Source organism: Enterobacter sp. E14S (genome assembly GCF_055666685.1).
Genome location: NZ_JBVODQ010000003.1, coordinates 1 through 56,011, shown reverse-complemented (window position 1 = coordinate 56,011; position 56,011 = coordinate 1). Strand labels below are relative to the sequence as shown.

Annotated in this window: 62 protein-coding genes and 1 pseudogene (1 of these 63 cut by a window edge); 44 read left to right on the top strand and 19 right to left on the bottom strand. The window is 55.2% G+C overall.

The genetic code is table 11. From position 1 onward, the window contains the following. Positions 1-287: the final stretch of a glucans biosynthesis glucosyltransferase MdoH gene (gene mdoH / locus ACZ6J2_RS08450; protein WP_471725401.1), read on the top strand. Its footprint begins 2,242 nt before the window's first position; only the last 287 of its 2,529 coding nucleotides appear in the window; the start codon falls outside the window, past its left edge; its stop codon occupies positions 285-287. Between the two features lie 84 nt (positions 288-371). Then, positions 372-599: a YceK/YidQ family lipoprotein gene (locus ACZ6J2_RS08445; protein ID WP_033145189.1), complete on the top strand. Its 228-nt coding sequence runs from the start codon at positions 372-374 to the stop codon at positions 597-599. 6 nt (positions 600-605) lie between these two features. Here the strand turns inward: ACZ6J2_RS08445 and ACZ6J2_RS08440 are convergent, their stop codons facing one another. From ACZ6J2_RS08440 to ACZ6J2_RS08430, 3 genes are all read right to left on the bottom strand, one after another. Next, on the bottom strand, positions 606-980 hold the full coding sequence (locus ACZ6J2_RS08440; RefSeq protein ID WP_023311118.1) for a MysB family protein: 375 nt from the start codon (positions 978-980) through the stop codon (positions 606-608). Positions 981-1,077: 97 nt separating this feature from the next. After that, on the bottom strand, positions 1,078-2,295 hold the full coding sequence (mdtG, locus tag ACZ6J2_RS08435; protein WP_471725399.1) for a multidrug efflux MFS transporter MdtG: 1,218 nt from the start codon (positions 2,293-2,295) through the stop codon (positions 1,078-1,080). 140 nt (positions 2,296-2,435) lie between these two features. Next, positions 2,436-3,362: a Kdo(2)-lipid IV(A) acyltransferase gene (locus tag ACZ6J2_RS08430; RefSeq protein WP_023311120.1), complete on the bottom strand. Its 927-nt coding sequence runs from the start codon at positions 3,360-3,362 to the stop codon at positions 2,436-2,438. Between the two features lie 221 nt (positions 3,363-3,583). On the opposite strand from ACZ6J2_RS08430, the gene trhO reads away from it, so the two are divergent. Next, positions 3,584-4,633, top strand: a complete 1,050-nt coding sequence (gene trhO, locus ACZ6J2_RS08425; RefSeq protein ID WP_471725397.1) for an oxygen-dependent tRNA uridine(34) hydroxylase TrhO — start codon at positions 3,584-3,586, stop codon at positions 4,631-4,633. A 41-nt stretch (positions 4,634-4,674) separates the two neighbouring features. Here the strand turns inward: trhO and ACZ6J2_RS08420 are convergent, their stop codons facing one another. From ACZ6J2_RS08420 to mdtH, 9 genes are all read right to left on the bottom strand, one after another. Beyond that, positions 4,675-5,253: a YceI family protein gene (locus ACZ6J2_RS08420; RefSeq protein ID WP_047061563.1), complete on the bottom strand. Its 579-nt coding sequence runs from the start codon at positions 5,251-5,253 to the stop codon at positions 4,675-4,677. Between the two features lies 1 nt (position 5,254). After that, positions 5,255-5,821, bottom strand: coding sequence for a cytochrome b (locus ACZ6J2_RS08415; RefSeq protein WP_033145194.1), 567 nt, complete (start codon positions 5,819-5,821; stop codon positions 5,255-5,257). A 207-nt stretch (positions 5,822-6,028) separates the two neighbouring features. Then, positions 6,029-6,142, bottom strand: coding sequence for a YceO family protein (locus ACZ6J2_RS08410; RefSeq protein ID WP_032638658.1), 114 nt, complete (start codon positions 6,140-6,142; stop codon positions 6,029-6,031). 60 nt (positions 6,143-6,202) lie between these two features. Next, a complete protein-coding gene (gene solA / locus ACZ6J2_RS08405) occupies positions 6,203-7,321 on the bottom strand; it encodes an N-methyl-L-tryptophan oxidase (protein WP_471725395.1) in 1,119 nt (372 codons plus the stop codon). 116 nt (positions 7,322-7,437) lie between these two features. Then, positions 7,438-7,692 carry a biofilm formation regulator BssS gene (bssS, locus tag ACZ6J2_RS08400; RefSeq protein WP_008500827.1) on the bottom strand — a complete coding sequence of 85 codons (255 nt, stop codon included), beginning with the start codon at positions 7,690-7,692 and terminating at the stop codon, positions 7,438-7,440. A gap of 274 nt (positions 7,693-7,966) precedes the next feature. Beyond that, positions 7,967-8,212: a DNA damage-inducible protein I gene (gene dinI, locus ACZ6J2_RS08395; RefSeq protein ID WP_008500826.1), complete on the bottom strand. Its 246-nt coding sequence runs from the start codon at positions 8,210-8,212 to the stop codon at positions 7,967-7,969. A gap of 74 nt (positions 8,213-8,286) precedes the next feature. Continuing rightward, on the bottom strand, positions 8,287-9,333 hold the full coding sequence (gene pyrC, locus ACZ6J2_RS08390) for a dihydroorotase (RefSeq protein ID WP_471725392.1): 1,047 nt from the start codon (positions 9,331-9,333) through the stop codon (positions 8,287-8,289). A 126-nt stretch (positions 9,334-9,459) separates the two neighbouring features. Further along, on the bottom strand, positions 9,460-10,020 hold the full coding sequence (locus tag ACZ6J2_RS08385) for a lipoprotein (RefSeq protein ID WP_471725390.1): 561 nt from the start codon (positions 10,018-10,020) through the stop codon (positions 9,460-9,462). A gap of 123 nt (positions 10,021-10,143) precedes the next feature. Next, positions 10,144-11,352: a multidrug efflux MFS transporter MdtH gene (gene mdtH, locus ACZ6J2_RS08380; RefSeq protein WP_471725388.1), complete on the bottom strand. Its 1,209-nt coding sequence runs from the start codon at positions 11,350-11,352 to the stop codon at positions 10,144-10,146. A gap of 236 nt (positions 11,353-11,588) precedes the next feature. On the opposite strand from mdtH, the gene rimJ reads away from it, so the two are divergent. The 4 genes from rimJ (at position 11,589) to murJ (ending at position 15,424) form a co-directional block, all read left to right on the top strand. Continuing rightward, positions 11,589-12,173: a ribosomal protein S5-alanine N-acetyltransferase gene (gene rimJ, locus ACZ6J2_RS08375; RefSeq protein WP_008500822.1), complete on the top strand. Its 585-nt coding sequence runs from the start codon at positions 11,589-11,591 to the stop codon at positions 12,171-12,173. Between the two features lie 9 nt (positions 12,174-12,182). Continuing rightward, positions 12,183-12,833, top strand: a complete 651-nt coding sequence (locus tag ACZ6J2_RS08370; RefSeq protein ID WP_471725386.1) for a YceH family protein — start codon at positions 12,183-12,185, stop codon at positions 12,831-12,833. 2 nt (positions 12,834-12,835) lie between these two features. Beyond that, positions 12,836-13,759, top strand: coding sequence for a Gfo/Idh/MocA family protein (locus ACZ6J2_RS08365; RefSeq protein WP_471725384.1), 924 nt, complete (start codon positions 12,836-12,838; stop codon positions 13,757-13,759). Positions 13,760-13,888: 129 nt separating this feature from the next. Continuing rightward, the gene (murJ, locus tag ACZ6J2_RS08360; RefSeq protein ID WP_023311131.1) at positions 13,889-15,424 is read left to right on the top strand and encodes a murein biosynthesis integral membrane protein MurJ; all 1,536 of its coding nucleotides are present in this window, start codon (positions 13,889-13,891) and stop codon (positions 15,422-15,424) included. Between the two features lie 59 nt (positions 15,425-15,483). Here the strand turns inward: murJ and flgN are convergent, their stop codons facing one another. The 3 genes from flgN to flgA form a co-directional block, all read right to left on the bottom strand. Further along, positions 15,484-15,909 carry a flagella biosynthesis chaperone FlgN gene (gene flgN / locus ACZ6J2_RS08355; protein ID WP_008500818.1) on the bottom strand — a complete coding sequence of 142 codons (426 nt, stop codon included), beginning with the start codon at positions 15,907-15,909 and terminating at the stop codon, positions 15,484-15,486. A gap of 4 nt (positions 15,910-15,913) precedes the next feature. Further along, a complete protein-coding gene (flgM, locus tag ACZ6J2_RS08350; protein ID WP_023311133.1) occupies positions 15,914-16,207 on the bottom strand; it encodes a flagellar biosynthesis anti-sigma factor FlgM in 294 nt (97 codons plus the stop codon). Positions 16,208-16,300: 93 nt separating this feature from the next. After that, positions 16,301-16,960 (bottom strand): flagellar basal body P-ring formation chaperone FlgA, encoded by a 660-nt coding sequence (gene flgA, locus ACZ6J2_RS08345; protein ID WP_023311134.1) that lies wholly within the window; start codon positions 16,958-16,960, stop codon positions 16,301-16,303. 157 nt (positions 16,961-17,117) lie between these two features. On the opposite strand from flgA, the gene flgB reads away from it, so the two are divergent. The 11 genes from flgB (at position 17,118) to flgL (ending at position 27,014) form a co-directional block, all read left to right on the top strand. Next, positions 17,118-17,534, top strand: coding sequence for a flagellar basal body rod protein FlgB (gene flgB, locus ACZ6J2_RS08340; RefSeq protein ID WP_023311135.1), 417 nt, complete (start codon positions 17,118-17,120; stop codon positions 17,532-17,534). 3 nt (positions 17,535-17,537) lie between these two features. Continuing rightward, entirely contained in the window at positions 17,538-17,942 is a 405-nt protein-coding gene (gene flgC / locus ACZ6J2_RS08335) for a flagellar basal body rod protein FlgC (RefSeq protein ID WP_008500814.1), read from the top strand. 11 nt (positions 17,943-17,953) lie between these two features. Further along, positions 17,954-18,664, top strand: coding sequence for a flagellar hook assembly protein FlgD (flgD, locus tag ACZ6J2_RS08330; RefSeq protein WP_033145203.1), 711 nt, complete (start codon positions 17,954-17,956; stop codon positions 18,662-18,664). A 26-nt stretch (positions 18,665-18,690) separates the two neighbouring features. Further along, positions 18,691-19,941 carry a flagellar hook protein FlgE gene (gene flgE / locus ACZ6J2_RS08325; protein ID WP_039261882.1) on the top strand — a complete coding sequence of 417 codons (1,251 nt, stop codon included), beginning with the start codon at positions 18,691-18,693 and terminating at the stop codon, positions 19,939-19,941. A 20-nt stretch (positions 19,942-19,961) separates the two neighbouring features. Further along, positions 19,962-20,717 carry a flagellar basal body rod protein FlgF gene (locus ACZ6J2_RS08320; protein ID WP_033145205.1) on the top strand — a complete coding sequence of 252 codons (756 nt, stop codon included), beginning with the start codon at positions 19,962-19,964 and terminating at the stop codon, positions 20,715-20,717. Between the two features lie 11 nt (positions 20,718-20,728). After that, positions 20,729-21,511 carry a flagellar basal-body rod protein FlgG gene (gene flgG / locus ACZ6J2_RS08315; RefSeq protein ID WP_008500810.1) on the top strand — a complete coding sequence of 261 codons (783 nt, stop codon included), beginning with the start codon at positions 20,729-20,731 and terminating at the stop codon, positions 21,509-21,511. A gap of 57 nt (positions 21,512-21,568) precedes the next feature. After that, positions 21,569-22,267, top strand: a complete 699-nt coding sequence (gene flgH / locus ACZ6J2_RS08310) for a flagellar basal body L-ring protein FlgH (protein WP_024909015.1) — start codon at positions 21,569-21,571, stop codon at positions 22,265-22,267. Between the two features lie 12 nt (positions 22,268-22,279). Continuing rightward, complete coding sequence (locus tag ACZ6J2_RS08305; protein ID WP_029740346.1) at positions 22,280-23,377, top strand: flagellar basal body P-ring protein FlgI; 1,098 nt, start codon at positions 22,280-22,282, stop codon at positions 23,375-23,377. Beyond that, positions 23,377-24,330: a flagellar assembly peptidoglycan hydrolase FlgJ gene (gene flgJ / locus ACZ6J2_RS08300; RefSeq protein ID WP_471725380.1), complete on the top strand. Its 954-nt coding sequence runs from the start codon at positions 23,377-23,379 to the stop codon at positions 24,328-24,330. The genes ACZ6J2_RS08305 and flgJ overlap by 1 nt, the downstream gene beginning before the upstream one ends. A 75-nt stretch (positions 24,331-24,405) precedes the next feature. Beyond that, on the top strand, positions 24,406-26,046 hold the full coding sequence (gene flgK, locus ACZ6J2_RS08295) for a flagellar hook-associated protein FlgK (protein ID WP_471725378.1): 1,641 nt from the start codon (positions 24,406-24,408) through the stop codon (positions 26,044-26,046). Between the two features lie 14 nt (positions 26,047-26,060). Continuing rightward, on the top strand, positions 26,061-27,014 hold the full coding sequence (gene flgL / locus ACZ6J2_RS08290) for a flagellar hook-associated protein FlgL (RefSeq protein ID WP_033145208.1): 954 nt from the start codon (positions 26,061-26,063) through the stop codon (positions 27,012-27,014). A gap of 75 nt (positions 27,015-27,089) precedes the next feature. On the opposite strand, the gene ACZ6J2_RS08285 is transcribed toward flgL, so the two are convergent. Next, positions 27,090-28,304 (bottom strand): MFS transporter, encoded by a 1,215-nt coding sequence (locus ACZ6J2_RS08285; protein ID WP_471725377.1) that lies wholly within the window; start codon positions 28,302-28,304, stop codon positions 27,090-27,092. Between the two features lie 145 nt (positions 28,305-28,449). Between ACZ6J2_RS08285 and ACZ6J2_RS08280 the strand changes: the two genes are divergently transcribed. After that, positions 28,450-29,352, top strand: a complete 903-nt coding sequence (locus tag ACZ6J2_RS08280) for a LysR family transcriptional regulator (protein WP_471725376.1) — start codon at positions 28,450-28,452, stop codon at positions 29,350-29,352. Between the two features lie 41 nt (positions 29,353-29,393). On the opposite strand, the gene rne is transcribed toward ACZ6J2_RS08280, so the two are convergent. Further along, positions 29,394-32,513, bottom strand: coding sequence for a ribonuclease E (gene rne / locus ACZ6J2_RS08275; RefSeq protein ID WP_471725375.1), 3,120 nt, complete (start codon positions 32,511-32,513; stop codon positions 29,394-29,396). Positions 32,514-33,085: 572 nt separating this feature from the next. Here rne and rluC point away from each other — a divergent pair. Further along, a complete protein-coding gene (gene rluC, locus ACZ6J2_RS08270; protein WP_024909023.1) occupies positions 33,086-34,033 on the top strand; it encodes a 23S rRNA pseudouridine(955/2504/2580) synthase RluC in 948 nt (315 codons plus the stop codon). Positions 34,034-34,099: 66 nt separating this feature from the next. Here rluC and ACZ6J2_RS08265 read toward each other — a convergent pair whose 3' ends face one another. Further along, positions 34,100-34,684: a Maf family protein gene (locus ACZ6J2_RS08265; RefSeq protein WP_471725373.1), complete on the bottom strand. Its 585-nt coding sequence runs from the start codon at positions 34,682-34,684 to the stop codon at positions 34,100-34,102. Positions 34,685-34,824: 140 nt separating this feature from the next. Here ACZ6J2_RS08265 and yceD point away from each other — a divergent pair, with 140 nt between their 5' ends. The 22 genes and pseudogenes from yceD to ACZ6J2_RS08155 all read left to right on the top strand — a co-directional run bounded on the left by yceD (position 34,825) and on the right by ACZ6J2_RS08155 (position 53,608). Continuing rightward, positions 34,825-35,346: a 23S rRNA accumulation protein YceD gene (gene yceD / locus ACZ6J2_RS08260; RefSeq protein WP_014883375.1), complete on the top strand. Its 522-nt coding sequence runs from the start codon at positions 34,825-34,827 to the stop codon at positions 35,344-35,346. Between the two features lie 16 nt (positions 35,347-35,362). After that, a complete protein-coding gene (gene rpmF / locus ACZ6J2_RS08255; RefSeq protein WP_003857964.1) occupies positions 35,363-35,536 on the top strand; it encodes a 50S ribosomal protein L32 in 174 nt (57 codons plus the stop codon). Positions 35,537-35,616: 80 nt separating this feature from the next. Further along, positions 35,617-36,651, top strand: coding sequence for a phosphate acyltransferase PlsX (gene plsX / locus ACZ6J2_RS08250; RefSeq protein ID WP_060568787.1), 1,035 nt, complete (start codon positions 35,617-35,619; stop codon positions 36,649-36,651). Positions 36,652-36,657: 6 nt separating this feature from the next. Next, a pseudogene (locus tag ACZ6J2_RS08245) lies at positions 36,658-37,610 on the top strand (beta-ketoacyl-ACP synthase III). A 15-nt stretch (positions 37,611-37,625) separates the two neighbouring features. Beyond that, positions 37,626-38,555, top strand: coding sequence for an ACP S-malonyltransferase (gene fabD, locus ACZ6J2_RS08240; protein WP_471725372.1), 930 nt, complete (start codon positions 37,626-37,628; stop codon positions 38,553-38,555). Positions 38,556-38,567: 12 nt separating this feature from the next. Further along, positions 38,568-39,302: a 3-oxoacyl-ACP reductase FabG gene (gene fabG, locus ACZ6J2_RS08235; protein ID WP_471725371.1), complete on the top strand. Its 735-nt coding sequence runs from the start codon at positions 38,568-38,570 to the stop codon at positions 39,300-39,302. Positions 39,303-39,579: 277 nt separating this feature from the next. Then, positions 39,580-39,816, top strand: coding sequence for an acyl carrier protein (acpP, locus tag ACZ6J2_RS08230; protein WP_003857954.1), 237 nt, complete (start codon positions 39,580-39,582; stop codon positions 39,814-39,816). Positions 39,817-39,907: 91 nt separating this feature from the next. Next, positions 39,908-41,149 (top strand): beta-ketoacyl-ACP synthase II, encoded by a 1,242-nt coding sequence (gene fabF, locus ACZ6J2_RS08225; RefSeq protein WP_024909028.1) that lies wholly within the window; start codon positions 39,908-39,910, stop codon positions 41,147-41,149. A 120-nt stretch (positions 41,150-41,269) separates the two neighbouring features. After that, positions 41,270-42,079: an aminodeoxychorismate lyase gene (pabC, locus tag ACZ6J2_RS08220; RefSeq protein ID WP_182383318.1), complete on the top strand. Its 810-nt coding sequence runs from the start codon at positions 41,270-41,272 to the stop codon at positions 42,077-42,079. Between the two features lie 2 nt (positions 42,080-42,081). Beyond that, positions 42,082-43,104, top strand: coding sequence for a cell division protein YceG (gene yceG, locus ACZ6J2_RS08215; RefSeq protein ID WP_471725370.1), 1,023 nt, complete (start codon positions 42,082-42,084; stop codon positions 43,102-43,104). Next, the gene (tmk, locus tag ACZ6J2_RS08210; protein WP_023311155.1) at positions 43,094-43,735 is read left to right on the top strand and encodes a dTMP kinase; all 642 of its coding nucleotides are present in this window, start codon (positions 43,094-43,096) and stop codon (positions 43,733-43,735) included. Before yceG ends, tmk begins: the two co-directional genes overlap by 11 nt. Continuing rightward, positions 43,732-44,736 carry a DNA polymerase III subunit delta' gene (gene holB / locus ACZ6J2_RS08205; protein ID WP_471725369.1) on the top strand — a complete coding sequence of 335 codons (1,005 nt, stop codon included), beginning with the start codon at positions 43,732-43,734 and terminating at the stop codon, positions 44,734-44,736. Before tmk ends, holB begins: the two co-directional genes overlap by 4 nt. Before the next feature lie 10 nt (positions 44,737-44,746). Then, on the top strand, positions 44,747-45,541 hold the full coding sequence (locus tag ACZ6J2_RS08200; RefSeq protein WP_029739870.1) for a metal-dependent hydrolase: 795 nt from the start codon (positions 44,747-44,749) through the stop codon (positions 45,539-45,541). A 297-nt stretch (positions 45,542-45,838) separates the two neighbouring features. Beyond that, positions 45,839-47,272: a PTS glucose transporter subunit IIBC gene (gene ptsG, locus ACZ6J2_RS08195; RefSeq protein WP_029739869.1), complete on the top strand. Its 1,434-nt coding sequence runs from the start codon at positions 45,839-45,841 to the stop codon at positions 47,270-47,272. 247 nt (positions 47,273-47,519) lie between these two features. Next, the gene (gene hinT / locus ACZ6J2_RS08190) at positions 47,520-47,879 is read left to right on the top strand and encodes a purine nucleoside phosphoramidase (protein ID WP_033145218.1); all 360 of its coding nucleotides are present in this window, start codon (positions 47,520-47,522) and stop codon (positions 47,877-47,879) included. A gap of 1 nt (position 47,880) precedes the next feature. Further along, the gene (locus ACZ6J2_RS08185) at positions 47,881-48,255 is read left to right on the top strand and encodes a YcfL family putative periplasmic lipoprotein (RefSeq protein ID WP_023311159.1); all 375 of its coding nucleotides are present in this window, start codon (positions 47,881-47,883) and stop codon (positions 48,253-48,255) included. Between the two features lie 13 nt (positions 48,256-48,268). Further along, positions 48,269-48,913: a penicillin-binding protein activator LpoB gene (lpoB, locus tag ACZ6J2_RS08180; protein ID WP_103791505.1), complete on the top strand. Its 645-nt coding sequence runs from the start codon at positions 48,269-48,271 to the stop codon at positions 48,911-48,913. Further along, positions 48,894-49,718 carry a thiamine kinase gene (gene thiK, locus ACZ6J2_RS08175; RefSeq protein ID WP_471725368.1) on the top strand — a complete coding sequence of 275 codons (825 nt, stop codon included), beginning with the start codon at positions 48,894-48,896 and terminating at the stop codon, positions 49,716-49,718. Before lpoB ends, thiK begins: the two co-directional genes overlap by 20 nt. 11 nt (positions 49,719-49,729) lie before the next feature. Beyond that, complete coding sequence (nagZ, locus tag ACZ6J2_RS08170) at positions 49,730-50,755, top strand: beta-N-acetylhexosaminidase (protein ID WP_471725718.1); 1,026 nt, start codon at positions 49,730-49,732, stop codon at positions 50,753-50,755. Positions 50,756-50,789: 34 nt separating this feature from the next. Beyond that, positions 50,790-51,332, top strand: a complete 543-nt coding sequence (gene ycfP, locus ACZ6J2_RS08165; RefSeq protein WP_008500781.1) for an alpha/beta hydrolase YcfP — start codon at positions 50,790-50,792, stop codon at positions 51,330-51,332. Positions 51,333-51,570: 238 nt separating this feature from the next. Then, positions 51,571-52,875: an NAD(P)/FAD-dependent oxidoreductase gene (locus tag ACZ6J2_RS08160; RefSeq protein WP_023335290.1), complete on the top strand. Its 1,305-nt coding sequence runs from the start codon at positions 51,571-51,573 to the stop codon at positions 52,873-52,875. A gap of 193 nt (positions 52,876-53,068) precedes the next feature. After that, positions 53,069-53,608 (top strand): glycine zipper 2TM domain-containing protein, encoded by a 540-nt coding sequence (locus ACZ6J2_RS08155; protein ID WP_008500779.1) that lies wholly within the window; start codon positions 53,069-53,071, stop codon positions 53,606-53,608. Positions 53,609-53,667: 59 nt separating this feature from the next. On the opposite strand, the gene ACZ6J2_RS08150 is transcribed toward ACZ6J2_RS08155, so the two are convergent. Next, on the bottom strand, positions 53,668-54,303 hold the full coding sequence (locus ACZ6J2_RS08150; RefSeq protein ID WP_063408609.1) for a TetR/AcrR family transcriptional regulator: 636 nt from the start codon (positions 54,301-54,303) through the stop codon (positions 53,668-53,670). A 244-nt stretch (positions 54,304-54,547) separates the two neighbouring features. On the opposite strand from ACZ6J2_RS08150, the gene bhsA reads away from it, so the two are divergent. After that, entirely contained in the window at positions 54,548-54,805 is a 258-nt protein-coding gene (gene bhsA, locus ACZ6J2_RS08145; RefSeq protein ID WP_335244581.1) for a multiple stress resistance protein BhsA, read from the top strand. Between the two features lie 826 nt (positions 54,806-55,631). Next, on the top strand, positions 55,632-56,011 hold a 380-nt coding region (locus ACZ6J2_RS08140; protein WP_471725367.1), incomplete at its 3' end, for a contractile injection system protein, VgrG/Pvc8 family.

Sequence of the window (56,011 nt, the reverse complement as noted above, 5' to 3'; positions counted from 1 at the left end):
TGCACGCCGTGTTTAACCCGTCATTCAACGCCCTGGCGACGGCAATGGCGACCGCGCGTCACCGCGCCAGCCAGGTGCTGGAGATTGCCCGCGATCGTCACGTTGAGCAGGCGCTTAACGAGACCCCGGAAAAACTCAACCGCGACCGTCGTCTGGTGCTGTTGAGCGACCCGGTGACAATGGCGCGTCTTCACTACCGCGTGTGGTCCGCTCCGGAGAAATACTCTTCGTGGGTGAACTACTATAAGGACGTGAAGCTGAATCCGCTCGCTCTGCAGGCGAAGTAAGCAGTTAAGTAAGGCGGGTAAGCGAATCGCCACCCGCCAGATAAAATACCGGCTTAATCGCCGGTATTTTTTTAGAGGTTAAAGATGAGAATAATCATCGTCGTTATGGTGGCATGCCTGCTCAGCGGCTGCGGCAGTATCATCAGTCGCACCATTCCAGGGCAAGGTCACGGAAATCAGTATTACCCGGGTGTGAAATGGGATCTTCGTGATTCCGCGTGGCGCTACCTGACCGTGCTCGATCTGCCGTTTTCGCTGATTTTCGACACGCTGTTGCTGCCGATCGATGCCAGCCACGGCCCTTACGAATAGCGTAAATTAACGCTCGTCCCACTCGTCGGCTGCGGTTTGACCTTCTTCCGTATCCAGCGGCGGCTCGAGCTGAAACTCACCCTCATCCCACTCGTGCAGGGTGTTCTCTTCCAGCCATTCCTGCCGAAGTTCGATTTCGTCATAGTCGCCATCAAAGACGGCCTGCGCACCTTCACCACTTAATATCGGTAAACATTCCCCTTCTTCACCTTCATCGGCAAAGAATTCGGCCTGCCACATAATATCCCCATCCTGCAGAACGTATTTTTGGATATTAAGCTGTTGCACGTCAGCATCTTCTTCTTCAACGCCGGGGTTGTCGGCGAGGAACTCTTCACGAGCGGCATCAATAGCTTCTTCCAGCGTGGCGTACATGGTCATTGGTGTCTCCCTGTTTTCCAGAAGGTTTCAGGGAAAGAATAGCTGAATATAAGATTCTGCAAGTATGAATGCGAAAATAAGCTGTCAGGCGTTCGTCTTATTCCGTCACGGGCCGCAGCGCGCGGGATAAACTGAACCATGAATAGATGGCATTGAACAACACGACGCCCGCCGTCACGATAAAGACGGCGCGAAAACCGAAGCTGGCGGAGATCCCGGCCCCGAGCAGCGGTCCTGTGACGTTACCGATGTCGCGAAATGACTGGTTGTAGCTGAAAATACGCCCGGCGATCTGGTTCGTGGAGTTGTAGACCAGCAGGGTCTGTACGGCGGGAAGCAATGCGCCGTCGGCGGCTCCCAGCAAAAAGCGCAGGACGCCCAGCTGCCATGGCGTTTGCACCATCGACATAGGTATAAGCAGCAGGACGGAAATCACCAGCGCGCAGATCAGTATTTTTTCCGGACCCACCCGGTCCCCCAGTTTTCCGAGCCTCGGGGCGCTCAGCAGCGCCGCCATGCCGGGCACGGAGGCAATCAGCCCGCTGATGAACGCAATATTGCTAACGTTACCCGCCAGGTCGCGAACGTACAGCGTCAGAATAGGGGCAATCGACCCGGTAGCCACCTGGATAATCATTGTCGTCACGAACAGGCTCAGCACCAGCCTGGGATTTTTGAGCGAGGTCAGCACCTCTCTGGCGTGGAGCATCTCTTTTTTGGCGACAGGCGTGAAGTTTTCCCGGATACAGAGCAGGGTGACGATAAAGCACAGGAACAACACGCTGGCGGTGATAAAGAAGACCGGGCGCAGGCCGTAGTTATCCGCCAGTAATCCGCCGGCCAGCGGTCCAAGCAGAGCACCGCTCACGCCGCCGGTAGAGAGCGTCCCGAGCGCCCAGCCGCTCTTATGGCGGGGGATTTGCGTGGCTATCAGGGCATTCGCGTTGGGAATAAATCCTCCCAGCAGGCCCAGCAGCGCTCGCAGGATCAGAAACTGCCAGACGTTCTGCGCCACGCCCATCAGCGCCATGATAATAGCCATCCCCAGCGCCGAACGCAGCAGCATGATTTTACGTCCCTTGCGATCGGCAAGGCCGCCCCAGAAGGGCGAGGCCATCGCGGAAAAGAGAAACGTGATGCTGAATACCAAACCGGACCACATATTGAGCGCGCTGTGGCCCGTCACGCCAAGCTGTTCGACGTAGAGCGGCAGGAAGGGCATGACCAGGCTAAAGGCCGCGCCGGTAAGAAAACAGCCAAGCCACGCAACCGCGAGGTTACGCTTCCAGTTTATGGGGGCATCTGAGGGTGACATAACTATCCGCATAATGAGGTGCAGAGCACCTGAAGCATAAAGTGATAAGCCTGCTAATTATGCGCCTGGGTTATGATTGCCGCAATGACGAGGAGCTTTTAAAGCTAAAACGGCATGCGGCCCTGAGGACCGCATGAGGATTAATAGCGGGACGGCGTGCCTTGTGGACGCGTTTTAAAACGGCGGTGCAGCCACATATACTGCTCGGGCGCCAGCATGATGCACTTCTCCACAACGCTGTTCATCCAGCGTGCGGTGGTTTCCGCATCGTCGAGCGGCGGCGCGAGTTCCGGCTCCAGCATCATCAGCTCGTAACCTGAACCATCCGGCTTACGGCGGGGAACAAAAGGCACGATGGCGGCTTTGGACATGCGCGCCAGCATCCAGGTACCGGTCGTTGTGGCGGCCTCTTCAACGGCGAAGAAGGGGACAAATACGCTGGCCTGTGGGCCATAGTCGTGGTCTGGGGCATACCAGACCACTTCACCGGATTTCAGCGCGCGGATCATCCCCTTCAGATCCTTACGGTCGATCATGCTTTTGTTGGAGCGCATGCGGCCGTTGGTCTGGATTAAATCAATGACCGGGTTATCGTTAGGACGATAAACGCCAATGCCAGGCGCCTGCATCCCGAACATGCGCGCCCCGATTTCCAGCGTCAGGAAATGGACGCCGATCAGCAAAACGCCCGTCTGGTTGGCCTGAAGCGTATGCACAGGCTCCATGCCGGTTCCCGTTACCTCGCTCCAGCGGGCCATGCGTTTGTCCGGCCAGAACCACGCCATACCGGTTTCCATGAGCCCCATCCCGACGGATTCGAAATTCTTCGCGACCATATCGTGACGCTCTGGCTCGCTCATCTGGGGAAAACACAGCTCAAGATTGCGGTACGCGATTCTGGCGCGACGCTTCATAAACAGTTGCGCGAAGCGGCCCAGAAATTTACCCAACCGAAAAATAACAGGGTAGGGAAGCTGTACCAGAAGCCATAAAAAGCCGATGCCAAGCCAGGTCAACCAATAGCGGGGATGCAAAAGGGCGGCAGTAAATTTTGGTAACTGGGTCATGTCTTTCCTGTGTTCAAACGTCCTGTTTTGCTAGTGTCTCATTTTTTGAGACATAGCCAAAATATCTGCTTTCGAAGCGTACACGAATACAGCAATTGTTAAGCCTGATTAATCAGGGTGTGTGAAATGTAGCGTAAATTGTGGGGATGTAAATTGGTTTTGTTTGCTATATGATGCCGACCGATTTTTCATTCTCTCTAACGATTCCAGGACTGTACACCATGCCAGTGTTACACAACCGCGTGTCGAATGAGATGTTGAAAGCGCGTATGTTGGCTGAAACCGAACCGCGCACAACCATCTCTTTCTATAAATACTTCACGATCGACGATCCGCAGGCGACCCGCGATGCGCTTTATCAGGCGTTTACGGCCCTGAACGTCTTCGGCCGCGTCTACCTTGCCCGTGAAGGCATCAACGCGCAAATTAGCGTACCGGAAAGCAAAGTCAGCGCTTTCCGCGAGTGTCTTTATCAGTTCGATCCGGCCCTCGAAGGCTTACGCCTGAACATTGCCCTGGACGATGACGGGAAATCCTTCTGGGTGCTGCGCATGAAGGTGCGTGAACGCATCGTGGCGGACGGTATCGACGATCCTGAGTTTAACCCGGCGGATGTCGGTGAATATCTGAAGGCAGCGGAAGTGAATGCGATGCTGGACGATCCGGATGCCGTGTTCATTGATATGCGTAACCACTATGAATACGAAGTGGGGCATTTCGAGAACGCGATGGAAATCCCGGCCGATACCTTCCGCGAGCAACTGCCCAAAGCGGTTGAGATGATGCAGGAACATAAAGATAAAAAGATCGTTATGTACTGCACCGGCGGTATCCGCTGTGAGAAAGCCAGCGCGTGGATGAAGCACAACGGCTTTAATAAGGTCTGGCATATTGAAGGCGGCATTATTGAGTACGCCCGCCGCGCCCGCGAGCAGGGTTTACCGGTACGCTTTATCGGGAAAAACTTTGTCTTTGACGAGCGTATGGGTGAGCGTATTTCTGAAGACGTTATTGCCCAGTGCCACCAGTGCGGCGCACCGTGCGATACCCACACCAACTGCAAAAACGACGGGTGTCATCTGCTGTTCATTCAGTGCCCGGCCTGTGCCGAGAAGTTTAACGGCTGCTGTAGCGAACTGTGCAGCGAAGAGAGCATCCTGCCGGAAGAAGAGCAGCGTCGCCGTCGCGCAGGACGTGAAAACGGCAACAAGATTTTTAATAAATCACGCGGCCGTCTGAATATCAAACTGGGTATCCCTGACCCGGAATGATAATAACGCCCGGCACGGCGAAAGCCTGCCGGGCGAATCTATTATGATTTCTGCTGTACACCTTCAACGGATATAATCAGCTCAACGTCCTGAGACGCCGGGCCTAAATCCGTTGTGATATTAAAATCTTTCAGGTGAATTTTACCCGCTGCTTCAAATCCTGCGCGTTTACCGCCCCACGGATCGTCACCCTGACCCAGTAATTTAGCATCAAGCGTGACCGGTTTTGTTACGCCGTTAAGCGTCAGGTTGCCGGTAATATTTAGCTTATCACCCTCTTTTTTCACTTCCGTGGAGGTGAAGGTAGCCTGCGGGTATTTCGCGACATTGAGGAATTCGCCACTGCGCAGATGTTTATCACGTTCAGCATGATTGGTATCCACGCTGTTGGTATTAATGGTCACGTTGACCTTATCGGCGGCAGGATTTTTCTCGTCAAAGGTGAATGTGCCGTCAAAATCTTTAAAGGTACCGTACAACCAGCTGTATCCCAGGTGCTGAATACGGAAATTGACGAAAGCGTGCTGGCCCTCTTTATCAATTTTATAATCAGCCGCCACGGCGGAACCGGCGGTGAATAACAGAGAACCCAGGGCGATACCCAGCAGGTGTTTTTTCATTTTATGCTCCAGAGTCAACTGACGAGCGGCCAAGCATGCGCTTTAGCGTATCGTCTTTATCAATAAAATGGTGTTTGAGGGCGGCAAGCCCGTGCAGCACGGACAGGATCACGACGCTCCACGCAAGCCAGAGGTGAACGACCCCGGCGGTGTCAGCCTGAGCGCCCGCATCGCTGAGCGTTGCCGGGACGTCAAAAAGGCCAAAGACGCTAATCGGCTTACCGTCCGCCGTCGAGATAAGGTAGCCGCTAATCAGAATGGCGAAGAGCAGCGCATAGAGCGCGATATGCGCGGCAACGGCACTCAGGCGGGTCATTTTTCCGTGGGTCTTCGGCGCCGCGGGCGGCGGGGAAATATGTCGCCAGATCACGCGAAAAACCAGACCCAGCATCAGGAGAACGCCAATGCTTTTATGTAACTCCGGTGCCTGGTGATACCAGCCGTCGTAATAGCTGAGCGTGACCATCCAGAGTCCAAGGCCAAACATACCGTAGACGGCAATAGCAAATATCCAGTGCAAACCTATGGATATTATTCCGTAGCGCCGGGAGGTGTTACGCAATTGCATCAGAATGTCCATTTTCATATTAACCGAAGGGTAAAAATGAACGGGAAGATGTGATATTGCAACTGAAATAATTGTCTATTGATTTTTATTTTATTTATTTCAGCGCTTTTGAACAGGATCGATAAAGGTAATTCAATGTCTTCGTGCAAGTAAAAAAGAGAGTTTCAATAAAGCTAAATTAATGTCAATTATTGTCAGTCAAAGTTTTCAATAAAATACAATGTAAACAAAATCAATAATAGCCAGCAGCGCCCACAATAAGATATAGAGCATGAAATGCTCGCGAATATTATTCATCAGAAAGCTAACGATCCTGCGCATAACGCCCCGTAATGCAGTGTGAATGAAACGGGCCCCGGAACCTCCGAAGCCCGTGGCGGATTATCCGTTAAAACGCGAGAGTGAGAAGGGCGTCAGATCAAACTGCGGCGCGATGCCCTGGCCAAACTGTGCGGCGATCTCGCCCAGCACGGACGCGAACTTAAAGCCGTGGCCGCTCAGCCCGGTGATTAGCAGGACGTTGTCATGCCCTGGCAGGGTATCAATGATGAAGTCTTCATCCGGCGTGTTGTCGTAGGTACAGGCCGCGCCATAAAGCAAGCCACCGACGCCCGGAAGAATAGTACGCAGGAACGAGAAGGCTTCCGAACCATCCTGTGGGAAGGCGCCGAAGGGCTTACGCTCGTCAGGAGAGGCGATAGCCTGGCCACCGTTGTGTTTACCGATTTTCAGCGCGTCTTTCTCGGAAGGGAAACCGTAGAACTGATCGCCATTCGGCAATTCGCCGGTGAAGGCCGGGAATTTATTCTGCGCGCTGTAGCGACCATCCGACTGGAACCAGGAGAAGACCTTCCGCACCGGCTGGATTGGCAGTTCCGGCAGCAGGCGAGTGACCCAGGTTCCTGCGCTGACGAGCAGGCGGGACGCTGAATAGTCGCCGTCAAGAGTCGTTACCGTGACGCCATTCTCGTCATGGGTGATGGCCTCCACCGGACAGTTAAACAGCTGCGCACAGCCGACCTTAGCGGCAAGATCGATCCAGGTTTTGATCGCCGTTTCACAATGCAGCACGCCGGAGTGGGCTTCAAAGAGGCCGATGTAATCGTCCGGGACGGTAATTTCAGGCCAGCGCGCGGTAATGCCCGTCGCGTCCAGCTTCTCGACATCCAGATTAAAGGCTTTTGCGCTGCGCTCGACGCCGGCGAGAAAATCAGAATGAGCAGGGCCAAGGTTGATGACGCCGGTACGCTCGAAAATACGCTCTTCGGTCTGTGTCGCCAGTTCATCCCACAGCGTCTGGGCGCGAAGCACCAGCGGCACATAGCGCTCGCCTTCTCCATACGCATGGCGCATGAGACGGGTATCGCCATGATGGCTACCCTCCGAATGAGGAGGAAGGTGGGCATCGATCATCAGGACCTTCAGACCTGCCTGTGTTGCGTAATAACCGGCGGCGGAACCCACGGAGCCGCTACCAATAATGATTAAGTCGTATCTCATATGCATCTCGTAAACTGATGTTTTGTTAGCAGAGTAATTAACAACGCGGGGTTAGACAAGGGAGAAATAAATAAGGCACCGCGAGGGTGCCTGTTGAGAGAAAAGTGGGCATAAGCTTAGTGCCGTTTATACTCATTTTCCTGATAGTCGCCAGATTCTATTTTTGCAATACCTGCCTCTAAAATAGAAATAAACTGACGGGCGACGTCTGTTGTTAGCCACAGCGTCTGTCCAACTTCCGCTTCTTCACGGTTGAGTTGATTCGGGGTCTGGTAGTGCAAACGCAGCATCAGCGCATCGTAGCTATCTACGGTACTGATATCCCAGCCAACCAGTGGATGGGTCTGGATCACTTCACTATTCTTTTCCATTATAACCCCCTTAATGCGTGTTAGAAGACAACGGCTCTGAGGTTCAATGCATGTTTTTCTGAAAGCATCTTCAGTATACCAAGTAATAAGGGTTCCAACGGGAAAAATAAACAGGTGGCAACACATTTTTCTGCTTTTTAGGATTGTTCGAACAATAAAACACCATCTCGTTCACGATTTTTAAAGAAGATGCCGAATTAATTTGAACTTGCAGGATTTTTAGACAAAAAAAAGCCGGGGCGACCCGGCAAAAAAACACAATGAGGGAGCAGTGTTAATCTGTGATAAACCAGTCGTCTGCGCTTTCCCACGTTTCCTGCAGGATTTCGCTGATGCGATCTTTATCTTCTTTCGCAGCACCGATGACGGAGAGGTTGTTCGCCGCGGCGTAACGCACCGTTACGGCACCCGCGTTGTCGGGAAAGGTGTTGTTAATACGGCGGGATAATTCGCCTGCCAGTGCATCAAGCGCGCCGGCAGGCAGAACAGTTGTTTTGGCTATGGTGACTTCAATACGCATAAATGCCCCCTGTGTAATATACTGTTTATTTATACAGGTATATTATCGGTTTGACAACAAGGGGCATTGATTTTTTAACGTTTTACCGTCCAGTTAACGGTTTCGCCCGCCAGGAATGGGATCAGCGTGTCATCCGTCAGCGCAATGGACTCCTCAACGTGGCTCGCTTTACGCTCCAGTTCGATGAAGGTGTCGTTGACCGGCAGGCCGTAGAAGCGCGGGCCGTTAAGGGAGCAGAACGCTTCAAAATATTCGAGCGCGTTCATCTCTTCAAAGACGGTCGCGTAGCTGGCCAGTGCCGTTGGGGCGTTGAAGCAGCCTGCACAGCCGCAGCTCGCCTCTTTGCGGTGGCGGGCGTGAGGTGCGGAATCGGTGCCAAGGAACGCGCGGGAGAACCCGCTGGCAACCAGCTCGCGCAGCGCCTGCTGGTGGATGTTGCGCTTGAGAATAGGCAGACAGTACAGGTGAGGACGCACCCCGCCCACCAGCATGTGGTTACGGTTAAACATCAGGTGCTGTGGCGTAATGGTCGCGGCGATAAGATCGTTGCCGTCGCGCACATACTCTGCCGCGTCTTTGGTGGTGATATGCTCAAAAACCACTTTAAGCGCGGGCAGGCGCTGGCGCAGAGGCTCCATTACGGTCTCGATAAAGCGGGCTTCACGGTCGAAGATGTCAATCTCGGCATGCGTGACTTCACCGTGGACCAGCAGCGGCATGCCCAGTTTCTGCATGCGTTCCAGAACCGGCATGATGGCATCAATGCTGGTGACGCCGTGGCTGGAGTTGGTGGTGGCATTTGCCGGGTAGAGTTTCGCCGCCGTAAATACGCCTTCGTTAAACCCGCGCTCCACTTCGTTCGGATCCAGCGAGTCGGTCAGATAGCAGGTCATCAACGGGGTAAAATCGTGTCCCGCAGGAACGGCATCCAGGATGCGCTGGCGATAGGCCATCGCGGCATCGACGGTGGTGACTGGTGGAACCAGGTTAGGCATGACAATCGCGCGGCCATAAATTTCGCTGGTATAAGGCACGACGGTTTTCAGCATATCGCCATCACGCAGATGGATATGCCAGTCGTCAGGGCGGCGGATTTTAAGAACCTGGGGTTGTGCAGTCATGGAAGCTCCGGCTTGTCAGGAATCAGTCATAAGGATGGCTGTTTTTGCCGGACACAAATCATAAGCGGAAACGTTTTCGTTTGCACACTTTTCCGTAAAAAAAAGGGCGCCGCAGCGCCCTTCAGGTTAATCGGTGAAAGGAATGATAATTTCTCCCGGTTTCACCTCTATACCTTTTGCATATTTTTTCGCCAGAGCTTCACCCTTGCTTTTGTCTTCGCTTAAGACGTACGCGGGCTGCTGGTTAAAGTAGTTACGCAGCGACTGGTTCAGATAGGGCATCAGGGTTTGCAGAACCGGTGCCATCTTGTCCGGCGACACCTGCGCATCGACGACTTCCATCTCCTGCAGGAAAATCGCCCCTTTCTCTTTGTTGAAAACGGGCAGGGCCTTCAGCTTGAGCTTGATGTTGGCCTTCTGATTGCCAAAGAGTGATGACATATCGAGATCCGCATCACCGGCCAGGGTAACTTTGTTTGGCTCTTCACGTCCGATCTGGCTGGTCAGGTTCGTAAGGACGATATGCGCGTCCGCCAGTCCCGGCACGCCAATGTCTTTCGAGAAATTGTTATGTTTTTCCAGCGCCTGATTAATTTCCTGTTCACTGACGGTATATTGCGTGAGCTGGTTACAGCCAACCAGCAGGCCGCTGATAACTAATGCCGCGGCAAAGACAATTTTCTTCATAGTGTTCCTCAACGAAAAATCGGCGCTTCTGTCCTGTTACGCCAGTATGTCAGTGTGAATTGGCAGAAACCAGCAGAAAAAACTGAGAAGTGGGGCGGGAAGGGCTCCCGCCCGAGGGAAAGGCTACGCGCCAGGCTCGAGCATGCCGCTCGCGCTGCGTTTCGGGCTGAACTGCCACCACAGGGCAAGGAGCGTCATAAAGCCCACCACGCCGAGCATCATCCACGGGAGTTCGGGCTGGTTTAACGCTTTGCCAGCATCAAACAACCAGCCGCCACCGGCGTAACCTAATGCGCCGCCAAGCGCCAGCCCCAGCCGGCTGAACCCCATATAGCTGCCGCGCGCACGCGCATCTGCAAGCGAGGCGCTCAGCGTTTCACGGGCAGGCTCGGCGATGATCGAGCCAATATAGAACGTGCAAATCAGCGTAAACAGCTGCTGGAGAGAGTTCACCAGGCCGATCGGCATCATGCTCAGCGTCATCAGGAACAGACCGGCCATCAGGCGATGCTCCAGACGAAAACGCCGCTCGCTCCAGCGGGCAATCGGATAAAGCAGCGTTAACGACAGGCAGGCTTCGATGGCGTACATCCATTTAACGGCTGCAGGGGTCCCCGCAATGTCGTTAACCATGATCGGCAGCATCAGCATGACCTGCACAGCCAGCATGTAGTATCCCGTCAGAGTCAACACATAGGTGACAAAACGCCTGTCGTGCAGGACGCGGCCAAGCCCTTCCCGGACCGGCGCTTTGACCGTCGACAGTTTCCAGGCCGGCAGGAACAAGCCATTAAACAGCGCGCACAGAATAAAGAGCACCGCACCGGCCGCGCAGACCAGACGGAAGTCATACTGCAGCAGCCAGCTTCCCAGCAGGGCACCGATAACCGCCCCGGCACTGTCCTGCATCATCAGAATCGAGAAGAAACGGCCGCGGTGCTGAGGGCGAATAAGCTTTACCACCAGCGCGGTGCGTGGCGGATCGAACAGCGTGCCGCCGATACCGGAGAGGAAACAGGAGAACCAGAGCAGCCAGGGCTCCTGAGCGACCGCCATCGTGGCAAAACCTGCCGCGCGCAGCAGCATACCGGTAACGATCATCGGTTTAGCGCCAAAGCGGTCGGCAATGGCCCCGCCAAAGACGCCCAGGCCCTGCTGGACAAACTGGCGTAACCCCAGGGCAATGCCAACCATTAATGCCGCCCAGCCCATCTGATCGACAAAGCGGATCGATATCAATGGAAAAACGACAAAAAAGCCGAGCACGACCAGCATGTTATCGACGAGCAGGAAATATTTACCCAGGCTCCTGGCCTGTGATACGCGGGACATTTTCCCTCCAGGGAAAATAAGAAGGTGAGCACGCTAACATTCTGCGGTGTCGCCGCGTTTTTTCCCACCCCCGGGGGTGACAATATTTTTTTATCAAAAGGGTGCTTTGATAGAGAGTTCTCATCGAAAAATGTGAAAAGAGGTGAAAATGGTATGTCACTGTTTTCACAGACGGCGCAGGCGCAGGTATAGTAAAGCTAATGGGTCAGCAGAAGTGACGGGAAGGAGTGGTATCGATGTTTGGCTATCGCAGCAATGTGCCAAAAGTGCGTCTGACAACGGACCGGCTGGTCGTTCGTCTGGTGCATGAGCGTGATGCCTGGCGTCTGGCGGATTATTACGCCGAGAATCGCCAGTTTTTAAAACCCTGGGAACCCGTTCGGGATGAGAGCCATTGTTACCCTTCCGGCTGGCAGGCGCGCCTCAGCATGATTACGGAATTTCACAAGCAGGGCAGCGCGTTTTATTTCGCGCTGCTGGATCCCGAAGAGAAAGAAATTATCGGGATCGCTAATTTTTCAAACGTGGTGCGCGGGTCGTTTCACGCCTGCTACCTTGGCTACTCCATCGGCCAGAAATGGCAGGGGCAGGGGCTGATGTACGAAGCGTTAACGGTGGCGATCCGCTATATGCAACGCACGCAGCATATCCATCGCATTATGGCGAACTATATGCCGCACAATCAGCGCAGCGGCAATTTGCTGGCGCGTTTAGGGTTCGAGAAAGAGGGTTACGCCAAAGACTATCTGCTGATAGACGGAGAGTGGCGCGACCACGTTCTGACGGCGTTAACCACCCGGGACTGGACCGCAGGTCGTTAAGGAGAAAAGATGAAGTATCAGCTAAACGGTACAGAAGCGCGCGTGATTGGGTGCTTACTCGAAAAACAGGTCACCACGCCGGAGCAGTATCCGCTCTCCGTCAACGCCGTAACCATGGCCTGCAACCAGAAGACCAACCGCGAGCCGGTGATGAACCTCAGCGAGCATGAGGTTCAGGACGTGCTGGATGCGTTGGTTAAACGCCACTATCTGCGCACCGTCAGCGGCTTCGGCAACCGCGTGACCAAATACGAACAGCGCTTCTGTAACTCCGAATTTGGCGACCTGAAGCTGAGCAGTGCGGAAGTGGCTGTCATCACCACGCTGCTGCTGCGCGGAGCGCAGACGCCGGGAGAGCTGCGCACGCGCGCTTCCCGTATGCATGAGTTCAGCGACATGCAGGAGGTCGAGCAAACACTGGAAGGGCTGGCCTCACGTGAAGACGGCCCATACGTGGTGCGTCTGGCGCGCGAGCCGGGCAAACGTGAAAGCCGCTATATGCACCTGTTCAGCGGCGACGTCGATGTCGCTACCGTGGTGAGCGACGCGGGATCCTCAGCAAGCAATGACACTCTTGCCGCGCGCGTAGAGGCGCTGGAAGATGAGGTCGCGGGGCTGAAACAGCGCCTGGATGCGTTACTGGCACATCTGGGAGACTGACGGTGAAAAAATTACGCGTAGGCGTGGTGGGGCTCGGCGGCATCGCGCAAAAAGCCTGGCTGCCTGTTTTAGGTGCGGCGACGGACTGGACCCTGCAAGGGGCATGGTCACCCACCCGAGAAAAGGCAGAACGTATCTGCGAAACCTGGCGCATTCCGTATGCTGCCTCCCTGCAGGATCTGGCCCGCGAGTGTGATGCGGTCTTTGTGCATACCTCAACGGCAACCCACTATCAGGTGGTAAGCGAGATGCTCAATTTAGGGGTTCACGTCTGCGTGGATAAGCCGCTGGCGGAAAATGTTCAGGATGCCGAACGTCTGATTGAGCTGGCCGCGCGCAAAAAACTGACGCTGATGGTGGGCTTCAACCGCCGCTTCGCGCCGCTTTACCAGCAGCTGAAGGCGCAGTCGAACACGCTCGCCTCGCTGCGGATGGATAAGCACCGCACCGACAGCATTGGGCCAAACGATCTGCGCTTCACCCTTCTGGATGATTACCTGCACGTTGTGGATACGGCGCTGTGGCTGAGCAACGGTAATGCGCAGCTGAAGAGCGGTACCCTGTTAACGAATGACCAGGGGCAGATGGTCTACGCGGAGCACCACTTCGCCGTTGAGCATCTTCAGATTACCACCAGCATGCACCGTCGTGCGGGAAGCCAGCGTGAATCCGTGCAGGCGGTGACCGAGGGTGCGCTGTACGACATTACGGACATGCGCGAGTGGCGGGAAGAGAAGGGCAGCGGCGTGGTGACGCTCCCGGCGCCAGGCTGGCAGAGCACCCTTGAGCAGCGAGGTTTCGCAGGATGCGCCCGCCACTTTATCACCTGCGTGCAAAATCAGACGGTTCCTGAAACGTCCGGCGAGCAGGCCATTCTGGCGCAGCGCATTGTGGAAAGGCTCTGGCGCGATGCCATGAGCGAATAACTCGCTGTAACATCTGCGGATAGTAATTCGTTGAAATCCGGGTAGACTAAGCGCCGCTTGTTGGCTTTGCCGGGTGGCGCTTACGCTTGCCCGTCCTGGAAATCCGTATGGTTCTGGAAATTCACGTTAATGAACTTATTAAAATCGCTGGCGGCCGTCAGCTCGATGACCATGTTTTCCCGCGTGCTGGGTTTTGCGCGCGACGCCATTGTGGCAAGGGTATTTGGTGCAGGGATGGCCACGGACGCCTTTTTCGTCGCGTTCAAATTGCCGAACCTGCTGCGTCGTATTTTTGCTGAAGGGGCGTTTTCCCAGGCATTCGTGCCCATTCTGGCGGAATATAAAAGCAAGCAGGGTGAAGACGCGACGCGCGTCTTTGTTTCTTATGTCTCCGGGCTGCTGACGCTGGCTTTGGCGGTGGTGACCGTACTCGGGATGCTGGCCGCGCCGTGGGTGATTATGGTGACCGCGCCCGGTTTTGCCGATACGGCTGACAAATTTGCGCTGACCTCGCAGCTGCTGCGCATTACTTTCCCCTATATTCTGCTCATCTCGCTGGCCTCGCTGGTGGGAGCGATCCTGAACACCTGGAACCGCTTCTCTGTTCCGGCGTTTGCGCCGACGTTTCTCAACGTCAGCATGATCGGTTTTGCCCTGTTCGCCGCGCCGCACTTTAACCCGCCGGTGCTGGCGCTGGCCTGGGCGGTCACCGTCGGCGGCGTGCTGCAGCTGGCGTATCAGCTGCCGCATCTGAAAAAAATCGGCATGCTGGTGCTGCCGCGCATCAATCTCAAAGATGCCGGGGCGATGCGCGTGATCAAGCAGATGGGGCCCGCCATTCTCGGCGTCTCCGTCAGCCAGATCTCGCTTATCATCAACACCATTTTTGCCTCTTTCCTCGTGTCCGGCTCGGTTTCCTGGATGTACTACGCTGACCGTCTGATGGAGTTCCCGTCCGGGGTGCTGGGCGTGGCGCTGGGGACCATCCTGCTGCCGTCGCTGTCGAAAAGCTTTGCCAGCGGCAATCATGATGAATATTGCCGCCTGATGGACTGGGGTTTACGTCTCTGCTTCCTGCTGGCCCTGCCGAGCGCGGTAGCGCTGGGTATTCTGGCCAAACCGCTGACGGTGTCGCTCTTCCAGTACGGGAAATTCACCGCCTTTGATGCCGCCATGACCCAGCGCGCGCTGATTGCCTACTCGGTCGGCTTGATGGGGCTGATCGTCGTCAAGGTGCTGGCGCCCGGGTTTTACTCGCGTCAGGACATCAAAACGCCGGTGAAAATTGCCATCGTGACGCTGATTATGACCCAGCTGATGAACCTGGCGTTTATTGGTCCGCTGAAGCATGCCGGCCTGTCGCTGTCTATTGGTCTGGCGGCCTGTCTGAATGCCGGGCTGTTGTACTGGCAGCTGCGCAAGCAGGATATTTTCACGCCGCAGCCGGGGTGGGGAAGTTTCCTGGTACGTCTGATCGTTGCGGTACTGGTGATGTCAGCCGCGCTGCTCGGCATGATGTACGTGATGCCGGAGTGGTCCCTCGGCACCATGCCTTATCGTCTGATGCGGCTGATGGCCGTGGTAGGCGTCGGGGTGGTGGCTTACTTTGCCACGCTCGCGGTGCTGGGGTTCAAAGTGAAAGAGTTTGCCCGCCGTACGGCATAAACGCCAAAAGGGGAGTTCACCTTATGGTGCTCCCCGCTGCATGATTTGTCGCCCAGGCGTCAAATCGAAATCTTTTTAACTCCCGCAATACGCGCAGTCGCTGTTTGACCATCTGCACCGTACAGTCCGGTTTCTTTATGCGGTTTCAATACCTCAAGCGCCTGCTGATTACGCTCAATCTGACCTTCCAGTAGCCAGCCGTTGTGCTGGTTAAGGTCGCGCAGGTGCTGGGTTTTTTCGGTAATGGTTTGCCAGCGCTCAATAATATCGTCATTGGCGCTACGCTTAGGATCCTGCTCAGCGCGGCGCTGCTGCTCCAGATAATCCAGCGTCGCCAGTAGCGAACTCTTATCTTCAGTAATACGCTGCAGCGCGCTGCCGTTGATGTGACCGGAAGAGAGATGCTGCTGTTCAGCGTCCATTACCGTTTTCAGGTCGTTAAGAACAACCGTCATTTGATCCAGTATTTCTGACAGTCGACTCATACGGTTAGTTACTCTGTAAGAAACTCTGTGCTTCCTGAATCAGGGCGTCAGCGATTTTGCTGGTGTCCATTTTCAGCTCACCGTTACGAATAGCCGTTTTCAGCGCTTCAACACGTTCCATATTGATATCGTTGCTGCCTGGCTGCATCAGTTTTGCCTGCGCGTCGCTCAGGGTTACGCTGGTGCTGTTGGACGTTGACGGTTTTTCCAGACGCGTTTTCTGCGCAGGAGCGTCATTCGTTTCGCGAGGTTGTACAGCGCTTACCGGCTTCAGGGCTGATGTACGATCAATGCTCATAGTGTTGTCCTCATCGAGGGTTCGCGGCGTTTGCGCCTGACATCATCATTAGTGGAATATTTATCGGCACGCGCCGCGAAATCTTTAAAAAGATTATAGGTTAATCAGAATATTCCCATCAGAATCGACGGTTCCGCTCACCACCTGGCCTGAGGACATTCTGACGCGGGCGTTTTGCGCCACCGCGGCATTGTTTAACGCTTTCCCTTCACTGTTGATGCTAAAGCCATCTCCGTTGGCCACCACCATCACCTGTTGACCCGCTTTTACCCGCCATGACTGACGCAGCATTGAGAGCTGTATCGGCTGGCCGGGTGCGACATCGCGCAGGCTGACGGCGTCCTGTGCCTGGTTCATTTCCAGCATGGTGCGTGGAGGCAGCTGATCCAGACGGCCGCGCTTTAACGTCACGCTGTTCGTCTGCAGCACGCTGCCGCGCGCAATGGGCACGGCGGCGACAACATAATTGCCCGTCGCCTGAACTGCAACCTGTAAATAGCGTTTTTCGTTCGCGCAGCGTGCCAGCACGTTCACATTTCCCCACAGCCGGGTGGTTCCCGTCACGCTAAATGACGGTTGGTCACAGGTAGGGTACAGATTCGGTGGGGTGCGCACGGTAACGTTAACCTCATCGCTAAAGCCCGCCAGCTTTTCAGCAAAAAAAGCCGTAAGCCGATCCTGTAAGCCTTCAGCCTGCACCAGAGGGCTAAACAGCAAGAAAGTTGCCACCAGGCCACGTTTTAACGTTTGCATCGCAAGTTCCACCGTTTCCAGAGTTGAATGAATTCTACCTGCAGTGGTTTTGCATCAACGCAATAAATAGCGACGCATTTTGCGCTTATTCCGTCGATAGGGGAGACCGGGTGAGATTTAAGCTGTGAACTGAAATTTTGCCATCAGCGGAGGAGACATGCTCGATAAACTCGACGCCGCGTTACGTTTTCAGCAGGAAGCGCTCAATTTACGCGCCCAGCGGCAGGAGATTTTAGCCGCCAACATCGCTAACGCCGATACCCCAGGGTTTCAGGCGCGCGATATTGATTTTTCCAGTGAACTCAAAAAGGTGATGGAGCGTGGACGTGCCGAAGGAACGGGTGTTGCACTTGCCATGACATCCTCTCGCCATATTCCTGCTCAGGCGATGACCGCGCCAGCGACCGATTTACTTTACCGCATTCCCGATCAGCCCTCACTCGACGGTAACACCGTGGATATGGACCGGGAGCGTACCCAGTTTGCCGATAACAGTCTGAAATACCAGACGGGCCTGACCGTACTCGGCGGACAAATCAAAGGCATGATGAACGTCCTGCAGGGGGGGAACTGATAGATGGCCTTGTTGAATATTTTTGATATTGCCGGTTCGGCGTTAACCGCGCAGTCCAAACGCCTGAACGTGGCTGCCAGCAACCTGGCGAACGCCGACAGCGTAACCGGACCAGACGGCCAGCCTTATCGTGCCAAACAGGTTGTCTTTCAGGTCGATGCTGCGCCGGGCGCGGCGACGGGCGGCGTGAAGGTGTCTGATGTGGTAGAGAGCCAGGCGCCGGACAGGCTGGTGTATGAGCCGGGTAACCCGCTCGCGGATGCCAGCGGATACGTGAAAATGCCAAACGTGGATGTGGTGGGTGAGATGGTGAACTCCATGTCGGCTTCCCGCAGCTACCAGGCCAACGTTGAAGTGCTGAATACCGTGAAGAGCATGATGCTCAAAACGCTCACTCTCGGCCAGTAAAGGAGACATGCATGTCCATCGCCGTAAATGTGAATGATCCTACGAACTCGGGTGTTAATAACACGAAGAGTACGACAGGTTCTAACTCCCTCACCGGGAGCAATGCCTCCGATCTTCAGGGCAGCTTTCTGACGCTGCTGGTGGCGCAGCTTAAGAACCAGGATCCCACTAACCCGATGCAGAACAACGAACTGACCACGCAGCTTGCGCAGATCAGCACCGTGAGCGGCATTGAGAAACTCAACACCACCCTCGGCTCCGTCTCCGGGCAGATTAACAGCGCCCAGTCTCTGCAGGCGGCAAGCCTGATTGGCCACGGGGTGATGATCCCGGGAACCACGATTCTGGCGGGCACCAGCACCACTGAAGGCAACAGCACAACGACCACCACGCCGTTTGGCGTTGAGCTCCAGCAGGCGGCTGAGAAGGTCACTGCAACGATCATGGATGCCAATAACGTGGTGGTTCGCACCATTGATATCGGTGAGCTGAAGGCGGGCGTTCACACCTTTACGTGGGATGGCAGCCTGACCGACGGCACTAAAGCACCAAACGGTTCTTACAAAGTAGCGATCAGCGCCAGCAACGGGACGACCCAGCTGGTGGCGCAGCCGCTGCAGTTCGCGCTGGTCCAGGGCGTGATTAAAGGAAGCGACGGCAACAAACTGGATTTGGGAACCTCTGGTTCCACCACACTCGACGAAGTTCGGCAGATTATCTAAGCCTTAACACTTATCAGGAGTAAGTCATGGCCTTTTCTCAAGCGGTCAGCGGCCTGAATGCTGCGGCCACCAACCTGGACGTCATTGGCAACAACATCGCCAACTCCGCGACCTATGGTTTTAAATCCGGTTCTGCTTCATTTGCGGACATGTTTGCCGGTTCCAAAGTCGGCCTGGGCGTGAAAGTTGCGGGCATCACTCAGGACTTTACCGACGGTACCACCACCAACACTGGTCGTGGTCTGGACGTTGCTATCAGCCAGAACGGTTTCTTCCGTATGGTCGATTCTAACGGTTCTGTGTTCTACAGCCGTAACGGCCAGTTCAAGCTGGACGAAAACCGTACGCTGGTTAACATGCAGGGCATGCAGCTGACGGGCTACCCGGTAGCTGGAACGCCTCCAACCGTTCAGACCGGTGCGAACCCTCAGGCGATTACTATCCCGAATACCCTGATGGCGGCGAAATCAACCACCACCGCGACGCAGCAGATCAACCTGAACTCAACCGATCCTGTTCAAACTGCCCCGTTCGATGCGACCAATCCGGATACCTATAACAAAAAAGGGACCGTGACCGTATTCGACAGCCAGGGTAACGCCCACAACATGTACGTCTACTACGTGAAGACGGCCAACAATAAATGGGATCTTTACACTCAGGACGGCAGCGTTGCGGGTTCTACAGCAGCGAAAGCGGCGCAGATGAACTTTGATGCGAACGGTAACCTGGCGGGTGTCTACAACTACGACGCTGCGGGTGTACTGAGCGCAACGCCAAACGCCACGCCGGCCATTAACATCACCACGGGTTCTGTCAGCGGTGCGACGGCGGCGACCTTCTCCCTGAGCTTCCAGAACTCCATGCAGCAGAACACCGGTGCAAACAGCGTTGTGGCAACCAATCAGAACGGCTACAAGCCTGGCGACCTGGTGAGCTACCAGATCAACGACGATGGCACCGTGGTGGGAAGCTACTCTAACGAACAGTCTCAGGTTCTGGGCCAGATCGTGCTGGCAAACTTCGCCAACAACGAAGGCCTGAAATCGGAAGGTGACAACGTCTGGTCTGCCACTCAGTCCTCCGGCGTGGCGCTGCTGGGTACTGCAGGCACCGGTAACTTCGGCAAGCTGACCAACGGCGCGCTGGAAGCCTCCAACGTGGATATGAGTAAAGAACTGGTGAACATGATCGTCGCGCAGCGTAACTATCAGTCGAACGCGCAGACCATCAAAACCCAGGATCAGATCCTCAACACGCTGGTTAACCTGCGTTAAGCGGCTAACAGGAAAGCGCAATGGATCACGCAATATATACCGCGATGGGCGCGGCAAGTCAGACGCTCAATCAGCAGGCCGTTACCGCCAGCAACCTGGCAAACGCCTCTACGCCGGGCTTTCGCGCGCAGCTTAACGCGCTGCGCGCGGTGCCGGTTGAAGGGCTCTCCCTGCCAACCCGTACGCTGGTGACGGCATCAACCCCTGGCGCAGATATGACGCCTGGGCAGATGGACTACACCTCGCGCCCGCTGGACGTTGCCCTGCAGCAGGACGGCTGGCTGGCGGTGCAAACTGCGGACGGCAGCGAAGGCTATACCCGTAACGGCAATATCCAGGTGAGCGCGACGGGCCAGCTGACGATTCAGGGTCATCCGGTAATGGGGGAAGCGGGTCCGCTAACCGTGCCGGAAGGCTCTGAGCTGACTATCGCCGCGGACGGTACCATTTCGGCGCTGAACCCGGGCGACCCGGCCAATACCGTTGCGCCCGTCGGACGTCTGAAGCTGGTGAAAGCGGAAGCCAAAGACGTGCAGCGCGGCGACGACGGCATGTTCCGTCTGACCCAGGCGGCGCAGGCGACGCGTGGTGCCACGTTACAGGCCGATCCGAGCATCCGCGTGATGTCCGGCGTTCTGGAAGGCAGCAACGTCAAGCCGGTCGAAGCCATGACCGACATGATTGCCAGCGCCCGTCGTTTTGAAATGCAGATGAAGATCATCAGCAGCGTGGATGAAAACGCGGGCAAGGCTAACCAACTTCTGGCTATGAGTTAACAGGACTCCTTATGATCAGTTCTTTATGGATCGCGAAAACTGGCCTGGACGCCCAGCAAACCAATATGGACGTGATTGCCAACAACCTGGCAAACGTGAGCACCAATGGTTTCAAGCGTCAGCGTGCCGTTTTCGAAGATTTGCTTTATCAAACTATCCGTCAGCCGGGCGCGCAGTCTTCTGAACAGACGACGCTGCCGTCGGGTCTGCAGATCGGTACCGGTGTTCGTCCGGTGGCCACCGAGCGTCTGCACAGCCAGGGCAACCTGTCTCAGACCAACAACAGTAAAGACGTGGCAATCAAAGGCCAGGGGTTCTTCCAGGTGCAGCTGCCTGACGGGACCTCTGCCTATACCCGCGACGGTTCGTTCCAGGTCGATCAGAACGGCCAGCTGGTGACGGCGGGCGGTTTCCAGGTTCAGCCTGCGATTACCATCCCGGCGAACGCCCTGAGCATCACCATCGGACGTGACGGTGTGGTCAGCGTGACCCAGCAGGGACAGGCCGCGCCGGTTCAGGTCGGGCAGCTCAACCTGACCACCTTCATGAACGATACCGGTCTGGAAAGCATTGGTGAGAACCTCTACACCGAAACGCAATCCTCCGGTACGCCGAATGAGAGCACCCCGGGCCTGAACGGCGCGGGGCTGCTGTACCAGGGGTATGTTGAAACGTCCAACGTGAACGTGGCGGAAGAGCTGGTGAATATGATCCAGGTCCAGCGCGCGTATGAAATTAACAGTAAAGCAGTGTCGACGACCGACCAGATGCTGCAGAAACTGACGCAACTCTAAGGTGTAGCCCGGTGCGGTAAACGCCGCGCCGGCTCCCTGTTTTCGAAGATGAAGGCAATGCAAAAAAACGCGGCGTTTCGTTATCCGATACTGACTGTTCTGGCTGTCACCCTCAGCGGGTGTGCTTTGATCCCGTCTAAACCATTGGTCCAGGGTGCGACGACTGCCCAACCCGTTCCTGGCCCCGCGCCAGTGGTAAACGGCTCCATTTTCCAGACCGCGCAGCCGATTAATTACGGCTATCAGCCGCTGTTTGAAGATCGCCGCCCGCGTAACGTCGGCGATACATTGACCATTGTGCTGCAGGAAAATGTCAGCGCGAGCAAGAGCTCGTCGGCGAACGCCAGCCGCGATGGCAAAACCAATTTTGGCTTCGATACCGTGCCACGCTATCTCGAAGGGCTGTTCGGCAACGCGCGTGCTGATGTGAACGCGTCCGGCGGCAACACCTTTAACGGTAAAGGCGGCGCGAACGCCAGCAACACCTTCAGCGGTACGCTGACGGTCACGGTTGACCAGGTACTGGTTAACGGCAACTTGCACGTTGTGGGTGAAAAACAGATCGCCATCAACCAGGGCACTGAATTCATTCGCTTCTCGGGCGTGGTTAACCCTCGCACCATCAGCGGCACCAACACTGTTCCGTCCACCCAGGTGGCGGATGCGCGCATTGAGTACGTCGGTAACGGCTATATCAATGAAGCGCAAAATATGGGTTGGCTGCAGCGCTTCTTCCTTAATTTATCGCCGATGTAAGCGAGGTGACCCATGTTTAAATCGATCTTCGCCGTGGCGCTCGCGCTGGTGGCCACGTTTGCCCAGGCTGACCGTATTCGCGACCTCACCAGCGTTCAGGGCGTACGTGAAAACTCCCTGATTGGCTATGGCCTGGTGGTCGGTCTGGATGGTACCGGTGACCAGACGACCCAGACGCCGTTCACCACCCAAAGCCTGAACAACATGCTTTCCCAGCTCGGCATTACCGTGCCGGCGGGAACCAACATGCAGCTGAAAAACGTGGCCGCGGTAATGGTCACCGCGTCCTACCCGGCGTTTGCGCGTCAGGGGCAGACCATTGATGTGGTGGTCTCCTCAATGGGTAACGCCAAAAGCCTGCGCGGCGGTACGCTGTTGATGACTCCGCTGAAAGGCGTTGACAGCCAGGTCTATGCGCTGGCGCAGGGGAACATTCTGGTTGGCGGTGCGGGGGCATCCGCAGGCGGAAGCAGCGTGCAGGTGAACCAGCTGAACGGTGGACGTATCACCAACGGTGCGATCATTGAGCGTGAACTGCCGACCCAGTTTGGCGCGGGCAACACCATCAACCTGCAGCTTAATAATGAAGACTTCACGATGGCGCAGCAAATTGCCGATACCATCAACCGCAGCCGCGGCTACGGTAATGCAACGGCACTCGACGCGCGCACCGTGCAGATCCGCACCTCCACCGGCAGCAGCAACCAGGTGCGCATGCTGGCGGATATCCAGAATATGGAAGTGAACGTTCCGGTTCAGGATGCGAAAGTGATCATCAACTCCCGTACCGGCTCGGTGGTGATGAACCGGGAAGTGTCGCTGGACAGCTGTGCCGTGGCGCAGGGGAACCTCTCCGTGACGGTAAACCGCTCCGCGAACGTGAGCCAGCCGAATACGCCATTTGGTGGCGGTCAGACGGTGGTGACGCCGCAAACGCAGATTGATATGCGTCAGAGCGGCGGGTCGCTGCAGAGCGTTCGCTCCAGCGCCAACCTGAACAGCGTGGTGCGTGCCCTGAACGCCCTGGGCGCAACGCCGATGGATCTGATGTCCATCCTGCAATCCATGCAAAGCGCGGGCTGCCTGCGCGCCAAACTGGAAATCATCTAATGCTGACCGATAGCAAACTGTTGACCAGTGCAGCCTGGGACGCCCAGTCGCTCAACGAACTGAAAACCAAAGCAGGCAAAGACCCGGCGGCGAACATCCGCCCGGTCGCCCGCCAGGTGGAAGGGATGTTTGTACAGATGATGCTGAAAAGCATGCGCGAAACCCTGCCGAAAGACGGGATGTTCAGCAGCGATTCAACGCGTCTCTACACCAGCATGTATGACCAGCAGATTGCGCAGCAGATGACCGCCGGTAAAGGCCTTGGTCTGGCTGACATGATTGTGAAACAGACCGAAGCCGCGCAGGGCATTCAGCCTCAGGAGCAGCCGCAGCAGGTGCCGATGAAGTTCGACCTGGAAACGGTGACCAGTTATCAGAACCAGGCTCTGACGCAAATGGTGCGTAAAGCGATGCCAAAAGCCACGGGCAGCGGCGATGAGCCGCTCTCCGGTGACAGCAAAGACTTCCTGGCGCAGCTTTCTCTGCCCGCGCGCCTTGCCAGCGAACAGAGCGGCGTGCCGCATCACCTGATTCTGGCGCAGGCCGCGCTGGAGTCGGGCTGGGGTCAGCGTCAGATCCGCAAGGAAAACGGCGATCCGAGCTTCAACATCTTCGGCGTGAAGGCCACCTCCAGCTGGAAGGGGCCAACAACGGAGATCACGACCACCGAATACGAGAACGGTGCGGCGGTAAAGGTCAAAGCAAAATTCCGCGTCTACAGCTCCTATCTGGAAGCATTGTCCGACTACGTTGGCCTGCTGAGCCGCAATCCGCGTTATACCGCCGTTACGCAGGCGACGACGGCGGAGCAGGGCGCTCAGGCCTTACAAAACGCGGGCTACGCGACTGACCCGAACTATGCACGCAAGCTCACCAGCATGATCCAGCAGCTGAAATCTATGGGCGAGAAGGTCAGCAAAGCCTATAGCACAGATATTGAAAATCTGTTCTGAAAGTTCTCAAGTCCCGGTGGAGGTTGCCGATAACCTTCATCAGGACTCGTGTCTGAACGTATAAAAGGAACCCCCATGTCCAGTTTGATTAACAGCGCCATGAGTGGCCTCAGTGCCGCGCAGTCGGCACTCAATACCGTCAGTAATAATATTTCAAGCTATAACGTGGCAGGTTACACCCGCCAGACTACGGTGCTGGGCGCATCTAACAGCACGCTGACCGGCGGTGGCTGGGTAGGTAACGGGGTTTATGTCTCCGGTGTCCAGCGTGAGTATGACGCCTTCATCACCAACCAGCTGCGCGCCGCGCAGACGCAGAGCAGCGGTCTGACGACGCGCTATCAGCAGATGTCAAAGATTGACGATGTGCTCTCCGATACCACCAACTCGCTCTCCACCACCCTGCAGGATTTCTTCAAAAGCCTGCAAACGCTGGTGAGCAACGCGGAAGACCCGGCTGCACGTCAGACGGTGCTGGGTAAAGCGGGCGGTCTGGTCAATCAGTTCAAAACCAACGATCAGTATCTGCGTGACCAGGATACGCAGGTCAATACCGCGATTGGGACCAGCGTGTCTCAGATCAACAACTATGCCAAACAGATTGCGAACCTGAACGATCAGATCTCCCGTCTGACCGGCGTCGGTGCGGGCGCATCGCCTAACGATCTGCTCGACCAGCGCGATCAGCTCGTCAATGAGCTGAACAAAATCGTGGGCGTGGAAGTGTCTGTTCAGGATAGCGGTACGTTTAACATCTCTTTCGGCAACGGTTACAGCCTGGTTCAGGGAAGTAAAGCTAACCAGCTGGCTGCCGTGAAGTCGAGTGCCGATCCGGCTCGTACGACTATCGCCTACGTCGACGACGTGGCGGGTAATATTGAGATCCCCGAGAAATTTATCACGACCGGTTCTTTAGGCGGTTTACTGACCTTCCGCACGGAAGATCTGGATAAAGCGCGTAACACCCTGAACCAGATGGCGCTGGCCTTTGCGGATGCGATGAACACGCAGCATGAAGCCGGTTTTGATGCAAACGGTGATGCGGGCGGTAAGCTGTTCAACTTTGGTTCTCCGGCTGTTCTGTCCAACAGCAAGAACGGCGGTTCGGCCCTTGTCACGGCTTCTGTGACGGACAGTAAGCAGGTCCAGGCGACAGACTATAAGCTGCAGTTTAACGGCACTGACTGGACGGTCACCCGCACGTCAGACAAAACCAGCTTTACGATGAGCCCGGATGCCAGCGGTAATCTGTCGTTTGATGGCCTTAACGTCAACGTGAGCGGGACAGCAAATACCAAAGACAGCTTTACCGTGAAGCCTGTTTCCAACGTCATCATGAACATGGATCTGGCGATCAGCGACGAGTCCAAACTGGCGATGGCGTCGGTGCAGAACGGCGGCGAAAGTGACAACCGTAACGGCCAGAAACTGCTCGATCTGCAAAACGGCAAAGTGGTGGGTGGAAATAAAACCTTCAACGATGCGTATGCCTCTCTCGTCAGTACCGTCGGTAGCTCAACGGCGTCACTGAAGGTGAGCAGCCAGACGAAAGCCAACGTGGAAACGCAGTTAATCAAGCAGCAGCAGACCATCTCTGGGGTAAACCTCGACGAAGAGTATGGCAATTTGCAGCGTTATCAGCAGTATTACCTGGCCAATGCCCAGGTGCTACAAACTGCCAGTACGCTCTTCGATGCAATTATCAACATTCGTTAAGGTTGAGGTGAACAATGCGTATTAGCACCCAGATGATGTATGAGCAGAACATGCGTGGGATCACCGATTCCCAGAGCAGATGGCTGAGCTACGGTGAGCAGATGTCCACCGGCAAGCGCGTCAATCGTCCTTCGGACGATCCTATCGCCGCGTCGCAGGCCATCGTTCTGTCACAGTCTCAGTCGCAAAACAGCCAGTTTGCGCTCGCGCGTACCTTTGCTACGCAGAAGGTCTCGCTGGAAGATAACGTGTTAACCCAGGTCAACACCGCTATCTCAAGCGTGCGCGAGAAGCTCGTTTATGCGTCGAACGGCACATTAAGCGATGACGACCGTCTTTCTCTGGCGACCGATATTCAGGGGATCCGCGATCAGCTGATGAACCTGGCCAACACGACGGATGGTAATGGCCGCTTTATCTTTGCGGGATACAAAACCGAGAGCGCACCGTTTGATGCCGCGACCGGGGATTATAACGGCGGCGCAGAGGCCATCACGCAGCAGGTTGATACGGCGCGAAACATGACCATTAGCCATACCGGCCAGCAAATTTTCGAAAGCATTACCAGTAATGCGGAACAGCTGCCGGGCGGTGGATATGGCCAGACCAACATGTTCAAAATCCTGGATTCTGCTATTGCCTCGCTGAAGACACCGATTGAGAACGATCCGGCTGCCGCAACGGCGCAAAGCCAGGTGATTGCCAATGCGCAAATCGGCATCAAAAACTCCCAGAACAATGTCCTGACGGTCGTTGCGGATGTGGGAACCAAGATGAACGAACTGGAAAAACTCGACACGCTGGGTGATGACCGCGCGCTGGGTCAGACCAAGCAGATGAGTGACCTGGTGGATGTTGACTGGAACGAAGCGATTTCCTCTTACACCATGCAGCAGGCGGCCTTGCAGGCGTCTTATAAAGCGTTTAGCGATATGCAGGGCATGTCTCTGTTCCAGCTGAACAAATAACATCTTGACCTCTTGGAACATGTCTTGAAACTGGGCATGTTTTACTGCCCAATCCGTCTGGATTGGGCATTTTTTTTATGCAACTTCTGCTGATGCGGAGGTGACTCGTGCGCTTTCTATCAGACGGATTGCCAGCGCAATGACGCCACAGACCGTCGCCAGCGCGACCACGCCCGTCCAGCCGGCCAGCGAGTAGATATTGCTGCCTAACGCGGAACCCAGCGCCATCCCGATAAAGACCACCGTAAAGAGCAGGGCGTTGAGGCGACCGCGCGCCTGCGGTTCAAGGCTGTATACCAGGTTCTGGTGAGCGACCAGGCTGGACTGCAGCCCCAGGTCGAACCCGACGGCAGAGATGGCGATCAGAATCAGCTGTCCATGAATGCCCAACGCGGGCATCAGGAACATCAGGGCGAATGAGACGGTCACCAGAACGGCACCAATCTGCGTGACTTTTCCTGCGCCCAGTTTGTCTGCCAGACCCCCTGCCAGCGGGGCAGCTAACGCACCGGCGGCACCTGCAATACCAAATCCTCCCGCTACAGCGCTACCCAGGTGATAGCGTTCCAGCAGCATGACCGCAAGCGTAGACCAGAAGGCGCTAAAGGCAATCGACAGGAAGCCCTGGGCCAGCGCCGCACGGCGCAGCGCCGGATAGCGACGCCACAGATGCTCCATTGAGCGCATCAGCGCGGGGTAGCTCAGCGTGGAGTGAATGGCAAAACGGGGAAGCACAAACCACATCATCACGCCGACGAACGCAATGCTCGCCGCCGCCAGCTGGTACATGACGCGCCAGCCAAACGCTTCGCCCACCACGCCGCTCACGGTTCTGGATAATAAGATACCCATCAGCAGCCCGGTCATTACCGTGCCCACGGTTTTCCCCTGTTTACCTTCCGGCGCAAGGATGGCCGCGGCAGGGACGATATCCTGTGCCATGGTGGCGGCCATGCCGATGAGCAGGCTTGCCAATAGCAGAGAGTGGATCTGCCCGGTCAGGCTACAGCCGAGAAGAAACAGCGCCAGCGCCGCACTCTTTATCAGGATTAACGTCCTGCGGTCGTGGCGATCGCCGAGCGGTAGCAGGAACAGGATCCCCAGGGCATATCCCGCCTGGGTGAGCGTCGGAACCATGCCCGTTCCTTCGATACTCAGGTGAAGGTCTGCGCCCATCAGCGGCAGCAGAGGCTGGGCATAATAGATAGATGCCACGCTGAAACCTGCACCGATCGCGAGCATTAAGATTACCCAGCGGCTCACCGCATGGGCGGCAGTTGATGTGTTCATAAGATGTTCCTCATTCGTCGTGTGAGGTTATTTTTTATCAGTACGCCTTGCGACGGTAGCGGGCCCGGTGGTAAAACGCTTATACGTTGAACGTATAAGTGAAAATACGATGAAAAGAGCTGAGCGTATAGACAGGGTGGAGTTAATGCGGACGTTTGTTCGTATTGTGGAGGCGGGCTCCCTCTCAGCGGCGGCGCGGCAGCTGGCCACTACTCAGGCCACGGTAAGCAGACGGTTACAGTCGCTTGAAACCATGCTGGGCGTGCGCCTGATATTGCGCACCACCCACACGACGCGGCTGACGGATGACGGCGAACGCTGCTATCAGCACGCCCGTCGGGTGATTGACAGCTGGCTGGCGCTGGAAGATGAGGTGGGGCAGACGGAAGATGAGCCGGTAGGCGTGCTGCGGGTGCGCGCTCCGCACGCGTTTGGTCAGGATCAGCTTCTGAAACCCGTAACCGAGTTTTTGCAACGCTATCCCCAGCTTTCGATTGAGTGGATGCTCAACGATCGGTCGGCGGACTTCCTCGGCGACAACCTTGACTGTGCGATTCAGGTGGGCGTGGAAGTCGATCCGGCGACCGTGTCCGTGCTGCTGGCCGAAGTGCCGCGCTCGGTAGTGGCTTCACCGTCACTGCTGGCCCGTTTCCCGACGGTTACCACGCCGGAGGATTTGCAGCAGTTTCCCTGGATAGCGATTAGCTCATTCTACCAGCGCCATGTGGAGCTTTTTCACGATGCATCACCCGTCACCGCGCGGATTGCTATTACGCCACGTCTGAGCACCGACAGCCTGTATGTCGCACGCAATACGGCGCTCACCGGCCTTGGCGTGGCGGTGGTATCCAGCTGGACGGTACAGGATGATATTCGGGAAGGGCGGCTGGTACATTTGCTGCCAGAGTGGCAGCCAGCGGCGTTACCGGTGCATCTGGTTTACCCCTGGTCCCGCTATTATCCGGCACGCTTGCGGCGTTTTCTGGAGTTGATGCGCCAGGTCATGCCGGAGGTCACCGGGATGAGAAAGCCCGTGCAGCAGCCATAAAAAAAGCCGACCCGAAGGTCGGCTTTTTACTTTCAGCGTCGTTATTCGACAGACTGCGGACGCGTTGCCGGTGCAGTCGCCTGATGCGTTGCACTGTGGCCGCCTGCAGCGCCTTTACCGTCGAAGCTGAACGCCGGGCGTACCCAGTCGCTGTGTCGCGGGGCTTCAGGCACGTAATCCGGCGCCGGGGCGCGCGTCATTGGTGCTGTCGCCACGTGGGCTGCGGCTGGTGCAGAAACAACCGGCTCAGGTTTCACCTCAGGCGCTTTCGCTTCTTCGACAACCGGTTCAACCTGAATCTCAACGTCCTGAACGACTTCTTCAGTGGTGGTTTCAACGAGGGTTTCTGCGGTGTCTTCCACTGCGGCTACAGATTCAGCCTCTTCAGCGACTTCCTCAGCCACCACGGCATCTTCTTCGGCGATAAGCTGCGGTGCGGCATCAACCGGCGCGGCAATCACTTCTGGATGGGTGGTTTCAACTTCCACTGCGTGAGGTGCTTCAGCTTCAACAACCTGAGGTTCAACCACGGTTGCCGCTTCAGTCACGACAGCTTCTACCGCGGCTGCGGGTGCAATCACCTCTTCGGTTACAGGCTGTTCTTCAACAACCTGCTCCGGGCGAGCAACCGGGTAACGGATCCAGACTTTGCCGGACGCCATTTCTGGCGAAGCACAGGCAATAGTCAGCGGCATTGGCGACTGAGTCGGGTAACGCTCGTCACGATAGCGACGACGGCGCTGGCCGCTGACGCGCAGATGACGTGGAGAACGACGTGAACGGCGCGGCATACCGGCGTTATCACGGTTTTCACCGTTATCATCCTGCTCAATGTTGTTTTGAACGACCGCTGGCAGATCAACTTTCGCCAGCTGCGTACCGGTTGTGCTCTCGCTGGTTTCAACCGCGACAACGGCTGACTCTTCTGTTACTTCAGAGGCGAAGCGAACTTTCTGAGCAAGCTGGCGCTGCTTACGACGCGGCATTACCTGAGTGCGTTCTTCCTGCTCGCCGTCCTGCTGTTCAACAGGCTCTTCGCGGTTCAGGTTTTTGACTTCCTGCTGTGCCTGACGCTTCTCGTCGTTACGGCGACGGCTGCGTTCACGGCGCGGCTGCTGGTCGTCACGCTGTTTGCTCTTCTCAGACTCATCGCCCGCCTGCTGGCGAATTTCACGATCTTCAACATTCGGCTGTTGTTTCTCGCGACGGTTGCGACGGTTGTCTTCGCGTTGCTCACGGCCTTCGCCATTCTCAGAGCGGTTGTCACGGTTGTCACGACGCTCGCTGCGGTCATTGCGATCGCTGCGGTCGTTACGATCGCGGCGGTTGTTCTGACGCTTACGGCGATCCTGCTGACGCTCTGGCTTGGCTGCTTTTGGCTCTTCTTTCGGCTGCTCTGGCTGAACTTCTTCTTCAGCAAACATCTTCTTCAGCGCGCCAAAGAAGCGGCTCAGCAGACCCGGCTGCGCCGGCTGGGCTTTCGCTACCGCGGCTTCTGGTTTCTGCGCTGCAGGTTTGGCCGCAGGTTTTTCCAGAGCTGCTTCCGGTGGTGCTTCAGGCATGATGAAGGTCGCTAACGCAGGCTGCTCTGGCAGTTTGCGCTCGGCTGGCTCTTCATCGGAAGGCAGGGACATCTCTTCTTCATGCAGCTTCGGCAGCAGGTAGCTGAGGGTGGTCGTCTCTTCGCCCTTACGCACGCGCAGCACGTGATAGTGTGGGGTCTGCATCTGGTCGTTTGGCACGATGATGCAGCGAACGCCGCCCTGACGCGCTTCAATCGCACTTACCGCTGCACGTTTTTCGTTAAGCAGGTAAGAGGCAACTGGCACCGGCACAATGGCGTGAACCTCTTTGGTGTTCTCTTTCAGCGCTTCTTCTTCAATCAGACGTAGAATGGAGAGGGACAGAGATTCGTTATCACGCACGGTACCGGTGCCGGAGCAGCGCGGACAAACGTGATGGCTGGACTCGCCGAGAGACGGGCTCAGACGTTGACGAGACATCTCCAGCAGGCCAAAGCGCGAGATATGGCTAATCTGGATACGCGCTCTGTCCTGACGCACCGCTTCGCGCAGACGGTTTTCAACCGCACGCTGGTGGCGAACAGGGGTCATGTCGATGAAGTCGATAACAATCAGACCACCCAGGTCGCGCAGGCGGAGCTGGCGGGCGATTTCATCAGCGGCTTCGAGGTTAGTGTTGTAGGCGGTCTCTTCGATATCGCCACCGCGCGTTGCACGCGCGGAGTTGATGTCGATAGCGGTCAGCGCTTCAGTGGTATCGATAACGATAGAACCGCCGGACGGCAGACGCACTTCACGCTGGAAGGCGGACTCAATCTGGGATTCGATCTGATAGTGGCTGAACAGCGGGATTTCACCGGTGTACAGTTTAATTTTGCTGGTGAAATCCGGACGACCCAGCGCGGCGATGTGCTGGCGCGCCAGCTCAAGCACTTTCGGGTTATCGATCAGAATCTCACCGATGTCCTGACGCAGGTAATCACGGAAGGCACGCACGATAACGTTGCTTTCCTGGTGGATCAGGAACGGAGCAGGGCGGCTTTCGGCTGCTTTCTGAATGGCTTCCCAGTGCTTCAGACGGAAGCTCAGGTCCCACTGCAGCGCTTCGGCTGATTTGCCAACGCCTGCGGTACGCACGATAAGCCCCATGCCATCAGGCAGTTCGAGGCTTGCCAGCGCTTCTTTCAGCTCGGTACGGTCATCACCTTCGATACGGCGAGAGATGCCACCCGCACGCGGGTTGTTAGGCATCAGAACCAGATAGCTCCCTGCCAGGCTGATAAAGGTGGTCAGTGCGGCACCTTTGTTGCCACGCTCTTCTTTATCAATCTGAACGATAACTTCCTGACCTTCACGCAGAACATCTTTGATGTTTGGGCGGCCATGGGCGTTGTAGTTTGCGGGGAAATATTCGCGGGCGATTTCTTTCAGAGGGAGGAAACCATGACGCTCAGCACCGTAATCGACAAATGCAGCTTCAAGGCTTGGTTCAATGCGGGTGATTTTACCTTTGTAAATGTTCGCTTTTTTCTGTTCGTGTCCAGGACTTTCGATATCCAGATCGTACAGGCGCTGCCCATCCACAAGGGCGACACGCAACTCTTCTTGCTGAGTTGCGTTGATTAACATTCTTTTCATCGTAACTTACTCGTTATTCTTACATTGACGACAAAGCTGCGGGCAAGGTGACGCTTTCCGGGGTATGAACCGATGGCCTCGTGTCTGTTCACGTCGCCAACCTCACGGTTGTCGCTCGCTTAAGAGGCGCAGAGTGTCGGTTGCCTGTGTTTCATACGGAAACACAGCGCAATTATCAGGGGAATTGCCTGGGTAGAACTCTCCAGAGAACAATCCTTATACCGGGAAGTACTGCAACCCGCAGCCCGCTAACTGCCTGAAAGATCAATACGTCTTACGCCATTGCTGCGTGGATGATCGGTCAGACAAAATTGGTCATTCCGTCAACATCCTTACTTAACCAGGATTTAACACGGAAAACAGCCTCATTATTCCACTGCTCGCCGGGTTATAGCAAGATGACTTTTACCAATTATCACTCGGTTACTCACAGTTTCTTCACTTCAGAATGGCGATTGGTTTAATAACCACCAAATCGGTTGCGCGAAACGGAGAGCTGGCCGGATAAAAGTAAATATAAGCATAGAAAAATGAGTGGCGCTAATGGCTGACGATATTTAGAATCGCCAACCATGAAAACAGAGACTCCAGCCGTAAAAATGGTTGCCATCGCCGAAGATGACGCGGGGCAACGTATCGATAACTTTTTGCGCACCCAGTTGAAAGGTGTACCAAAGAGCATGATTTACCGCATCCTGCGCAAGGGCGAGGTGCGGGTGAACAAAAAACGCGTGAAGCCCGAGTACAAACTCGAGGCGGGCGATGAAGTTCGTATTCCGCCGGTGCGCGTTGCGGAACGTGAAGAAGAGACCGTTTCACCGAAGCTACAGAAAGTGGCGGCCCTAAGCGATGTGATCCTGTACGAAGATGACCACATTCTGGTGCTCAATAAACCGTCAGGAACGGCTGTTCATGGCGGCAGCGGTCTGAGCTTCGGCGTGATTGAAGGGCTGCGAGCCCTGCGTCCGGAAGCGCGCTTCCTTGAACTGGTGCACCGTCTTGACCGTGATACCTCTGGCGTACTGCTGGTGGCGAAAAAGCGTTCTGCGCTGCGTTCGCTGCATGAACAGCTGCGTGAAAAAGGGATGCAGAAAGACTACCTGGCGCTGGTGCGCGGTCAGTGGCAGTCCCATGTAAAAGTAGTGCAGGCGCCGTTGCTGAAGAACATTCTGCAAAGCGGCGAACGTATTGTCCGCGTAAGCCAGGAAGGGAAACCGTCTGAGACGCGCTTTAAAGTTGAAGAGCGCTATGAGTTTGCCACGCTGGTGCGCTGCAGTCCGGTGACCGGTCGTACCCACCAGATCCGCGTGCATACGCAGTTTGCAGGGCACCCAATTGCCTTTGATGACCGCTATGGCGACCGCGAGTTTGATAAGCAGCTGGCGGGGACGGGGCTGTCGCGTCTGTTCCTGCATGCGGCAGCGCTGAAGTTTACCCATCCTAATACGGGGGAAGTCATCCGTATTGAAGCGCCGCTGGACGAGCAGTTGAAACGCTGTCTTAAGGTTCTGCGCGGCTGATTATGCCTTCCTCCCTCTCCCTGTGGGAGAGGGCCGGGGTGAGGGCATCAGGCCGCAACGTTCCAGTCACATAGTCAGCGGATTACACTCTTCTCGCCGTAACATCTGACACAAGGCAATCAGCGGTAACCCCACCAGCGTGTTGGGATCGCGACCGTCCAGCTTCTCGAACAGCGCAATCCCCAGTCCTTCGCTTTTAAAGCTCCCCGCACAGTTCAGCGGACGTTCCCGGCGCACATAATCCACGATCTCTTGCTCGCTGAGATGGCGAAAGTGTACGTCGAACGGCTCGCATTCGGTTTGCAGATGACCGGTGGCGGAGTTATAGAGCGCCAGGCCGGTATAAAAGGTCACGATAGTGCCTCGCGCACGCAGAAGCTGCTGACAGGCGTTCTCCTCCGTATGGGGCTTGCCGGTGATTTCGCCGTCCAGCACGCAAACCTGGTCTGAGCCTATAATCAAATGTGCGGGGTAACGTGCGGCCAGCGACTGCGCTTTCTCCTTAGCAAGACGCATCACCAGATGACGCGGGGATTCGCCCGGCTGTGGTGTCTCATCCACCTCTGGCGCGGCGCATTCAAACGGGATCCCGAGCTTTTCCAGCAGCATTCGGCGGTAGGGAGACGTGGAAGCAAGGACGAGATTTGGCATATTTTTATCACCAGATATAGCGTATCGATGCCAGCCATTTTAAACTACAGGCCGCAATGTGTGCGAATAATTGGCAAAAGGCAGCTCTGGTTGCCTTTTTCTTTGACTCTATGACGTTACAAAGTTAATATGCGCGCCCTATGCAAAAGGTAAAATTACCCCTGACTCTTGATCCGGTTCGTACGGCTCAAAAACGCCTCGATTACGAAGGTATCTATACTTCCGATCAGGCTGAGCGTATTGCCGAATCCGTAGTCAGTGTGGACAGTGATGTAGAATGCTCCATGTCGTTCGCTATCGACAACCAGCGTCTCGCCGTTTTAACCGGTGATGCAAAGGTGACGGTAACGCTCGAGTGTCAGCGTTGCGGGAAACCGTTTGTACAGCATGTTCACACAACGTATTGTTTCAGTCCGGTTCGTTCTGACGAACAGGCTGAAGCACTCCCGGAAGCGTATGAGCCGATTGAGGTTAACGAATTCGGTGAAATCGATCTTCTGGCTCTGGTTGAAGATGAAATCATCCTCACCTTGCCAGTAGTTCCGGTGCATGATTCTGAACACTGTGAAGTGTCCGAGGCGGACATGGTCTTTGGGGAACTGCCTGATGAAGCGCAAAAACCAAACCCATTTGCCGTATTAGCCAGCTTAAAGCGTAAGTAATTGAGGAGTAAGGTCCATGGCCGTACAACAGAATAAACCAACCCGTTCCAAACGTGGCATGCGTCGTTCCCATGACGCGCTGACCGCAGTTACCAGCCTGTCTGTAGACAAGACTTCTGGTGAGAAACACCTGCGTCACCACATCACCGCTGACGGTTTCTACCGCGGCCGCAAGGTTATCACTAAGTAATCACGCGCAAGCGTGATTAGGCTTAGTGAGGATTTCCCCGTGCAAACGGGGAATTTACCGAACCAGGCTGCGACGATACCTTGACACGTCTAACCCTGGCGTTAGATGTCATGGGGGGAGATTTTGGCCCTTCCGTGACAGTGCCTGCAGCATTGCAGGCACTGAATTCTAATTCGCAACTCACACTTCTTTTAGTCGGCAATCCCGACGCAATCACGCCATTACTCGCAAAAGCTGACTTTGAACAACGTTCGCGTCTGCAGATTATTCCTGCGCAGTCAGTTATTGCCAGTGATGCCCGACCCTCGCAGGCGATTCGCAATAGTCGTGGCAGCTCTATGCGGATAGCGCTGGAGCTGGTGAAAGAAGGGCGAGCTCAGGCTTGCGTCAGCGCGGGAAATACCGGCGCGCTGATGGGGCTGTCGAAATTGCTGCTCAAACCTATTGAAGGTATTGAGCGCCCGGCGCTGGTAACGGTGTTACCGCATCAGCAAAAGGGCAAGACGGTGGTGCTCGATTTGGGCGCTAACGTCGACTGTGATAGTACTATGCTGGCTCAGTTTGCCGTGATGGGATCGGTGCTGGCAGAAGAAGTTGTCGGGATCAACACTCCCCGTGTTGCGTTACTGAACATTGGTGAAGAAGAGACCAAAGGCCTGGACAGCATTCGCGAAGCGGCTGAATTGCTCAAACAGGTTCCCTCCATCAACTATATTGGTTATCTCGAAGCCAATGAGTTGTTGACGGGTAAAACGGATGTTCTGGTGTGCGATGGCTTCACCGGAAACGTCACGTTGAAGACCATGGAAGGGGTCGTACGCATGTTTCTTTCTCTGCTGAAATCTCAGGGAGAAGGCAAAAAAAGCGCCTGGTGGCTGATTTTATTGAAGCGTTGGTTACAAAAGAGCCTGACGCGGCGATTCAGTCACCTCAACCCCGACCAGTATAATGGCGCCTGTCTGTTAGGATTGCGCGGCATCGTGATTAAGAGTCATGGCGCCGCCAATCAGCGAGCATTTGCTGTCGCGATTGAACAGGCAGTGCAGGCGGTGCAGCGACAAGTCCCTCAGCGGATTGCCGCTCGCCTGGAATCTGTATTAGCTAAAAGTGACTGAGCGTACATGTATACGAAGATTTTAGGTACCGGCAGCTACCTGCCAAAACAAGTGCGTACCAACGCCGATCTGGAAAAATGGTAGATACGTCTGACGAGTGGATTGTCACGCGCACAGGTATCCGTGAACGTCGTATTGCCGCGCCAGACGAAACCGTGTCGACCATGGGTTACGAAGCCGCACAGCGTGCTATCGAAATGGCGGGCATTGATAAAGAACAGATTGGTTTGATCGTGGTTGCCACGACGTCTGCCACGCATGCTTTCCCAAGCGCAGCGTGCCAGGTGCAAAACATGCTCGGCATTAAAGGCTGTCCGGCGTTTGACGTCGCTGCCGCGTGCGCAGGCTTCACCTATGCGCTGAGCGTCGCCGATCAGTACGTGAAATCCGGTGCCGTTAAATATGCGCTGGTGATCGGTGCTGACGTGCTGGCGCGTACCTGCGATCCCACCGATCGTGGAACGATCATCATTTTTGGTGATGGTGCGGGTGCGGTGCTGCTGGGGCAGTCCGAAGAGCCGGGTATCATCTCTACGCATCTGCATGCTGATGGCAGCTATGGCGAACTGTTGACCCTGCCTAACGCCGATCGCGTTAATCCGGACAACTCGATTTTCCTGACCATGGCAGGAAATGAGGTGTTCAAGGTGGCGGTAACCGAGCTTGCACACATCGTTGATGAAACGCTGGAAGCGAATAACCTTGAGCGTTCCGCCCTCGACTGGCTGGTGCCGCATCAGGCGAACCTGCGTATCATCAGTGCGACCGCGAAAAAGCTGGGCATGTCGATGGATAACGTTGTGGTGACGCTGGATCGTCACGGCAACACCTCTGCGGCGTCGGTACCGTGCGCATTTGACGAAGCGGTACGCGATGGACGAATCAAACGGGGCCAGCTGGTCTTGCTTGAAGCCTTCGGTGGCGGGTTCACCTGGGGTTCCGCGCTGGTTCGTTTCTAGTATAAGGAATAAAAAATGACGCAATTTGCTTTTGTGTTCCCGGGCCAGGGCTCTCAAACCGTTGGGATGTTGTCTGAAATGGCAGCACGCTATCCGGTAATTGAAGAGACTTTCCGTGAAGCTTCTGATGCACTGGGTTATGATTTATGGGCGCTGACCCAGCAGGGTCCGGCCGAAGAACTGAACAAAACCTGGCAGACCCAGCCAGCGCTGCTGACCGCGTCCGTTGCGCTGTGGCGTGTCTGGCAGCAGCAGGGCGGTAAAGCGCCAGCGCTGCTCGCGGGTCATAGCCTGGGTGAATACTCTGCGCTGGTGTGTGCTGCCGTGATCGCGTTTGCTGACGCGGTACGTCTGGTGGAACTGCGCGGTAAATTCATGCAGGAAGCGGTGCCGGAAGGCACGGGCGGCATGTCTGCCATCATCGGTCTGGATGATGCTGCAATTGCAAAAGCGTGTGAAGAATCTGCTGAAGGCCAGGTTGTCTCTCCGGTAAACTTCAACTCGCCGGGCCAGGTGGTTATTGCCGGTCATAAAGAAGCGGTTGAACGTGCGGGTGTGGCCTGTAAAGCAGCGGGTGCTAAGCGTGCGCTGCCGCTGCCGGTCAGCGTGCCGTCTCACTGTGCACTGATGAAGCCTGCTGCCGAGAAACTGGCGGTTGAGCTGGAAAAAATTACGTTTAACGCACCGACGATTTCCGTTGTGAACAACGTCGATGTGAAATGCGAAACCACGCCGGAAGCGATCCGTGACGCGCTGGTTCGTCAGCTCTACAGCCCGGTACAGTGGACCAAAACCGTTGAGTTTATGGCCGCTCAGGGCGTTGAGCACCTGTATGAAGTCGGCCCAGGTAAAGTCCTCACCGGTCTGACAAAACGTATTGTTGACACCCTGACAGCCTCGGCGATTAACGAGCCGGAAGCGATGTCAGCGGCACTCTCGCAATAAAAGAGGAATACCATGAGTTTTGAAGGAAAAATCGCCCTGGTCACTGGCGCAAGCCGCGGTATCGGGCGTGCAATTGCTGAAACACTGGTTGCGCGCGGCGCGAAGGTGATTGGTACAGCAACCAGCGAGAATGGCGCTCAGGCCATCAGCGAGTATCTGGGTGCAAAGGGTAAAGGTCTGGTACTGAATGTGACCGAACCTGCATCTATCGAATCTGTTCTGGAAAATATTCGCGCAGAGTTTGGTGAAGTGGATATTCTGGTAAACAATGCCGGGATCACTCGCGATAACCTGTTAATGCGAATGAAAGACGACGAGTGGAACGATATCATCGAAACCAACCTGTCATCTGTATTCCGTCTGTCAAAAGCGGTAATGCGCGCTATGATGAAAAAGCGTCATGGACGTATTATCACTGTCGGTTCTGTGGTTGGTACCATGGGAAATGCTGGTCAGGCTAACTACGCTGCGGCGAAAGCAGGTCTGATTGGTTTCAGTAAGTCGCTGGCGCGTGAAGTCGCGTCCCGCGGTATTACTGTAAACGTTGTTGCTCCGGGCTTTATTGAAACGGACATGACGCGTGCGCTGACTGATGAGCAGCGTGCGGGTACGCTGGCGGCAGTTCCGGCGGGTCGTCTTGGCGACCCTAAAGAAATCGCCAGTGCGGTTGCATTTTTAGCCTCTGACGAAGCGGGTTACATCACTGGTGAGACCCTTCACGTCAACGGCGGGATGTATATGGTTTAACCACGAGATACACTAAATCATTCTGGTTGGATCAAGGCGGCAAGACCGAGAAGCCTGGGAGCATAGATTACTATGTGACCGGGATTAGAGGGCGCAGCCAACGCAGAGGCAGCCTGGATGATGACGTGTAGAAAAATATTTGCGTTATTAGGGCAAATGGCCTCAAAATAACGTAAAATCGTGGTACGAACTGCCGGGATTTAGTTGCAAATTTTTCAACATTTTATACACTACGAAAACCATCGCGAAAGCGAGTTTTGATAGGAAATTTAAGAGTATGAGCACTATCGAAGAACGCGTTAAGAAAATTATCGGCGAACAGCTGGGCGTTAAGCAGGAAGAAGTTGTGAACTCCGCTTCCTTCGTTGAAGACCTGGGCGCAGATTCTCTTGACACCGTTGAGCTGGTAATGGCTCTGGAAGAAGAGTTTGATACTGAGATTCCGGACGAAGAAGCTGAGAAGATCACCACCGTTCAGGCTGCCATTGATTACATCAACGGTCACCAGGCGTAAGTGAACATCTCCAGGCGGTCATTCGACCGCCTGAGTTTTATCTTTTTTAGTCCCACGAATCTCTTTTTTTATCCCTCCCTGGAGGACAAACGTGTCTAAGCGTCGTGTAGTTGTGACCGGACTTGGCATGTTGTCTCCTGTCGGCAATACCGTAGAGTCCACCTGGAAAGCTCTCCTTGCCGGTCAGAGCGGCATCAGCCTAATCGACCATTTCGATACTAGCGCCTATGCAACGAAATTTGCTGGCTTAGTAAAGGATTTTAACTGTGAAGAGATCATCTCGCGCAAAGAACAGCGCAAGATGGATGCCTTCATTCAATATGGAATTGTCGCTGGCGTTCAGGCCATGCAGGATTCTGGCCTTGTGATTACGGAAGAGAACGCAACCCGTATCGGCGCCGCTATCGGCTCCGGGATTGGTGGTCTTGGCCTGATCGAGGAAAACCATACATCTCTGATGAATGGCGGCCCGCGTAAGATCAGCCCGTTCTTCGTTCCGTCCACGATTGTTAACATGGTGGCGGGTCACCTGACCATCATGTTTGGCCTGCGTGGGCCAAGCATTTCTATCGCGACTGCCTGTACGTCTGGCGTACATAACATCGGCCAGGCCGCGCGCATTATTGCGTACGGCGATGCAGATGCTATGGTTGCGGGCGGTGCTGAAAAAGCCAGTACTCCACTGGGTGTTGGCGGTTTCGGTGCGGCGCGTGCGCTGTCTACCCGCAATGATAACCCGCAGGCGGCGAGCCGTCCGTGGGATAAAGACCGTGACGGCTTCGTGCTGGGCGACGGTGCGGGCATGATCGTACTGGAAGAGTACGAGCACGCGAAAAAACGCGGCGCGAAAATTTATGCTGAAATCGTTGGTTTCGGCATGAGCAGCGATGCTTACCACATGACGTCTCCTCCTGAGAACGGCGCGGGTGCTGCGCTGGCGATGGAAAACGCGATTCGTGATGCGGGTATTACCCCAGCACAAATTGGCTACGTGAACGCGCACGGTACTTCTACACCTGCAGGCGACAAAGCTGAAGCTCAGGCGGTTAAGTCTATCTTCGGCGAATCTGCCAGCCGCGTAATGGTGAGCTCCACCAAGTCCATGACCGGTCACCTGTTGGGTGCGGCGGGTGCAGTAGAGTCAATCTACTCCATCCTTGCGCTGCGCGATCAGGCTGTTCCGCCAACCATCAACCTGGATAACCCGGATGAAGGTTGCGATCTGGACTTCGTTCCTCACGAAGCGCGTCAGGTTAGCGGTATGGAGTACACCCTGTGTAACTCCTTCGGCTTCGGCGGCACCAACGGCTCTCTGATCTTCAAAAAGATCTGATCCTGACGTCCCGATAGCATTTAAAAAGGTCCGCTTGCCGGGCCTTTTTTATTAAGCCTAATCTTCTTGTCGGCTGCATGACATCCTGCCAGACTAAATGCCCACGCATAAGGAGCCACCATGTTTTTAATCAATGGCCTTGAGCAGGACACGCTGCCTGCCAGCGACAGGGCGATACAGTTCGGTGATGGTTGCTTTACGACGGCGCGCATTCTGGAAGGTGATGTCTGCCTGCTGGAGGCGCACATTCGACGCCTGCAGCATGGCTGTGAAAAGCTCATGATCCCCTTTACGCACTGGGACACGTTGCGACAGGAAATGTGCCAGCTGGCAACCGGGAAGGACTGCGGCGTACTCAAAGTCATCATCAGCCGCGGCAGTGGAGGCCGGGGTTACAGCGCTGCATCGTGCCTCAACCCAACGCGTATCCTCTCCGTTTCTGCTTATCCTGCGCATTATTCTCGCTGGCGAGAAGACGGCGTCACGCTGACGCTGAGCCCAGTACGACTGGGACGAAACCCGATGCTGGCCGGGCTTAAGCATCTCAACCGCCTCGAGCAGGTGCTCATTCGTACTCATCTTGAACAGACGGACGCCGATGAGGCGCTGGTTCTTGACAGCGAAGGGTTCATTACGGAATGCTGTGCGGCTAATTTACTCTGGCGGCAGGGGGAAGAGGTGTTCACTCCGTCGCTGGAACACGCTGGCGTAAATGGGTTAATGCGTCAGTTTTGTCTGCAACAGCTGGCACGCTCTGACTTTCGCGTTGTCGAAGTTAGCGCAGGAGAAGCGGCGCTACAGACCGCCGATGAAGTCATCATCTGCAATGCGCTGATGCCTGTTGTCCCCGTCCGTGCGTATGGCCAACAACGCTGGTCTTCGCGCGAGCTGTTTCAGTTTTTAGCCCCGATATGTGAGCAAACCAGATAGTCATGAAAAAAATGTTGCGCTTTGTCCTTATCCTCATCGTTGCGCTGGGCGTCGCCGGCGGAGCGGGCGTATGGAAAGTTCGCCAGCTGGCGAACAGCAAGATCCTGGTTAAAGAGGAAACGATCTTTACCCTGAAAGCGGGCACCGGCCGTCAGGCGCTTGGGGAACAGCTCTATGGCGACAAGATTATCAATCGTCCACGCGTATTCCAGTGGCTATTGCGCGTGGAACCTGAGCTGTCACACTTCAAAGCCGGTACCTATCGTTTTACGCCGGGAATGACCGTCAGAGAGATGCTGCAGCTGCTGGAAAGCGGTAAAGAAGCCCAGTTCCCACTGCGGTTTGTGGAAGGGATGCGCCTGAGCGATTACCTCAAACAGCTGCGTGACGCGCCGTATATCAAACATACCTTAAAAGACGATAGCTATCAGACGGTGGCAGAAGCGCTGAAGCTTGAACATCCGGAATGGGTGGAAGGCTGGTTCTGGCCAGACACCTGGATGTACACGGCAGGCACGACCGATGTGGCTATCCTGAAGCGGGCGCACAAAAAAATGGTTGCCGCCGTAGATGCCGCCTGGGAAGGGCGGATGGAAGGATTGCCTTACAGCGATCCGAACCAGTTCGTGACTATGGCCTCGATCATCGAGAAAGAGACGGCCGTCGCTGCTGAGCGCGATCGGGTGGCGTCAGTATTTATCAACCGTCTGCGCATCGGCATGCGTCTGCAAACCGACCCTACCGTTATCTACGGCATGGGCGAGAGCTACACGGGCAAAATCTCAAGAAAAGATCTGGAGACGCCAACGGCGTATAATACCTATGTGATTGGCGGTTTACCGCCGGGCCCGATTGCCACGCCGAGCGAGGCGTCGCTTAAAGCCGCCGCGCATCCGGCTAAAACACCGTATCTCTATTTTGTGGCTGATGGAAAAGGAGGGCATACCTTTAACACCAACCTTGCCAGCCACAATCGCTCTGTTCAGGACTATCTGAAGGCACTTAAGGAAAAAAATGCGCAGTAAATACATTGTCATTGAGGGACTCGAAGGGGCGGGTAAAACCACTGCCCGCAACGTGGTGGTGGATACGCTTAAAGCGCTTGGCGTGGCGGACATGGTATTTACCCGCGAGCCGGGCGGCACGCAGCTGGCTGAAAAGCTGCGCAGCCTGGTACTGGATATCAAATCCGTCGGCGACGAAGTTATCACTGACAAGGCCGAAGTGCTGATGTTCTACGCGGCGCGCGTTCAGCTGGTTGAGACGGTGATCAAACCCGCCCTGGCCGAGGGCAAGTGGGTGATCGGCGACCGTCACGATCTGTCGACTCAGGCGTATCAGGGCGGAGGACGCGGTATTGACCAGACCATGCTGGCAACGCTGCGTAATGCTGTACTGGGGGATTTTCGCCCCGACCTGACGCTCTATCTGGATGTGACCCCGGAAGTGGGTCTCAAACGTGCCCGCGCGCGCGGCGAGCTGGACCGCATTGAACAAGAGTCGTTTGATTTCTTTAACCGCACCCGTGCGCGCTATCTTGAACTGGCCGCACAGGACAGCTCAATTTGTACCATCGATGCGACGCAGTCCCTGGACGACGTCACGCGCGACATTCAGCACACCATTACGCAGTGGGTGCAGGAGCAGCAGGCATGAAATGGTATCCATGGTTGCGCCCACACTTTGAACAGCTGATCGGCAGCTATCAGGCGGGTCGGGGGCATCATGCGTTACTGATTCAGGCGTTGCCAGGAATGGGTGATGATGCGTTGATTTATGCCATCACCCGTTTTCTGATGTGTCAGCAGCCGGAAGGGCACAAGAGCTGTGGTAAATGCCGTGGCTGCCAGCTGATGCAGGCGGGCACGCATCCTGACTACTACACCCTTGAGCCTGAGAAGGGTAAAAGCGCGCTCGGTATCGATGCCGTGCGTGAAGTCAGTGAAAAATTGTATGAACACGCGCGACTGGGCGGCGCTAAAGTGGTCTGGCTTAAAGACGCCACGCTGCTTACCGAGGCGGCGGCTAACGCCCTGCTTAAAACCCTGGAAGAGCCGCCGGTTAAAACGTGGTTTTTCCTCTCATGCCGTGACCCGGGACGATTACTGGCGACGTTGCGCAGCCGTTGTCGTCTTCATCACCTGGCGGTGCCCCAGGAATCGTGGGCGCTGAGTTGGCTTGAGCGTGAGGTGACAACGTCACCTGAGAGCGCGCTGACCGCCTTGCGCCTGAGCAGCGGAGCGCCCGCGGCGGCGCTGGCATTACTGCAGCCTGACGTCTGGTCAGAGCGAGAAACGCTCTGCCGGGCCGTAGATGCGTCGCTGAACAGTCACGACTGGCTAAGTTTACTGCCTGCGCTTAACAGCGATCGGGCCGTTGATCGTCTGCACTGGCTGGCCTCCCTACTGCTGGATGCGCTCAAAATCCAGCAGGGGGCTACGCTTCTGACCAACCCGGACGCGTTACCGCTGGTGAATACGCTGGCGAACCGCCTCTCAGGGAAGATTCTTCACGCGATGCTCCATGACATCTGCCAGAGCCGTGAACAGCTTTTAACCGTCACGGGTCTTAATCGCGAGCTTTTACTGACCGACCAGTTACTGCGTATCGAACATTACCTGCAACCCGGCGTCACACCGCCTGTTTTACATCTCTGAGAGAGACATTATGTTTTTAGTCGACTCACACTGCCATCTTGATGGCCTGGATTATCAATCCCTGCATAAAAACGTGGATGACGTGCTGGCAAAAGCCGCTGCCCGCGATGTGAAATTCTGTCTTGCGGTGGCGACGACGCTGCCGGGCTATCGCTCCATGCGTGAGCTGGTGGGCGTTCGCGATAACGTGGTGTTCTCCTGCGGCGTGCACCCGCTGAATCAGGACGAGGCCTACGACGTTGAGGATCTGCGCCGACTGGCAGCAGAAGAGGGCGTGGTAGCGATGGGCGAGACCGGGCTGGACTATTTTTACACGCCGGAAACCAAACCGCGCCAGCAGGAGTCCTTCCGCAACCATATTCGCATTGGCCGGGAACTGAACAAGCCGGTTATCGTCCACACCCGCGATGCGCGCGCGGATACCCTGGCTATCCTCCGGGAAGAAAACGTGACGGATTGCGGTGGCGTACTACACTGTTTCACAGAAGACAGAGAAACGGCGGGGAAGCTGCTTGATTTAGGGTTTTATATCTCGTTTTCGGGGATCGTGACGTTCCGTAACGCTGAGCAGCTGCGTGATGCTGCACGTTATGTTCCGCTCGATCGCATTCTGGTGGAGACAGATTCTCCGTACCTGGCACCGGTACCGCATCGCGGTAAAGAGAACCAGCCCGCTATGACGAGAGATGTGGCTGAGTACATGGCCGTACTGAAGGGCGTCAGCATCGATGAGCTTGCCCGCGTGACGACGGAAAACTTCTCCACGCTGTTCCATATCGACCCCGCCCGCCTGCAATCTGTTTGATACACCTGTTTTTTTTAGGCTCGTAATTAATAAGTAAAGCGAGTAAAGTTCACCGCCTCATTTGGGGCGGTGAGTGTGTATTTAGACACATCCGGACATGCTTTTTGTAAATAACTGAAAGTTTTTCGACCGCCTTAAGCTGAAACGTGATAGCCGTCAAACAAACTCAGAGGGAATTATTTTACTCTGTGTAATAAATAAAGGGCGCTTAGATGTCCTGTCCACGGCACGGTACTCCCCCCGGGCCAATGCGTGAAAGCGTAAAAAAAGCACAAATACTCAGGAGCACTCTCAATTATGTTTAAGAATGCATTTGCTAACCTGCAAAAGGTCGGTAAATCGCTGATGCTGCCAGTATCCGTACTGCCTATCGCAGGTATCCTGCTGGGTGTCGGTTCTGCTAACTTCAGCTGGCTGCCAGCCGTAGTGTCCCACGTGATGGCCGAAGCAGGCGGTTCTGTCTTTGCTAACATGCCACTGATCTTCGCGATCGGTGTGGCTCTGGGCTTCACCAATAACGACGGCGTTTCTGCGCTGGCTGCAGTGGTTGCCTACGGCATCATGGTGAAAACCATGGCTGTGGTTGCGCCGCTGGTTCTGCATTTACCGGCAGAAGAGATCGCCGCGAAACACCTGGCGGACACCGGTGTTCTGGGCGGTATTATCTCCGGTGCGATTGCAGCGTATATGTTTAACCGCTTCTATCGCATCAAGCTGCCTGAGTATCTGGGCTTCTTCGCGGGCAAGCGTTTCGTTCCGATCATCTCTGGTCTGGCAGCGATTTTCACTGGCGTGATCCTGTCCTTCATCTGGCCACCAATCGGCTCTGCTATCCAGACCTTCTCTCAGTGGGCTGCTTACCAGAACCCGGTTGTGGCGTTTGGTATCTACGGCTTCATCGAACGTTGCCTGGTGCCATTCGGTCTACACCACATCTGGAACGTTCCATTCCAGATGCAGATTGGTGAATTCACTAACGCAGCAGGCCAGGTATTCCACGGCGATATCCCACGTTATATGGCGGGCGACCCAACTGCAGGTAAACTGTCTGGTGGCTTCCTGTTCAAAATGTACGGTCTGCCGGCAGCGGCGATTGCTATCTGGCACTCTGCTAAGCCAGAGAACCGTGCAAAAGTGGGCGGTATCATGATCTCCGCAGCGCTGACCTCGTTCCTGACCGGTATCACCGAGCCGATCGAGTTCTCCTTCATGTTCGTTGCGCCGATCCTGTACGTTATCCATGCGATTCTGGCGGGCCTGGCGTTCCCAATCTGTATCCTGCTGGGTATGCGTGACGGTACGTCCTTCTCTCACGGTCTGATTGACTTCATCGTTCTGTCCGGTAACAGCAGCAAACTGTGGCTGTTCCCAATCGTGGGTGCGTGCTATGCGGTTGCTTACTACACCATCTTCCGCGTGCTGATTAAAGCACTGGACCTGAAAACTCCGGGTCGTGAAGATGCGACAGAAGACAGCAAAGCTGGCGCTACCAGCGAAATGGCTCCGGCACTGGTCGCAGCGTTTGGCGGTAAAGAGAACATCACTAACCTGGACGCGTGCATCACTCGTCTGCGTGTGAGCGTTGCCGACGTGGCGAAAGTAGACCAGCCGGGTCTGAAAAAACTGGGCGCAGCGGGCGTAGTTGTTGCAGGTTCTGGTGTACAGGCAATCTTCGGTACCAAATCCGATAACCTGAAAACCGAAATGGATGAGTACATCCGCAGCAACTAAGTTGTGACCTGGGGAGACTAAGGCAGCCGAATGGCTGCCTTTTTTATTTGTGTCTTAAAAAACGCCACTGAGACGCGAGAGCGGTCACTCTTCAGTCAGCTGATGAACATTCAGGAAAGAAATCGAGGGAGGAGGTTGAAAGGACAGGAGAAACTCGCTCATACTCTTGGATTGTGTCACACACCGATCCCGGGAGTGTGTTTACAGCGGACGCATTGCGCCAGATTAAACAAAAAAGGAAAAGGTCATGGCTGAAGAAACGATTTTCAGTAAAATTATCCGCCGCGAAATTCCGTCAGATATCGTCTATCAGGATGAACTGGTGACGGCTTTCCGGGACATTTCCCCTCAGGCTCCGACGCATATCCTTATCATTCCCAATATTCTGATTCCGACTGTAAACGACGTAAAAACCGAGCATGAAGTGGCGTTAGGTCGTATGCTGACGGTGGCTGCCAGAATCGCTGAACAGGAAGGGATTGCAGAAGACGGTTACCGTCTGATCATGAACTGCAACCGTCATGGTGGCCAGGAAGTTTATCATATTCACATGCATCTGCTGGGTGGACGTCCTCTGGGGCCGATGCTGGCACATAAAGGTCTTTGACATGCTGAAAGGGCGTATTGCAGCGCTGGTAATGGCGATGATGATTGTGGGGTGCAGCTCGCGTCCGGCGATCCCCGTGAATGATGAACAGACGCTGGTCATGGAGTCCTCCGTGCTTGCCGCGGGCATCACGGCGCAACAGCCCGCGTTGACCATCAGTGAAATCAACTCATCTGCCTCCTCTACGCTCTTTAATGAAAGACATGAACCGGTGACGGTTCACTACCGTTTTTTCTGGTATGACGTAAGAGGTCTTGAAATGCATCCGCTGGAGGCGCCGCGCAGCGTCACCATTCCGGCCAGGTCGTCGGTAACGCTCTATGGCAGCGCCAACTATCTGGGTGCGCATAAGGTGAGACTTTATCTTTATCTCTGAGGGGTGAACCTTGATTAAAAATTTGAGCCGCTATGCGCTCGTGACAGCTTTCGCTCTGTTTCTTGCAGGGTGTGTGACCCGAACTGAACAGCCTGCGCCTGTGGAAGAGGCTAAACCGGGTACTGAACAGCCGACACCGCCAACGCAGCAGCAGCCAACCGTGCCGTCTGTACCGTCTATTCCGGCGCAGCCAGGCCCGATTGAACATCCGGACCAGACGTCACAGCCCACGCCGCGCGTGCGCCATTACGACTGGAACGGGGCTATGCAGCCGATGGTAGGCAAAATGCTGCAGGCGCAGGGCGTTACGGCGGGCAGCGTATTGCTGGTCGACAGCGTGAACAACCGTACCAACGGTTCGCTGAACGCGGGTGAAGCCACGGAAACCCTGCGTAATGCTCTGGCTAACAACGGCAAGTTTACGCTGGTCTCGGCTCAGCAGCTCGCCGTCGCCAAACAGCAGCTGGGCCTGTCGCCGCAGGATAGCCTCGGTACCCGCAGCAAGGCGATCGGCATTGCACGTAACGTTGGCGCGCAGTATGTGCTTTACTCTAACGCCACCGGTAACGTGAATACCCCAGCCCTGCAGATGCAGCTGATGCTGGTTCAGACAGGCGAAATTATCTGGTCAGGTAAAGGTGCGGTTACGCAACAATGACGGCACGCGTGAAGAGATTCTGACGCGCTATTTTCCTCAGTACCGCCTTATCGCGCCGCAGGCCCATTCCGGGCTTGGCGGCGCGAGTTGCATTATAGAGCAGGGCGAACGACGTCTGGTCTTGCGGCAAAATCACGACCCCGACGCGCCTGCCTCCCATTTCCGTCGTCAGTTTCGTGCCCTGAGACGTCTTCCGGCGGATCTCGTGCCTGCCCCTCGTTTTTTCAGACAGGGCTGGATGGCCGTGGACTATCTGGACGGTGAAGTTAAAAGCGCGCTGCCGGACACGCCGGCGCTCGCGGCAATGCTGTATCATCTGCACCGGCAGCCACGCCTGGGGTGGCGAACGACGTTATTCCCTCTGCTGGAACATTACTGGCAGCAAGCCCTGCCAGACAGACGTACTCCAGTGTGGCTGGCACGTCTTAAGCGGCTGCGTAAAACGGGCGAGCCGCAGCCGATTCGGCTCGCGCCGTTGCATATGGATGTTCATGCCGGGAATATTGTTCATACGCCAGCGGGCATCAGGCTTATCGACTGGGAATATGCGGGAGATGGCGATGTGGCGCTGGAGCTGGCGGCAGTCTGGACGGAAAGTGAAGCCGCGCGGCAGATGCTCATCAGGGAATACGCCCGGGTGGCACATATTGACCCCGATGCGCTGAGGAGTCAGGTCAGGCGCTGGCGGCCCTGGGTCGTCATGTTAATGGCTGGCTGGTTTGAAATGCGCTATCGGCAGTCCAGAGACAAACAATTTATTGCGCTGGCAGACGATGCCTGGCGTCAGTTACAAACTAAAGGATAAGAGAGGTGGATGTGGGTCCAGTCATGTTGGATGTAGAAGGGTTTGAGCTGGATGCGGAGGAGCGTGAAATTCTGGCGCATCCGCTGGTGGGTGGCCTGATCCTGTTTACCCGCAACTATCACGATCCGGCGCAGCTGCGCGAGCTGGTGCGTCAGATCCGCGCCGCGTCGCGTAACCATATGGTGGTGGCAGTCGATCAGGAAGGCGGGCGCGTGCAGCGTTTTCGCGACGGTTTTACCCGTCTCCCGGCAGCCCAGTCATTTGCCGCGCTGCTCGGCACGGAAGAGGGTGGAAAACTGGCGCAGGAGGCCGGCTGGCTGATGGCCAGCGAAATGATTGCCATGGATATCGACATCAGCTTTGCCCCGGTGCTGGATGTAGGGCATATCAGCGCAGCCATTGGCGAGCGCTCATACCATGAAGACCCGCGTATTGCGCTGGCAATGGCCACCCGGTTCATCGACGGCATGCACGACGCAGGCATGAAAACCACCGGGAAACACTTCCCGGGTCACGGGGCGGTGACGGCGGATTCTCACAAAGAGACCCCGCGCGATCCGCGTCCGGAAGCGGAGATTCGCGCCAAAGATATGTCGGTTTTCCAGTCGCTTATCACCGATAACAAGCTGGATGCCATTATGCCCGCGCACGTGATTTACAGCGACGTCGATCCGCGTCCTGCCAGCGGCTCTCCGCACTGGCTGAAAACCGTTCTGCGCCAGGAGCTGGGCTTCAACGGCGTGATTTTCTCTGACGATTTGTCGATGGAAGGGGCCGCGATCATGGGCAGCTACGCTGAACGCGGTCAGGCATCGCTGGATGCGGGTTGCGATATGATCCTGGTCTGCAATAATCGTAAAGGTGCCGTTAGCGTGCTGGATAACCTGTCGCCGATCAATGCAGAGCGTGTTACACAATTGTATCATAAAGGTTCATTTAGCCGTCAGGAGCTGATGGATTCGGCGCGCTGGAAGACGGTCAACGCCCGGCTTGAAGACCTGAATGAGCGCTGGCAGGCACATAAAGCCCGCCTGTAAACCCTCCCGGAAGGCGTAGCGTGGTGAGAAGACGATGATCATCTATTTACACGGTTTTGACTCAAACAGTCCTGGTAATCATGAGAAGGTGCTGCAGCTGCAGTTTATCGATCCGGATGTACGGTTGATCAGCTACAGCACGCGCCATCCGAAGCATGATATGCAGCATCTGCTCAAAGAGGTGGACAAGATGTTGCAGCTCAACGTCGACGATCGCCCGTTGATTTGCGGCGTGGGGCTGGGCGGCTACTGGGCGGAGCGGATTGGCTTCCTGTGCGACATTCGCCAGGTGGTGTTCAATCCTAACCTGTTCCCGAACGAGAACATGGAAGGCAAAATTGACCGTCCGGAAGAGTATGTCGATATTGCGACCAAGTGCGTCAGCAATTTTCGCGAGAAAAACCGCGACCGCTGTCTGGTGATCCTTTCACGTAATGATGAAGCGCTCAACAGCCATCGGGCAGCAGAGCTGCTGCATCATTACTATGAGATCGTCTGGGACGAAGAGCAGACCCACAAGTTCAAAAACATCTCCCCGCATCTGCAGCGTATCAAAGCGTTTAAAACGCTGGGTTAATCAATTTCCCGCATGCATCAAAGCCCGGCCGCGAAAGCGTGCCGGGCTTTATTTTTGACCAGATTTGTCTACTTTTAAGCCATCAAAACTTGATGCATATCAATTTTGGTATGACCAATGCGCCTGACGTGGTATTCTCAATGCACCTGAATGGTTTCAGTGCTGTAACCTGTTGTTAATTAAGGGTTATTTTTATAACTTTTAATTAACAATTGGTTAATAATTTGAGGGGGTCACGTTGACTACGCCATTGAAAAAGATAGTGATTGTAGGCGGTGGTGCTGGCGGGCTGGAGCTGGCTACACAGCTGGGCAAGAAGCTGGGTCGCGGTAAAAAAGCCAAAATTACGCTGGTGGATCGTAACCACAGCCACCTGTGGAAACCGCTACTGCACGAAGTGGCGACCGGTTCTCTGGATGAGGGCGTGGACGCGCTCAGCTATCTGGCGCACGCGCGCAACCATCATTTCCAGTTCCAGCTGGGCTCGGTGGTGGACATCAACCGTGAAAGCAAAACCATCACCCTGGCAGAGCTGCGCGATGAAAAAGGGGAGCTGCTGGTTCCCGAGCGTAAACTGGCGTACGACACGCTGGTCATGGCGCTGGGCAGTACCTCCAACGACTTCAACACGCCGGGCGTTAAAGAGCACTGTATCTTCCTCGATAACCCGCACCAGGCGCGTCGTTTCCATCAGGAAATGCTGAACCTGTTCCTGAAGTACACCAGCAATATGGGTGCGAACGGTAAGGTTAATATCGCTATTGTCGGCGGCGGCGCGACGGGCGTTGAGCTGTCAGCTGAGCTGCACAATGCGGTGAAACAGCTGCACAGCTACGGTTACAAAGGGTTAACTAACGAAGCGCTGAACGTGACGCTGGTTGAAGCCGGTGAACGCATCCTGCCTGCGCTGCCTCCGCGTATTTCCGGTGCGGCGCACAATGAGCTCACCAAACTGGGCGTGCGGGTGCTGACGCAGACCATGGTGACCAGCGCCGACGAAGGCGGCCTGCATACCAAAGACGGCGAGTATATCAAAGCGGATCTGATGGTCTGGGCGGCTGGTATCAAAGCGCCTGACTTTATGAAAGAGATCGGCGGTCTGGAAACCAACCGCATTAACCAGCTGGTAACCGAGCCAACGCTGCAAACCACGCGCGATCCTGAAATCTTTGCCATCGGTGACTGTGCCTCCTGCGCGCGTCCTGAAGGTGGATTCGTGCCGCCGCGCGCGCAGGCCGCTCACCAGATGGCAAGCCTGGTGCTGCACAACATTCTGGCGCAGTACAAAGGCAAGCCAATGAAAGCCTATGTCTACAAAGACCACGGTTCACTGGTGTCATTGTCAAACTTCTCTACCGTCGGCAGCCTGATGGGCAACCTGATGCGCGGCTCAATGATGGTAGAAGGGCGCATTGCCCGCTTCGTGTATATCTCCCTGTACCGCATGCACCAGATTGCGCTGCACGGCTACTTCAAAACCGGGCTGATGATGCTGGTGGGCAGAATCAACCGCGTGATCCGCCCGCGTCTGAAGCTGCACTAATCTTTCACTCCCTCCGGGCCCTCCGGAGGGAGTTTTTAGCATTTCATGCTGTAGATCACAGTTTGACTGCTTAAGAGTTCTCCTAAATACAATATATCTCCTCTCCATGCCCCTTTTTTGATCCTTTATCTTATTGGCGAAGCCGTGTCTCCATTGCAAAATTGTTACTAATAGCAACAAAGGAGGAAGTCCCGTGAATAAATCAATGTTGGCGGGTATAGGGATTGGCGTCGCGGCTGCGTTAGGTGTGGCAGCCGTTGCCAGTCTCAACGTATTAGATCGCGGCCCGCAGTATGCACAGGTGGTTTCTGCTACACCGATTAAAGAAACTGTAAAAACGCCTCGTCAGGAGTGCCGCAACGTCTCAGTGACGCATCGTCGTCCGGTGCAGGATGAAAACCGTATCGCCGGTTCTGTTCTGGGTGCGGTAGCGGGTGGCGTGATTGGTCACCAGTTTGGCGGCGGCCGGGGCAAAGATGTGGCGACCGTGGTCGGCGCGCTGGGTGGCGGCTATGCCGGTAACCAGGTGCAGGGCGCGATGCAGGATAATGATACCTACACCACGACTCAGCAACGCTGCAAAACCGTCTATGACAAGTCGGAAAAAATGCTGGGCTATGACGTGACGTACAAAATTGGCGATCAGCAGGGCAAAATCCGCATGGATAAAGACCCGGGCACGCAAATTCCACTGGATGGAAATGGCCAGCTGGTTCTGAATAACAAAGTGTAAAAAAGATGTTCTCTGAATTTAGCTCCTCATGCGCTCAGGCTGAGGAGCTTTTTTTTGCTTCAGATTTTCAGTAGCTCAGGCCACAGCCGCAGCGTGGTTTCGCTAATATGCTGCAGTTTTTCCAGCGTGGCCCCTTCACGTGCGCTGATCGACATCCCCTGCAAAATACAGCTCAGGTATTGCGCCAGCAGCTGAGGGTTGCATTGCGCGGGGAGTTCACCGCGCTGCTGGCGCTGAGCCAGAAATGCGCTGAGGGTCTCCTCCTGCATGGCATGCCGTGACTTCACCGTATTGGCAATCTCTTTAGAGGACGCCGCAAGGGTGGCAGAGGTGTTAATCATAAAGCAGCCCGCAGGCGTTTCTTTACTGGTGAAACAGGTCGCGACGGCGGTGAAATAGTCCCGAAGCGCCTGTTCAACGCTTTTCTCTTCGCAGAACAGCTGGGCTTCGTGTTTCGCCGCAAAGCGCGAAATGTACCTGTCCAGCACCGCCCTGAACAGCCCCTCTTTATTGGTAAATTCGGCATACAGCGTCGGCGCTTTGGCTCCGGTGGCTTCTACCAGATCGGAAAGCGAGGTTGCTTCATACCCATGTTGCCAGAAGAGAGTCATGGCCTTATCAAGCGCTGCATCCCTGTCAAACACTTTTGGTCGGCCACGGCTTTTCTTCGCACAACTCGTGACATCGGTTGTCATTTGCCGTTGGTCCTCTGTTGGTTTAGTGAATGACCATTATAAAAATAAACGCAACCCGCCACCAGTGCTGAATGCTTAAAAATAAATTAATCATATATGTATGAAAAATAACAATTTTAAAATTAAGTTAACGCTCGTTATAAAATTATGTTGACGCGTGACCTGGATCACATTTATGATTTACCTATCGATCGTTAACTAAATGATTAACGACCTCCAAATTCATCTGCTAAAGGTAAACATCATGAAAAACGTAAAAACTCTCATCGCCGCCGCCGTTCTGAGTTCACTCTCTTTCGCAAGCTTTGCTGCTGTACAAGTGCAGTCCACCCCTGCTGACCAGCATAAAGCCGGGACAATCTCTGCGTCTGCCGGTACCAACCTGGGTTCTCTGGAAGATCAGCTGGCACAAAAAGCGCAAGAAATGGGTGCAAAATCTTACCGCATCACCTCTGTGACCGGTCCAAACACCCTGCACGGCACGGCTGTCATCTACAAATAAGCCGGGCATAAACCCTCATTTATGCCACTGCAATAAAAAACGCCCTGCACATGTGCAGTAATGCCGATCGTTTAAGAACGCTTGAACGATCCTGCCAGTAAGAGACAATCCGGACTCAGCCCCTCTGAGTCCGGATTTTTTTCGTCTGAACACGATATGGACTTCGTTTCGGAAGCTTTCGCGTCCGAACTAGATACCTTTTCCCGCTCTTTGTATGCGTCCAGCGAGAGTCGTCTGGTCATAATCTGATGCATTCGACAACGTGGTGTCTGCCAAATAAGTAGCGGGTATCAAAGTGTCAGATATGCTGAAAAATGTGACTCGCGGCAGGCGAAAAGGCTGCCCTGAGTATTCTCCTGAGTTTAAGCAGCAGCTCTTTGCCGCCTCCTGCGAACCCGGGATACCGGGACGGATTTTATCCTCATATACTGGTGGCAGATAAAATCCCGCTTACGGCAACTGCTGTATATTCTTATCAGTGGCGAACCGGTTTCATATTTATTGCTATTCGCGAGGGAAGAGCGATTTATATCAGGAAAAAGGGCCGAATAACCCTTCAAAGGCGGTTCCTGAATATCTGATGATGCGTTCACAGGAAAAATACGTCGTCCATATTGTTGTTACCGGCTGAATTGTTATATACGGGTCGGGTATTATTCCTGATTTTTTATTTATGGTGTGAATATTTTTGTTTTATTTATCTTTAAACTGAATGATATGTATTTTGTAACATTCTGTGATGTGTTACGGAATAGTATTTTATTCAATGGTCTGTGAGTATATTGTTTTTTAATAAACAGTCATTCTTTATCAGGGATATTTGGCGATGGAAGGACCGTCAGGCATTGTTCAGCAACAGGATACGTTAAACCGTTATTTACTGTATTTTCCACGAGGCAAATCTGTTTTACCGGATGTTCACTCTTTTTCCGGGGAAGAAGAACTCAGTAAGCACTATCGCTACACCATCCGCTTTACCAGCCCGGCATCAAACATTGCCGTCAACGATGTCCTCAATCAGAGGGCGGAATTTATTTTGCGTGCCCCGAATCCGAAAGCTGGCTGGCACAATCAGGAGCCCTGGCTGCCGGTGCGCCAGATTAACGGAGTGATCACGTCGTTTGCCCGTCTGAAGTCCTCTGCCGATGAAGCCCTTTACGAGTGTGTGCTGGAGCATGATCTGGCGCTGCTGGACCGGAATTACCG

Bases quoted from the DNA above. Each gene is read 5' to 3' on its own strand.
- ACZ6J2_RS08445 (WP_033145189.1), top strand. From the start codon at position 372: ATGAGAATAATCATCGTCGTTATGGTGGCATGCCTGCTCAGCGGCTGC.
- ACZ6J2_RS08285 (WP_471725377.1), bottom strand. From the start codon at position 28,304: ATGAACACATCAACTGCCGCCCATGCGGTGAGCCGCTGGGTAATCTTA.
- solA (WP_471725395.1), bottom strand. From the start codon at position 7,321: ATGAGATACGACTTAATCATTATTGGTAGCGGCTCCGTGGGTTCCGCC.
- acpP (WP_003857954.1), top strand. From the start codon at position 39,580: ATGAGCACTATCGAAGAACGCGTTAAGAAAATTATCGGCGAACAGCTG.
- flgK (WP_471725378.1), top strand. From the start codon at position 24,406: ATGTCCAGTTTGATTAACAGCGCCATGAGTGGCCTCAGTGCCGCGCAG.
- flgD (WP_033145203.1), top strand. From the start codon at position 17,954: ATGTCCATCGCCGTAAATGTGAATGATCCTACGAACTCGGGTGTTAAT.
- murJ (WP_023311131.1), top strand. From the start codon at position 13,889: ATGAACTTATTAAAATCGCTGGCGGCCGTCAGCTCGATGACCATGTTT.
- flgB (WP_023311135.1), top strand. From the start codon at position 17,118: ATGCTCGATAAACTCGACGCCGCGTTACGTTTTCAGCAGGAAGCGCTC.
- flgC (WP_008500814.1), top strand. From the start codon at position 17,538: ATGGCCTTGTTGAATATTTTTGATATTGCCGGTTCGGCGTTAACCGCG.
- pabC (WP_182383318.1), top strand. From the start codon at position 41,270: ATGTTTTTAATCAATGGCCTTGAGCAGGACACGCTGCCTGCCAGCGAC.
- ACZ6J2_RS08410 (WP_032638658.1), bottom strand. From the start codon at position 6,142: ATGCGCAGGATCGTTAGCTTTCTGATGAATAATATTCGCGAGCATTTC.
- flgA (WP_023311134.1), bottom strand. From the start codon at position 16,960: ATGCAAACGTTAAAACGTGGCCTGGTGGCAACTTTCTTGCTGTTTAGC.
- holB (WP_471725369.1), top strand. From the start codon at position 43,732: ATGAAATGGTATCCATGGTTGCGCCCACACTTTGAACAGCTGATCGGC.
- ACZ6J2_RS08265 (WP_471725373.1), bottom strand. From the start codon at position 34,684: ATGCCAAATCTCGTCCTTGCTTCCACGTCTCCCTACCGCCGAATGCTG.
- rluC (WP_024909023.1), top strand. From the start codon at position 33,086: ATGAAAACAGAGACTCCAGCCGTAAAAATGGTTGCCATCGCCGAAGAT.
- ACZ6J2_RS08385 (WP_471725390.1), bottom strand. From the start codon at position 10,020: ATGAAGAAAATTGTCTTTGCCGCGGCATTAGTTATCAGCGGCCTGCTG.
- hinT (WP_033145218.1), top strand. From the start codon at position 47,520: ATGGCTGAAGAAACGATTTTCAGTAAAATTATCCGCCGCGAAATTCCG.
- yceG (WP_471725370.1), top strand. From the start codon at position 42,082: ATGAAAAAAATGTTGCGCTTTGTCCTTATCCTCATCGTTGCGCTGGGC.
- rpmF (WP_003857964.1), top strand. From the start codon at position 35,363: ATGGCCGTACAACAGAATAAACCAACCCGTTCCAAACGTGGCATGCGT.
- ACZ6J2_RS08280 (WP_471725376.1), top strand. From the start codon at position 28,450: ATGCGGACGTTTGTTCGTATTGTGGAGGCGGGCTCCCTCTCAGCGGCG.
- trhO (WP_471725397.1), top strand. From the start codon at position 3,584: ATGCCAGTGTTACACAACCGCGTGTCGAATGAGATGTTGAAAGCGCGT.
- bssS (WP_008500827.1), bottom strand. From the start codon at position 7,692: ATGGAAAAGAATAGTGAAGTGATCCAGACCCATCCACTGGTTGGCTGG.
- bhsA (WP_335244581.1), top strand. From the start codon at position 54,548: ATGAAAAACGTAAAAACTCTCATCGCCGCCGCCGTTCTGAGTTCACTC.
- ACZ6J2_RS08420 (WP_047061563.1), bottom strand. From the start codon at position 5,253: ATGAAAAAACACCTGCTGGGTATCGCCCTGGGTTCTCTGTTATTCACC.
- ACZ6J2_RS08200 (WP_029739870.1), top strand. From the start codon at position 44,747: ATGTTTTTAGTCGACTCACACTGCCATCTTGATGGCCTGGATTATCAA.
- fabG (WP_471725371.1), top strand. From the start codon at position 38,568: ATGAGTTTTGAAGGAAAAATCGCCCTGGTCACTGGCGCAAGCCGCGGT.
- flgN (WP_008500818.1), bottom strand. From the start codon at position 15,909: ATGAGTCGACTGTCAGAAATACTGGATCAAATGACGGTTGTTCTTAAC.
- ACZ6J2_RS08150 (WP_063408609.1), bottom strand. From the start codon at position 54,303: ATGACAACCGATGTCACGAGTTGTGCGAAGAAAAGCCGTGGCCGACCA.
- rne (WP_471725375.1), bottom strand. From the start codon at position 32,513: ATGAAAAGAATGTTAATCAACGCAACTCAGCAAGAAGAGTTGCGTGTC.
- flgJ (WP_471725380.1), top strand. From the start codon at position 23,377: ATGCTGACCGATAGCAAACTGTTGACCAGTGCAGCCTGGGACGCCCAG.
- ACZ6J2_RS08320 (WP_033145205.1), top strand. From the start codon at position 19,962: ATGGATCACGCAATATATACCGCGATGGGCGCGGCAAGTCAGACGCTC.
- tmk (WP_023311155.1), top strand. From the start codon at position 43,094: ATGCGCAGTAAATACATTGTCATTGAGGGACTCGAAGGGGCGGGTAAA.
- ACZ6J2_RS08185 (WP_023311159.1), top strand. From the start codon at position 47,881: ATGCTGAAAGGGCGTATTGCAGCGCTGGTAATGGCGATGATGATTGTG.
- dinI (WP_008500826.1), bottom strand. From the start codon at position 8,212: ATGCGTATTGAAGTCACCATAGCCAAAACAACTGTTCTGCCTGCCGGC.
- mdtH (WP_471725388.1), bottom strand. From the start codon at position 11,352: ATGTCCCGCGTATCACAGGCCAGGAGCCTGGGTAAATATTTCCTGCTC.
- ACZ6J2_RS08430 (WP_023311120.1), bottom strand. From the start codon at position 3,362: ATGACCCAGTTACCAAAATTTACTGCCGCCCTTTTGCATCCCCGCTAT.
- ACZ6J2_RS08440 (WP_023311118.1), bottom strand. From the start codon at position 980: ATGACCATGTACGCCACGCTGGAAGAAGCTATTGATGCCGCTCGTGAA.
- ACZ6J2_RS08305 (WP_029740346.1), top strand. From the start codon at position 22,280: ATGTTTAAATCGATCTTCGCCGTGGCGCTCGCGCTGGTGGCCACGTTT.
- flgG (WP_008500810.1), top strand. From the start codon at position 20,729: ATGATCAGTTCTTTATGGATCGCGAAAACTGGCCTGGACGCCCAGCAA.
- yceD (WP_014883375.1), top strand. From the start codon at position 34,825: ATGCAAAAGGTAAAATTACCCCTGACTCTTGATCCGGTTCGTACGGCT.
- fabD (WP_471725372.1), top strand. From the start codon at position 37,626: ATGACGCAATTTGCTTTTGTGTTCCCGGGCCAGGGCTCTCAAACCGTT.
- flgE (WP_039261882.1), top strand. From the start codon at position 18,691: ATGGCCTTTTCTCAAGCGGTCAGCGGCCTGAATGCTGCGGCCACCAAC.
- ACZ6J2_RS08415 (WP_033145194.1), bottom strand. From the start codon at position 5,821: ATGCAATTGCGTAACACCTCCCGGCGCTACGGAATAATATCCATAGGT.
- flgH (WP_024909015.1), top strand. From the start codon at position 21,569: ATGCAAAAAAACGCGGCGTTTCGTTATCCGATACTGACTGTTCTGGCT.
- mdtG (WP_471725399.1), bottom strand. From the start codon at position 2,295: ATGTCACCCTCAGATGCCCCCATAAACTGGAAGCGTAACCTCGCGGTT.
- flgL (WP_033145208.1), top strand. From the start codon at position 26,061: ATGCGTATTAGCACCCAGATGATGTATGAGCAGAACATGCGTGGGATC.
- ptsG (WP_029739869.1), top strand. From the start codon at position 45,839: ATGTTTAAGAATGCATTTGCTAACCTGCAAAAGGTCGGTAAATCGCTG.
- rimJ (WP_008500822.1), top strand. From the start codon at position 11,589: ATGTTTGGCTATCGCAGCAATGTGCCAAAAGTGCGTCTGACAACGGAC.
- flgM (WP_023311133.1), bottom strand. From the start codon at position 16,207: ATGAGCATTGATCGTACATCAGCCCTGAAGCCGGTAAGCGCTGTACAA.
- ACZ6J2_RS08370 (WP_471725386.1), top strand. From the start codon at position 12,183: ATGAAGTATCAGCTAAACGGTACAGAAGCGCGCGTGATTGGGTGCTTA.
- ycfP (WP_008500781.1), top strand. From the start codon at position 50,790: ATGATCATCTATTTACACGGTTTTGACTCAAACAGTCCTGGTAATCAT.
- pyrC (WP_471725392.1), bottom strand. From the start codon at position 9,333: ATGACTGCACAACCCCAGGTTCTTAAAATCCGCCGCCCTGACGACTGG.